We start from the raw sequence: 55,460 nt of genomic DNA on the forward strand, positions 1-55,460 counted from the left end.
GCCGCTGCCCTGCTGTACCGCGCCTTCGTCGAACACGGACGCAGCGCCGTCCTGATGCCGGGGCCGTCGAGGACCTCAGACGACGTAGGGGTGCTCGCGAACGCGCTCGGAGCCCCGCTCTGCTACTGGTTCTGGGGTGTGTCCGGAAGCTCCCGGATGCCGCCGGAGGACCGAGCGGCGCTGGCGGCGGGTCGGGCGCCGGTCAGCGTGCCCGCCAACCACTCTCCGCTCTTCTCGGCATCTGACCTGTCGCTCGAGAGCGGACTGATGAACCTGCTGATCGCGCTGTCAGCATGGGACTCTCCACGGACCATCCGCGGCGAGACGCAGACCGACGAGCCGGCCCGAACGCGCTCTTCGCCAGTCGAAACCACCGAAGGGAACGACTCTGACCGGATCCGTGCTTGAGCTGCCAGGCCCCGACTTCGGCGAACTCGAGATCTTTTCGGTGCGCGAGGCCATCGCCGCGACGGAGGCTGGCGTGACGAGCGGCAGCAGCTCCTGCTGTTCAGCTGGTTCCTGCGGCTGAGCCGAGAAGAGCGAGGTGGGGAGCACGTCCTCCCTGCCTCGGTCGGAGCCAGCGAGAGGGAAGCCGAATCAGGGTCGTGGCATCGATGTCACCGGACAGCGCGGAAGTGGACATGGAACGACCGATGGAGGAGTACGGAGAAATCATGACGGATTGGACTGGAATGCTCTGGGTACTGGTGCCGGTGACGGCGATCATCTGCGGAGTGGTGTACTCGATGGCTCGACTTCGGTGGGGAACTGATCGAGGACACGGCAACTGGGCAGTTACCGAGCGCACGGCGGCCACGCAGCAAGAGCTGGCAAGTACGCTCGCGGGCATTGAACGACGCCTCGACGGCATCGAGCGGGCGTTGCGGCAGGCTGAGTGAGCTGACCGCGTCACGGCCGGCTGTCGAGTGAGGGTGTCCGCGTGGCGCGATGCGACCGCGGGGGCGCGAGCAGCCACGGGCGGATGAGCTTCGTCACGAACGGCAGCACCCAGAACGTCATGATCGGCGTGAGCACGACCGTCGTGATGAGCACCCGGGGGAACGCGGCGAGCCCGGCGAACGACGGCACCAGCAGTCCGACGACGATCGTGAACGCGAGGTTGACCGGGAAGAACCCGAGCCAGATGCTCACGGCCTGCTTCCACCGCGGGGGAGCGCTCGACGACGGGGCGTCCTCGGGGACGTCGAACCAGCCCTCGATCCCGGTGCGCTTCTCCACGCGGGACTCAACCACGAGATCGCGGCCCAGGTCGAGCCACCGCAGCCGGTCGTCGGAGTTCTCCCACGTCGACAGGGAGTCGTGGTCGGCGAAGCGGTAGAGCATGTGCCACTCGCGGGACTGGGCCCGGGAGCGGACCCACCCGGACCCGAGGAAGCCCGGGTACCGGTTCGCCAGGTTCACCCCGGACTGCACCCAGCGGGTGACCTCGGGGATGCGCTCCGGCTCGACCAGGCGGGTGATGGACACGGTGACAGGTGGGCCGGCGGTCTCGGGTGACGACTGCAGCATCCCAGGCTCTTGTGGAGTCATGGCACCAGTGTCGCGGACCCGTGTTACACGCTCGTGACGGCGGCGTCCCCGACACGGGGCGGGGCACCGACCACCGGGTGGTGGTCGGTGCCCCGCAGGTCATCCGGACGTGTGTCGGTCGGCGCTCACTTCGTCGCCGTGACCGCCACCTTCGTCGCCGAGGTGGTGACACGACCCGAGTCGTTGGTGAAGACGGCCCGGTACTGCCGGCCGTTCACCGCCGTCGTGGCGGTGAAGGTGTAGCTCGCCTTCGTCGCACCGACCTGGGTCACCCAGGAGCGACCGCCGTCCGTGCTCCGCTGCCACTGCACCGTCGGCGTGGGGCTGCCGGAGGCCGCGGCGGACAGCGTGACCTTGGTGCCGGCCTTGACCGACACCTTCGTCACGGGCTGCTTCGTCACGACCGGCTTGGCGGCGGGCGCGGTGACCGTGACCTGGCCGGCGGCGCTCGTGTTGCCCGCCACGTCGGTCGCCCGGAAGCGGACGACCTTCGGGGTGTCGGACACGGTGACCCGACCGGAGTACGTCTTCCAGGTCGTGCCGTCCAAGGAGTACTGGATGGTCGCGACGCCGGAGAGCGCGTCCTCGGCGGTCAGGGTCAGCTGGCCCTTCGTCGCCGTCCCCGCCGTGACGGTCGGGGCGGTGCGGTCAATGCGGACGGTGGTCTCGAGCAGCTTCGAGATCGATCCGTCCGTGCCGACGGCCAGGGCGCGGAGCTGGTGTTCGCCCTCGTCCGAGATCGTCACCGGGTCGGAGGCCGGGAGCAGTTCGCCCTGGTCGACCGACAGGTACAGGCGTGCGTCGTCGTCCGTGGACGTGACGCGGACCGTCACCGGTGCGGCGGACCACCCCGCAGCGTTCGGCTTCGGCGAGACGCCGACTGCGACGGACGGTCCGTCACCGGTCTGCTCGGTGAGCACCGCGCCCTTCGTCACCGACTGGTAGTCGACGAGGTCGGAGAACTGCGCGGTGTAGGGCTGCACCGAGATCCCGGAGACGCCCTTCGCCTCGGCGAGCTGCTGGAAGCCAGCGGTCTGCGACGCGGTGGCGAGGATCCGGCTCGCGCTGCGCTGCAGGTCGCCCAGGCGCAGGTTGTAGCCGGTCGCCGGGTAGTTCCCGGTGACGGTGACCGTGTACGCCACGACCGGTGAGGTGCTGTCCGCCGGGTCCTGGTGCTGCACTCCGGTGACGGAGATCCCGGCTTTCTGCGCGGCACTCAGCGTGGTGCCGGCGAGCAGGCCGGTGACGTCGGCGTAGGCGGCCTGGACGGAGGCGTACGGAGCGTTGGCCGCGTACGTCTCGTTGTTGATGGCGTCACGCGTCGTCGTCCCGGAGAGGGGCGTCTTCGTCAGGTCGGTCGTCGCGTCCACCGTGGTGGCGATCGACTGGGTGCCGGTCGCGGCGGGCGTCAGGCCGCCGAACTGCCAGGCGGTCGACGTCCGGGTCGGGGTGACGGTCCTCGTGTACGCGGGCAGGCCGGACACGTCGATGGTGGGAGCGACCTGCTTGAGGGCGTTGAGGACCTCGTTCGGGTTGCCGCCGGGCTCGATGAGGTCGTTGCCCGCGTACATGACGCCGGTCGCCCCGGTGCGCGGTCCTGCGCCCCAGTCGGTCATCACGGTGCCGGCGAAGCCCCACTCGCCGCGGAGGACGTCCGTGTTGAGGTCGTAGCTCCCAGACGCGTACGTGCCGTTGACCTTGTTGTACGAGGTCATCACGGCCATCGGCTGGGCGCTCTTCACGGCGATCTCGAACCCGCGCAGGTAGATCTCGCGGCTTGCCCGCTCGCTGATGACGTCGTTCGAGGTGGTCCGTGCGGTCTCCTGGTTGTTGCCGTAGAAGTGCTTGATCGTGACGCCGGCGCCGGGGATGCTCTGCACGCCCTTCGTCATGGCCGCCGCGGTCAGGCCGGTGAGCAGCGGGTCCTCGGAGTAGTACTCGAAGTTGCGCCCGTTGAGGGGGTCGCGGTGGATGTTCATGCCCGGTGCGAGCCAGAGCGCGACGCCGTACTCCGACATCTCCTGACCGACGGCGACACCGACCTCCTGCACGAGGTCCGGGTCCCAGGTCTGCGCGAGCAGGGTGCCGATCGGCCACGCGGTGCCGAACTGGTAGGTCGCCGGGGTGGTCGACGTCTTCTGCGTGATGCGCAGTCCGGCTGGGCCGTCGGCGAGCGTCATGCCCGGCAGTCCGCGGTCCTCGTACTTCGCCGTCGTGTAGCCGGCGGCGCCGATCGCGGTCGCGGTGGTGCCGGCGGCGCTGGCACCCTCGACGATGTTCGCGAGCTGCGTGGCGCTGAGGCTCGCCACGAACTGCTGCATCGTGATCCGGCCGGTCTTCACGTCGAACAGGGTCGAGTTCGGCACGACGGCCACGGGCTCCGTCGTCTCACCGGTCTTCGGGGCGTAGGGCTTGCCCGTGCCCTCCCAGTCGGTGGTCGCGGCGTCCACGTACGCGGTCACCGAGGCGATGGTGTCGCCGTCGATCGCTGCGTAGGGCGAGTCGGCTGCGACGGGCACGTCCTGCTCCAGCGCCGAGGCGTGGTCAGGAGCCGTGAAGCCGGTGGTGTCGAGCGGGACGACGGGGGCGTCGGCGAGCTGCTGCGCCTCCTCCGGGTACGACCAGAAGTCCGCCGGGTCGCTGGTGCGCTCGGTGGCCGGTCGCTGGTCGTCGAGCTCGTTGGCGAGCTGTTCCGTGGTGGTGGTGGCGCCGAGCCGGAGCTTCGCGGCCACGCTGGTGTTCCGCGACGAGTCACCGACGCGGATGACGTAGTCACCGGCCTCCATCGTGTTGGCGGCCTTCGTCTCGTCGTAGGACGCCATGTCGGTGGTGGTGTACCGGATCGTCACGGTCTGCGACGCTCCGGGGGGCAGGCTGTCCGTCTTCGCGGAGCCGGCGAGCTGCTGGTACGGCTTGTCGAGACCGGTCTGCGGCGCGGAGAAGTACGTCTGGACGACGTCCTTGCCGGAGGCCTCGGTCCCGACGTTCGTGACGCGGGCCTTGACGGAGACGGTCGACATGTCCGCGGTGACGCCGAGCGGTTCCACCTGGAACTGCGTGTACGAGAGCCCGTACCCGAACGGGTACTCGACGACGCTCGCCGGGTCCGCGGGGTCGAGCGAGCGGTACATCGAGTCGAACCAGCGGTAGCCGACGTAGATGCCCTCGCTGTACTGCTCCTCGGCGCTGTTGCCGTCGTTGTTCGCGAAGGTCGCCGCTGCCGGGTAGTACGAGTACTTCGAGGCCCAGGTGTCAGTGAGCTTGCCGGACGGCGTGACCGTGCCGTTGAGCACCTGGGTGAGCGCCGTGCCGGACTCCTGGCCCGCCTGGCTCATGAGCAGGATCGAGTCGAGCGGCTTGCCGCCGTCCGGGTCGTTGGCCGACTTGTTGATGTCGTCGAAGAACGCCGTGTCGACGATCCCGCCGACGTTGAGCACGACGACGACCTTCCGGTACGTCTGCCCGATGATCTGCAGGTCGTCCTTCTCGGTGTCGGTCAGCTGGTAGTCGCCGGCGCCGGGGGAGCGGTCGCTGCCCTCGCCGGAGTTCCGCGCGACGACGTAGACGGCGGTGTCGGTCGGTGCGGTGGGCTGCACGGTCGTCCGGGTCAGCCGCTGTTCCACCGAGGAGTAGTCGATGGAGGGGCCGAAGCCGCCGGCGTTGGTGGTGCCGTACTTGGCGTCGAAGGCGTTCTTCACGGCGTCGGAGTAGGCGGGGGCGGTGGTGATCTGGTACCCGGCGTTCTGCAGCCCCTGTCGGACCGAGATCGTGTAGCGGTTGTTGACGTTGCCCGAACCGGTGCCGCCCTTCACGGTGGCGTAGGCGCCGACGCCGTAGACGGCGACAGCGCCGTCCTTCGCCATCGGCAGCGCGTCGTCGTTGTTCTCGAGCAGGACCATCCCCTGGCTGGCGGCGCGCTGGCTCAGCGCGGCGTTCGCCTTCTCGAGTGGACCCTGGTTGGGGTTGGTGGTCGCGGCGTTCGCGAACCCGGCCCCGGTGACGACGAGCGCCCCCGTGACGCAGACCGCGAGTGCGGCCCTGACGGCGATCCGCGGGGATCGCCTGTTCTCCACATGCATCGAGTTGTCCTCTCTGACAACGTCGTACGCGTCGACCGTCACCCCCACCACGTCCCTGTGGCGAGGAGGCAGAACCGGTCTCGGCGTGGTTCTGACGGGACAATCCCGGACCGTATTCGGGATTCGCCGAGCCTGTCAAGGCTCGAAGTCGACGATCGGCCTGCTTCCAGGGCCGCCGTGTCCGGACCGCGCGGGGCAGCCCAGCCCGCATGCGCTCTCCGGATGAACCGGCCGTCGTCGGACTGGGCAGCGAGGCCGCAGTGCGCGCCCGCACCGTCGCGGAGGACACTGGTGCCTTGGAGGTTCAGCTCATGGACACGACGAACCACGCGTCCGCCGACACCGAGCGCGGGCGGCACGAGACCCCGACGGAGCGCTGGGACCGCAACTGGATCGACATCCAGCAGGAACTCCGGATCGTGCAGACCGGCACGCAGATCCTGGCCGGCTTCCTGCTGACGCTGCCGTTCCAGCAGCGGTTCACGACCCTGACCGATGCGCAGGAGGCGATCTACCTGGTGCTCGTCGTGCTCGCGGTCGTGGTCACCGTCGTCGCGCTGTCCGCCGTCGCGACGCACCGGCTCGTCTTCCGACAGCGGCAGAAGCACGACCTGGTCCGGGTCGGGAACGCCGTCCTGTTGACGGCGCTGATCGCGAGTGCCCTGCTGTTCGCCGGGACGGTCCTGTTCGTGTTCGACGTGGTGGTCGGCGATGCCGGCGGGCTGATCGGCGGCGCGGCCGTCTTCGTGGGGACCGCGCTGCTCTGGACGTCGCTGCCGCTGTCGCTGCGCAGGACGCGCCGCGACGACGGCTAGCTGGCCTGCTTCTTCGCCGCGGGCTTCTTGGCGGGGGCCTTCTCGGCTGGTGCCTTCTTCGCCGCTGGTTTCTTCGCGGCAGGCTTCTTCGCGGGGGCCTTCTTCGTCTCCGATCCGGACGCCTTCGACCCGGAACCGGAACCGGAACCGGAGCCGGACCCGGAACCGGAACCGGAGCCGGACCCGGACCCGGACCCGGAGCCGGACGACCGCGAGCCGCTCGACGGACGCGACCCCGAGCCTCCCGTCCGCTTCTTGTCCACGGACGCGCGCAGCGCCGCCATCAGGTCGATGACGTCACCACCCTCGTCGTCGTCGGACGCAGCCTGCTCGCCGAACGTCGCGGCGGTGTCGACGTCGTCGCCGGACTCGAGCTTGGCGTCGATGAGCTGCTGGAGTTCGGCCTGGTACTCGTCGGTGTAGCGGTCGGGGTCGAAGTCCGTCGACATGCTCTCGACGAGGGACGACGACATCTTCAGCTCGTTCGCGCTCACCTTCACCGAGGTGTCGAGTGCCGCGAAGTCCGCGGACCGGACCTCGTCGCCCCACAGGAGCCCCTGCAGGAGCAGCACGTCGTCGTGCACGCGGAGCACGCCGAGCCGGGTCTTCTGGCGGAGCGTGAACTGCACGACGGCGAGACGGTCGGTCTCCTCGAGGGTGCGGCGGAGCAGGACGTAGGCCTTCGGGGAGCGGGAGTCGGGTTCGAGGTAGTAGGTCTTCTCGAACATCATCGGGTCGACCTGCTCGACGGGCACGAACTCGAGGACCTCGATCTCGTGCGACTGCTCCTGGGGCAGCTTCTTGAAGTCGTCGGCGGTCAGGACGACGGTCTTCTCGCCGTCGTCGTAGGCGCGCTCGATGTCGGCGTACTCGACCTCGTGCCCGAGCTCGCACACCCGCTTGTACCGGATGCGGGCCTTGTCCTCGTCGTGGACCTGGTGCATGGAGACGTCGTGGGTCTCGGTGGCGGCGTAGACCTTGATCGGCACGTTCACCAGCCCGAACGCGATGGAACCCTTCCAGAGCGACCTCATCACCACATGATGCCCGTGTGCGCCCGGGAACGTCCGGGTGCAGGGCACGAGCCGAGCACGGACCGAGCGACCACCGAGCACGATGGGGCCATGAGCCAGCTGGACAAGGACGACCCGCGCACGCAGTACGCCCGCCCGCCGTTCCCCGCGCAGACGCAGCAGGGATCGGGCCGTGCCAGCGAGATGGACCCGCCGCCGGACCACGGCGAGACGAGCTACGTCGGCACGGGCCGGATGCGCGGGTACCGGGTGCTCGTGACGGGTGCCGACTCGGGCATCGGCCGCGCCGCCGCGATCGCGATGGCGAAGGAGGGCGCCGACGTCGCACTGAACGCGCTGCCCGAGGAGGTCGACGACCTGACCGAGGTCCGCGACCTGATCGGTGACCTCGGGCGCCGGGCGGTGATGCTGCCGGGGGACCTCACCGACGAGGCCTTCTGCCAGGAGCTCGTCCGGACGGCGGTGAGCGAACTCGGCGGGCTCGACGCGCTCGTGCTCGTCGCCGGCACCCAGCAGGTGCACGAGGACGTCACCCAGCAGTCGACCGAGGACTTCGACCGCACGATGAAGGTCAACCTCTACGCGATGTTCTGGCTGGTGCGCGAGGCCGTCCCGCACATGGCCCCCGGCAGCGCGATCGTCACGACGAGCTCGGTGTCCGCGTACCAGCCACAGGACCGGATGATCGACTACGCGGCGACGAAGGCCGCGATCATCACGTACACGAACGGCCTCGCCCGCCAGCTCGCGGCGAAGGGCATCCGCGCGAACACCGTCGTGCCGGGGCCCGTGTGGACGCCGCTGCAGCCGATCAGCTACCCGGGCGACGAGATCGCCGCGTACGGGCAGGACACCCCGTTCGGCCGTCCGGCGCAGCCCGTCGAGCTCGGCAGCGCGTACGTGTACCTCGCCGGACCGGAGTCCTCGTACACCTCCGGCACCACGCTGACGGTGGCGGGAGCGACCGGGGTCGCCCTGTGAGCCCCGAGGCGCGGACGGGACCCGAGGCGCGGACGGGGTCCGCCGCGCGGACAGGGTCCGCAGCGCGAACGGGGTCCGCCGCGCGGAAGACCACCGTGCTGGTCGGGGACCGCCGGCTCGCGCTGACGAACCTCGACAAGGTGCTCTACCCGGAGACCGGCACGACGAAGGGCCGGGTCGTCGAGTACTACGAGCGCGTCGCGCCGTGGATGATCCCGCACGTGAAGGACCGGCCGGTCACCAGGAAGCGCTGGGCGAACGGCGTCGACGGCAAGGTCTTCTTCGAGAAGAACCTGCCCGACTCCGCGCCCGACTGGGTCCGGCACCACACGATCGAGCACTCCGACCACGACAACGAGTACCCGATCGTCGACGACCTGCCGACGCTGGTGTGGATGGCGCAGCAGGCCGCGCTCGAGCTCCACGTGCCGCAGTGGCGGTTCGGCCCACGCGGCGGGAGGCAGGACCCGGACCGCCTGGTGCTGGACCTCGACCCGGGCGAGGGCGTCGGGCTCGCCGAGTGCGTCGAGGTGGCCGTGGCCGCACGCGAGATCCTGCACGGCATGGGCCTCGACCCGTACCCGGTGACGTCCGGCTCGAAGGGCATCCACCTCTACGCAGCCCTGGACGGCCGCGCGTCGACGGACCAGGTGTCCGAGGTGGCCCACGAGCTGGCCAGGGCACTCGAGCAGGACCTGCCCGACCTGGTGCTGTCGTCGATGAGCCGGGCGGAGCGGCGGGGCAAGGTCTTCGTCGACTGGTCGCAGAACAACGGCAACAAGACGACGATCGCGCCGTACTCCCTGCGCGGGCGCGAGCGTCCGACCGTCGCCGCGCCCCGCACCTGGGAGGAGCTCACCGAGAAGGGGCTCGCCCAGCTGACGCTGGACGAGGTGCTCGAACGCCTGCAGGACCACGGCGACCTCCTCCACCCGGTCGCCGCCGGCGCCCTCTCGGTCGGCCGACCGGACGCCGGCCACTGGGACAGCGACCGCACGCAGGCCGCCAATGACGCAGAACGCGAAGCGCGGACGGGAGGCGCGGCGAACGACCGCCTGACGACCTACCGTTCCAAGCGGGACGCGTCGAAGACCCCGGAGCCGGTCCCGCAGGACGCGCCGACGGTCCGGAAGGACGGCACCCCGACCTTCGTCATCCAGGAGCACCACGCCACCCGCGACCACTACGACTTCCGGCTGGAGCACGACGGCGTGCTCGTGAGCTGGGCGCTGCCGAAGGGGGAACCGACCGACCCGGGGAAGAACCACCTCGCCGTGATGACCGAGGACCACCCGCTCGAGTACGGCACCTTCGAGGGCACGATCCCGCACGACGAGTACGGCGGGGGCACCGTGACCCTCTGGGACGACGGCACCTACGACCTCGAGAAGTGGCGCGAGGGCGAGGAGGTCATCGTGACGCTGCACGGCCGGACGAACGGGAACCGGCGGCTCGCGCTCCTGCACACCCGCGGGCGCGGGAAGGGCCGGGAGGGCGACGAGAAGAACTGGCTCATCCACCGGACGAAGGACCAGCCCGACCCCGGGGCGGACGGCACCCGATCGGAGGATGCGGGGCGAGCCTCCCGTCCGGCAGCCGGCGGCGGACGCACGACGCCCGGCGGGGGCCGCACGACGCCCGGCGGGGGCCGCACGACGCACGACGGGGGCGGTCCGCGCATCGCCCGAGCGGCCGAGGCCGACACCGACCCGGTCGAACGTCGGACGATGCAGGCGACGCTCGCCACGGGAGCGCCGACGCTCGACCCGGCGGACTGGGCGTTCGAGATGAAGTGGGACGGCGTCCGGGCGCTCGCGACGGTCCGCGACGGGGTGGTCTCGCTGCGCAGCCGGAACGGCAACGACCTGACGGCGCAGTACCCGGAGCTCGCGGAACTCGGGGAGCGGGCCGGGGTCGACGGTGTCTTCGACGGCGAGGTCGTCGCGCTCGACGACCGTGGCCGACCGTCCTTCCAGCTCCTGCAGAACCGGATGGGGCTCACGAAGAAGCGCGAGGTGGCGGCGGCACGTGCGCAGACGCCCGTGCGGTTCCTGCTGTTCGACGTGCTCGAGGCCGACGGGCACGAGCTGACCCGTCTCGGGTACGAGCACCGACGGCAGGCCCTCGAGACGGTCATCGACGCGGGCGGTGCGATCGAGGTGCCGCCGGCGTACGACGGTGACCTCGCGCGGGCCCTGGCGGACTCGGCGGAACGTGGACTCGAGGGCGTCGTCGCGAAGAAGCGCTCCTCGCGGTACGCGGAGGGACGACGGTCCGAGGCGTGGCTCAAGCTCAAGCACCACGCGACGCAGGAGGTCGTCGTGGCCGGGTGGAAGCCCGGCAGCGGGCGGCGCGAGGGCGGCATCGGGTCGCTGCTGCTCGGCATCCCCGGACCCGACGGCCTGCGCTACGTCGGCAAGGTGGGCACCGGGTTCCGCGACCGGGACCTCGACGAGATCGCCGACGTGCTCGGTCCCCTGGCACGGCAGGACTCACCGTTCCTCGACGTGCCGCGACCCGACGCGCGGGACGCCCGATGGGTGGACCCCGAGCGCGTGGGGGAGGTCCAGTTCGCGGAGTGGACAGCCGACGGGCGGCTCCGGCAGCCGTCGTGGCGGGGTTGGCGTCCGGACAAGGCCCCGGGGGACGTCGTCCTGGAGTGATCCCGTCCACGTTCCGCATGCGTCCGCATGAGGTCCGCTGGAGGCGAACTTCCGTCCCCCGATCAGCGGGCCCACGGGGGACGATTCCCCTGCTCGTGCCGGGATGCCGCGGACCGGCTGTTACGTTCGCGGGACGAAAGGGGGTGCGGGATGACCAGCAACTACCTGCCACCGTTCTCCGCAGCGGAGCGTGTCGACCAGACCGAGGACGATGCACCCGAGGGACCGGCACACCCGGCTCCGGCGGACACCGACCACGAGGCGACCTACGCGGACTTCCTGGGCGACCAGGTCGAGGACTGACACCGCATCGCCCACCCGGCCGACGGCCGGGCTCCGGGCGGGGCGGCCCGTGCGCCGGATCAGGGGACGCACGGACCGCCACGAAGCGCCGTGACCGGCCGTTCAGGGCGACCGGCCACGGCGCGCTCGACCCCGTCGGCGTGCAGAGCCGACGGGAGGCCCACAGAACAAGACGTCCCGAGGACGGCGTTCGTCACGCCGCGCCCCGAGATCCACCCGGAGGACTTCCCCTGACTGAGGACCAACCGCTCTCCGCCCTGTCGGACGCGTCGCTCGTCGAACGGTCTGCCGACGGCGACGCCCAGGCCTTCGGCGTGCTCATCCGCCGGTACGGCCCGCTCATGCGCGCCTACGCCGCGCGGATCCTCGGACACGGCGACGGCGAGGCCGACGACGCGGTCCAGGAGGCAGCACTCCAGGCCTGGCAGCGCATCGACCGGGTGGAGGACCCCGACCGCGTGCGCTCCTGGCTGTTCCGGATCGCGGCGAACAAGGCGCTCGACCGCCTCCGACGGCGGCACCCGCACCTCGACCTCGAGGCGGTGCCCGACCGTGCGGACGACCGACCCGTCGACGAGGTGGTCGTCGCACGCATGCAGGTCGACGCCCTCGCGCGGGTGGTCCGAGACCTGCCGGACGCGCAGCGAGCAGTGTGGGTCCTGCGGGAGATCGGCGGGTCGTCCTACGCGGACATCGCCGAGCAGACCGGGCTCACCGTCACCGCTGTCCGGGGACTGCTCGCCCGGGCCCGTCAGGCCGTGATGACGCAGATGGAGGGGTGGCGATGAACGACGACGACGTCGACGACCGCCACGGTGCCTTCACCCTCGACGAGCTCGCCGACTACCTGGACTCCGGCCGGGACCCGGTACGACCCGAGAGCGAGGCGGACGCCGACGCGAGTGCGGCGCTCCGGCGACTCGAACGGCTGCGCGAGGCCTCGGCCGATCTGCTCGACGCCGACGTCCGCGCCGCCGGCACTGCCGACGAGGACTGGATCGCGCGCGTCCTGGCGAGCATCAGGACGACGGCGCACGCCGGCCGGGACATCCCCGTGCCCGACGACGACCCGACGTCACACCTCGTCGTGACCGAGGGTGCTGTCCGCGGGCTCGTCCGGGCACTCGGCGACGGCATGCCGGGCGTCCTCGTCCGCAGGACCCGGTTCACCGGCGACGTCACCACGGCGGGCGCCGCGATCGACGTCGAGGTCATCATCGCCCTGGCGGCCGATGTGCCGCTGCGGGAGCGGGCCGACGCGCTGCGGGAGACCGTCGCCGCGGCCCTGCACGAGCACGCGCCGTTCACGGTCGCGTCGCTCACCGTCCGCGTCGCCGACGTCCTGACCCCTGGGGAGCACGCATGACCACCACGGACACCAGGGCCCTGTCACGCCTGGCGACGGAAGCGGTCCTCGCGGTCCCCGGCGTCCGGTCGGTGGTGCTGCCCGGGCCGAGCCTGGCCGTCCTGGTGCGCGACGTCCGGTCGGTGCTGGACCTGCCGCGGGACGGCGGTGCGGTCCTGGTCGAGGACCGCACCACGGGGCTGCGCGTCCGGGTGGTCGTCACGGTGGACGCCGGTGTCTCGGCGCTGACCACGCTGCGGTCGGTCCGGGACGCACTCGGGGTCTGCATCGAGCACGCCACCGCGACCCGGCCGGACGACGTCACGGTGCGGGTGGTCGAGATCGTCTGACGGACCGCTGACCCCAGCCGCGCGTCGCCGGGCCGGCGCCCGTGGGCTCAGGCGGCGGGGGCGCCGTCGTCCGCGGCAGCGCCGCCGTCGGTCGCGGGGAGGTCCTCACCGATCATGCCGTCGTCCTCGGTGTCGACGACGTCGGCCGCGGCGGCCTTCGCGTCGTCGATGGTGTCCTGCGACTTCCGCAGCAGGTCGTCGTTGCCGGTGGGTGCTGTCTCGCTCATGGGCCCGACGCTACGCGGGAGCGCCTGAGCCGGTCTCCCGCCGCGGTCGGTGCGCGGGCTCGTAGTCGACCGCGGAGGTCGGCGCCGGGGACGTCGGCATGACCGGGGCGGGCGGGGCACCGTACGCGTCGGCAGCGTCGAGCACGGCCCGGGTCGCGGCGGCCGCGGTGCGGAGCGCGTCGGCGATGGGGAGCGCCCGGTGCGCCGGGGTCCGGACCTCGACCCCCCACGGCTCGTCGAACCCGAGGTCACGGACCGTCCGGATGAACCCCGGGATGTCCCACGCGCCAGCACCGGGCAGGTACCGCCCGAGCCGGGACTCGTCGGCCAGGGTCATGCCGTTCGGGGTGTCCATCAGACCGTCGCTGAGCTCGACCGCCGCCAGCGTCGACGGCGCCAGCCCGTGGCGGATCGACGCCAGGGTCGAACCGCCCCGCAGGGCGTGCATCGCGTCGAGCAGCAGCCCGCCGTTCGGGTGCCCCGCGGTCGCGACGAACCGTGAGGCCCGCTCCACCGTCGGCAGGTTGGACCACGGCTCGGGTTCGAGCACGAGCTGCGCACCGACGCCCCGGGTCTGCTCCGCGAGCACCACCCAGTCGTCGAGCATCGCCGCGGGGGAGACCCCGGGCAGGCTCACGTCGGCGCGGGCCACGACCTGCCAGGCACGGAGGGTCGCTGCGGCCTCGAGCAGGACACCGCGGTCCGCGTCCACCGCCGTGGTGCGGCTCGGGCACGTCCACCAGGTGCTGAGGGTGCCGAGCTGCACCCAGACGATGCCGGCATCGTCGAGCATCCGCCGGAGCCGGTGGAGACCGATGGTCGCGCGGACCTCGTGCACGTCGTCGAGGGCGAGCGAGATGCCGGAGAAGCCGGCGGCACCGACGGCGCGGACACGCTCGTCGATCGGTTCGTCGCCGTCCCACGTCCAGGACGTCGCCAGCAGGTCGTGTTCCAGCACGGTGCACCTCCGTGTCCACGGTCGCACGACGGCGGTGTCGAGCGTCCCCGGCCCGCTTCCCTGTCAGCGGACCACGACGACGCGTTGCGACGACGCCGTCTGGCACCGTGCTACTCGCTGCTGCTCCGCACCGGCTCACAGCCGCGCACCGACTGCGTCATCTGGTCACGATCCGCGCACCGCAGGACGGCCGGGAGGCTCGGTGCACGTCCGGCGCGCACCGTCAGGTCAGCGACGGTGCCGGTCCCAGCGTCGTCCGCACGGTCCCGACGCCCTCGACCGTCCCGACGAGCACCGACCCGGGAGCGACCACACCGACACCGTCGGGGGTCCCCGTCATCACGAGGTCACCCGGCTCCAGGCGCACGGCCCGGGACAGCTCGGCGAGGACCTCGGCCACGGACCAGATCTGGTCCGCCAGGTCCCCGTGCTGGCGGCGCTCGCCGTCGACGGTGAGCGCGATCGTGCCGTGCGTCGGGTCGACGTCGGCGGCAGGGACGAGCGTGCCGATCGGTGCCGAGGCGTCGAACCCCTTCGCCATGTCCCACGGCCGACCCAGTCGCTTGGCCTCGGCCTGCAGGTCCCGCCGGGTCAGGTCGAGGCCGACGCCGTACCCCCAGACGTGGTCGAGCGCATCGTCGACGGGGATGTCCGCGCCGCCGACACCGACCGCCACGACGAGCTCGACCTCGTGTTCGAGCCGCTCGGTCATCGGCGGGTACGGAGTCCCCGCGTCGTCCGTGACGACCGCGTCGGCCGGCTTCGTGAAGAAGAACGGCGGCTCACGATCGGGGTCGTGGCCCATCTCGCGCGCATGCGCCGCATAGTTCCGTCCGACGCAGAACACACGGCGCACGGGGAACCGCCCGCCCGTCGTCGTCGGGACGGAGGGCGTTGCCGGGGCCGGGATCACGAGGTCGGTCACGACCCCAGCGTGGCACGGGCCTACTGACCCGGTGCGGCGCTCTCCGTCTCACCCTCGCCCGGGTCGCCGCCGGTCCCGCCCTCGGCGGGCTCGTCCTGCGGCCACCCCGCGAACTGCCACGCGCCGACCGAGGGGTGGTCCTCGCCCTTCGAGTAGGCGTACGCACGGGCGGCGTCACGTGCCTCGGACAGCTTCCCGAGCATCTCGGCGAACCGGTCGGACCCGTCGGCCACCCGCGTCAGCGCGTCGTGCGCGAGTGCGAAGCGGTCCATCTCGTTCCGGATGAGCATGTCGAACGGCGACGTCGTCGTGCCGCGCTCGAGGAACCCGTGCACGTGCAGGTCGTCGTGGCCGTGGCGGCGGTAGGTGAGCTGGTGGACGAGCGACGGGTACCCGTGGAACGCGAACACCGCGGGTGTCCCGGGGAGGAACAGCTCGTCGTAGCGCTCGTCGGAGACGGGGTGCTCGTGCTTGCGGGGGTCCCCGAGCGAGAGCAGGTCCACGACGTTCACCACGCGGACGCCCACCTCGGGCGCGTGGGTGCGGATGATGTCGGCGGCCGCGACGGTCTCCACGGTGGGGACGTCCCCGGCGCTGACCAGGACGACGTCCGCGTGCCCGACCGTCTGCTCGGTGCCGGCCCAGTCCCAGACGCCCAGGCCGGCGTCCGCGTGGGCGACGGCGTCCTCGAGCGACAGGAACACCGGCTCGGGGTGCTTGCCGGCGACGATGACCTCGATGCGGTTCGTCGTCTCGAGCGCGTGCGCCGTCACCGCGAGCAGGGTGTTCGCGTCGGCGGGGAGCTTGATCCGCACGAGGTCCTGCTGCTTCGAGGCGACGACGTCCAGGAAGCCCGGGTCCTGGTGCGAGAACCCGTTGTGGTCCTGCCGCCAGACGTGCGACGAGAGCAGGATCGTCAGGTTCGACACCGGCGCACGCCAGTCGATGTCGGTCGAGGACTCGAGCCACTTGGCGTGCTGGCCGACCATCGAGTCGATGATGTGCGCGAAGGCCTCGTACGTGTTGATGATCCCGTGGCGACCGCTCAGGACGTAGCCCTCGAGCAGGCCCTCGAGCACGTGCTCGGACAGGATCTCGGTGACCCGACCGGTCGGCGCGATGTGCTCGTCGTCGGGGGAGTTCGCCGCCCGCCAGACACGGGAGGTGACGTCGAACACCGCGTCGAGCTTGTTGGAGACGGTCTCGTCGGGGCCGAACAGCCGGAACGTCGAGGGGTTCTGGGCCATCAGCGCCGCCAGCCAGGGGCCGAGCGTGCCGGTGGAGGAGGCGTCCTCACCGGCGGGGACGCCGTACGGTGCGAGGTCAGGTCGCTGCAGCGCCGTGCGGATCCGGCCGCCGTTGGCGTGGGGCGTCGCGCTCATCCGCTTGTCGCCGACGGGGCGGATCGCCTCGAGCAGCCCCGTGCCGGTGCCGTCCTCGGTGAAGAGCTCCGACGGTCGGTAGGACTCCATCCACGCCTGCAGCTGGGCGCGGTGTCCGTCGTCCTCGCGGACCGCGGGCAGCGGCACCTGGTGGGCGCGGAAGGTGCCCTCGACCTTCTCGCCGTCGACCTCCTTCGGACCGGTCCAGCCCTTCGGGGTCTTCAAGACGATCATCGGCCAGCGCGGGCGGAGGTCGGTCGCACCGGCCATCTCGCCGGCGGCGGCGCGCGCGGCCTGGGCGCGGGCGGCGGCCTGGATGTCGTCGATGGATGCCAGCGCCCGGCGCAGGGCCCCGTCGAACAGGGCGTGCACGGCGAAGGGGTCGTCGTCGACGCGGGAGGAGTCCACGATGATCGGGTCGTAGCCGAGCCCGCGGAAGTACGCGGTGAGGTCCTCGGTGGGGATGCGTGCGAGCACCGTCGGGTTCGCGATCTTCCACCCGTTGAGGTTGAGGATCGGCAGCACGGCGCCGTCGGCCACGGGGTCGAGGAACGTGTGGGCCTGCCACGACGCGGACAGCGGCCCGGTCTCGGCCTCGCCGTCTCCGACGACGCAGGTCACGACGAGGTCGGGGTTGTCGAGCGCGGCACCGTACGCGTGCGCGAGGGAGTAGCCGAGCTCGCCGCCCTCGTTGATCGACCCGGGCGTCTCCGGGGCCGCGTGCGAGGGGAAGCCGCCGGGGAACGAGAACTGCTTGAAGAACTGCTGCAGCGTGGTGCCCGGGTAGAGCTCCTGCCAGGTGCCCTCGAGCCACGCGTTCGCGTTCATCGCGGGGCCACCGTGCCCGGGGCCGCAGATGTAGAGCATGTCCCGGTCGGTCGACGTGATCAGCGCGTTGCAGTGCGCGTACACGAGGTTCAGCGCGGGCGACGTGCCCCAGTGCCCGAGGAGCCGCGGCTTGATGTCGTCCGGGGTGATCGGGTGTTCCAACAACGGGTCGTCGAGCAGGTAGATCTGCCCGACGGTGAGGTAGTTCGCGGCGCGCCACCACGCGTCGATCGCGCGGATTCGGTCAGTCGTGGGGAGGTGCTCGGGGGCCATGACCCCACGGTACGGACCTCGCCGCAGGACGGTTCCAGAAACTCGTCCAATCCGTTCGGGGAGGGGTACCGAATCATCAGCACAGGGCAAACGCCCAGAGCACTTCCCGGCCTCGTCCGGCCAGGACTCGATCAACTCACAGAAGAGGAACGAACACCATGCGCAAGATCACCAAGACCACGGTCTCCCTCGCCGCCGCTGGCGCGATCATCCTCACCGGTGCCGGGTTCGGCGTCTCCGCCGCGCAGGCCACCCCCACGATCCACACGGTCGCCTCGTCCTCCTCCAAGATCCCCGCCCCCGTCGCGTCGGTCCCCGAGGTCCTCGGCGGCGACACCTCCGTCGCCCTCGACAAGGGCTTCACCGACGCCCTCACCTCCCTGGGGCTCACCCCCGGTGTCTCCGGCACCGCGAAGCTCGCCGACGGCGCCGTGTCGTTCCCGATCACCGCCGGGTCGGTCACGTACTGGAGCCCGGACGGCAACTACCGCCCCTACGTGCAGGGCCTGCTGAACCACGACGACTCGGGTCTGACCCTGAAGGCCGGCGACACGACCGTCACGCTGGAGAACTTCGTCGTGAACCCCGGCTCCTCCAAGCTCTACGGCGACGTCCTCGTCAACGGTGAGGTCGCAGCCCCGAACGCGTACCTGTTCTCCCTCCACGGTGGTTCGCTGAAGGCCCTGCAGCTCGAGGGTGACAACGCGATCCTGACCGGCACCACCGTCCACGTCTCCGCCGACGCCGCGAAGCTGCTCAACAGCACCTTCAAGACCGACGCCGTCAAGGCAGGCCTCCTCGTCGGGACCGCGACGATCACCGCCCAGATCAAGTAACACCCCGCACCACAGCACCACCACACGAGAACGCCGCCCCGATCACGGGGGCGGCGTTCTCTGCGTTGCGCGGGAGTTCCGGCGTCACGGGCGCATCCGATGCTGGTTCCCCTCCGCGGCGGTGACGAATCCGGTCGTCTCCGCCCGAGATCCCCGAACCAGATCCGTCATCCCGCAGCACGGGAACCCGTTCGGCACGCGGTCGTTCCCCTGGCGCGTTTGATGGGAAGCGGAAATGCGCGTCGAAGGTCGGAACGAACGACCCCCTACGCGCGGAACAACCTGCCGTGCGCGGAACGACCTACAACGCGCGGAACGACCCATGACGCACGCGATGGGAAGTGGAAACGCGCGTCGGAGGTCGGAACGAACGACCCCCTACGCGCGGAACAACCTGCCGCGCGCGAAACGGCCTGCAACGCGTGGAACGACCTACAACGCGCGGAACGACCCGCCGAGCCGGAGCGCCACGCGCCGGGAGCGCCAGCAGCGTCAGGAGCGGCGGCGCCACCAGCGACGCGGACGGGCGTCAGCCAGCGCTTGCTCCGCAGCGCGAGCGGCCGAGGCCATCCGGACCTCCCGACGCTCCCGCCAAGCCCGCACCTCGGAGTCGACGTCCCGCATCGGCGTCACGACGGGCGGCCCGCCGAGGAGCTGGCGGCGGGCCTCCTTCACCCGGGCGTTGAAGTCCACGAGGACGTCCCGGACGTCGGACTCCACTGAGAGTGCGTCCAGGTGGTCGTCGAGCTCGGCGTCCTCGGTCCGCAGGGCCAGTGCGGGCGGGGCGATCCCGCGGATGTCCTCGCGCTCGATCTTCGACTTGATCCACCAGTCGGGGTCGTGCTGGCCGTCGAGTCCGGGCAGGGGCTTGCCGTGGTACGGGTTGCCCTCGAAGACACCGCGCCGCTCCGCTTCCTCGATCTGGGCCCGTGCGTGGGCGGCCACGTCGGCGGCCTTGAGCAGCCGACGTTCCTCACGCACCTCGTCCGGGTCGAGCGACCCGCGTTCGATCTCGCTCTCGACGAGCTGCTGGTAGCGGTAGCGGGCGGCCCTCCTGAGCCGGTCCATCCGTGCGTCGACGTCGTTCATCGTCAGACCATGATGCCCCGCCCGTCCGACGGCGCACCCAGGCCGCACGCCCCGGACACCCTCGTCGCCAGCGGTCCTCCCGAGAACCTCCACGGCCGCGGTGGTCCACGGTCGGGTGCATGGACTCACTGCCCCTCTGGTTGCTCGTCGTGGTCTTCGTGGCCGGCGCGGCCGTGATCTGGGTCGCCGGCATCCAGCTCTCGAAGACGACCGACGTGCTCGACGCCCGCCTGCACCTCGGCAGCGCACTCGGCGGCCTCATCGTGCTGGCCGTCGCCACGAACCTGCCCGAGATCGCCATCACCGTCAGCGCCGGGCTCTCCGGGTCGATCGAGGTCGCAGCCGGCAACATCCTCGGCGGCATCGCCCTGCAGACCGTCGTCATCGCCGTCCTCGACGCGTTCGGCAAGCGCGGGAAGGGCGTCAAGCCGATCACCTACCGCGCGGCCTCGCTGACCCTGGTGCTCGAGGCGGTCGTGGTCGTCGCGGTCCTCGGCGTCGTGATCGCCGGCAGTCAGCTTCCGCCGGACCTCGTCGTCGCCCGGTTGACGCCGGACGTCGTCCTCATCGCGGCGATCTGGCTCGTCGGGCTGTTCCTGGTGCAGCGCGCGAGCAAGGGCCTGCCGTGGCACGAGAGCGGACACGCGCCCGACGCCAGCCCGCACGCCGCGGGGCACCGCACCCGCAAGCCGGACGCGTCGAAGCCGATGAGCACGAAGAAGGCCGCGGTCGTCTTCGCGGTGTCCGCCCTCGCCACCCTGGTCGCCGGTGTCGTGCTCGAGCAGGCCGGGGACGCGGCGTCCAGCAAGATCGGGCTCTCCGGCGTGCTGTTCGGCGCGACCGTCCTGGCCCTGGCGACGAGCCTGCCGGAGATCTCCACGGGCCTCCAGGCCGTGAAGCAGGGCGACGACAACCTGGCGGTCTCCGACATCTTCGGCGGCAACGCCTTCCTGCCGGTGCTGTTCCTCGTCGCCACCCTGCTGTCCGGCAAGGCGGTGCTGCCGCAGGCCAACGCCAGCGACGTGTACCTGACCGCCCTGGCGGCCGTGCTGACGCTCGTCTACGCGGTCGGACTGGTGTTCCGGCCTCAGCGACGGATCGCGGGGATGGGCGTCGACTCGTTCGTCGTCGTCCTGCTCTACCTACTCGGCGTCGCGGGCCTCGTCGCCATCAGCATCGGCTGACCCGGAACCGGAACCGGAACCTGAACCGGACTCCGCCCCGGACACCTCCTCGATCGTCAACGCCGCCTGGATGAGCGCCAGGTGCGACAGCCCCTGCGGGATGTTGCCCATGAAGGCCCCGTCCTCGGCGCTGAGCATCTCGCTGAACAGCCCGACGTCGTTCGCCTGCGCGACCATGTCGTCCATCAGGCTGTGTGCGTCGTCGACCCGTCCGACGCAGGCCAGCGCGGCTGCGAGCCAGAACGAGCACGCGACGAACGGCGACTCCTCGACGTCCATGCCCGAGTACCGGTAGACGAGCGGCCCCTGCTGCAGCTGCTCCTCGATCGCCCGGATCGTCGACTCCATGCGCGGGCCCCGGTCGAAGGCGCTCATCGCGTGCAGCAGGATCGAGGTGTCGAGCGCGTCGGTGCCCGGGTACATCACGTAGTGGCCGAGCTCCTCGTTCCACCCGTTCTCGGACACCCAGTCCTCGATGAGCTCGCGGTTCTCGATCCACTTCTCGCGCGGGCCGTCGATCATGCCGGCGTCGTGCAGCTCCACGGCCGCGTCGAGTGCCTGCCAGCAGCCGATCTTGCTCGTGACGTAGTGCTGCGTGTCCTCGAGCTCCCACATGCCCGAGTCCGCCTCCGGCCAGCGGTGGCACGCGTCGTCGGCGAGGTCCTGGAGCACCGCCGCGGACTTGCGGTCGAGGACGTTGCCGGCCCGGACGTACTGCCGGAGGATCTCGAAGACGTCGCCCCAGACGCCGAGCTGCAGCTGGTTGCCGGCACGGTTGCCGATCGTGACGGGGCCGATGCCGTTCCACCCGGGCACGTCGCGCTCCTCGACGTCGTCGGTCTTCGAGCCGTCGAGCGCGTAGAAGATCGGCATGGTCTCGTCGTGCTCGGCGATCGTGCGCATCATCCAGGACACCGCGGCGTGGGTCTCCTCGCGCAGGCCGAAGCGCGTCAGGGCGTGCACCGTGTACGACAGGTCGCGCACCCAGGCGAACCGGTAGTCCCAGTTCTTCCCGCCACGGCGGTCCTCGGGCAGGCTCGTCGTCGGCGCCGCGGCGATCGCCCCGGTGGGGGAGAAGATGAGCAACTTCAGCGCGAGGGCGCTCCGCTGCACGGCCTCGGCCCACGGTCCGTCGTAGCTGAACTCCTCCGACCACGACTTCCAGTTCGCGATCGTCCGGTCCATCGCGGCGAGCGCGCTCTCCGGTCGCGGCATGAAGATCGGTTCGTCGTGCGTGCCGACGATGGAGAGGATGTGCTTCGAGCCCTCCTCGGCGTCGAACCTGCCCGAGAAGCGGGGCCCGTCGTCGTGCACCGGGTCGAAGCCGTGCTCGACGATGGCGATGGTGACGCCGTCGATTCCGATGACGGTGCCGTTCGCCGTGTCGAGGCGCTTCGGCTCCGCGGTGTTGAGGAGCGTGCCGGGCACGACCGCCCACTCCATCTCGACGGTGCCGTCGACGCCCTGCACGCAGCGCGCGACCTCGGCCCACGGCAGCCGTCCGGCGACACCGGTGACCATGGCGTCCGTCACGGTGACGGTGCCAGACGACGTGGTCCACGTGGTGACCAGGACGTTCGTCCCAGCGATGTACTCGCGGGAGACGGTGGCGTCGTCGGCGACGGGGCGCAGGGCCACGTGTCCGCCGTGCTCGGCGTCGACGATGCTCGCGAAGACGGGCGGCGAGTCCATCGACGGGATCGGCAGCCAGTCGATGCGGCCGTCGCGGGCGATGAGCGCCACGGTCCGGCCGTCCCCGATCGCGCCGTACGAGCGCAGGGGCACGTACCCGTCGGTGCGCTCCTCGTTGTCGGAGGCGTCCGGTGTGTCTCGCGTGCGTTCAGGCATGTGTCCATGCTGCCCGGATGCCCTGCGGGTGAGCAGCCCGCGGCGTACCCCGCCTGCCGGAGCCGAGCCGGGCCTCCAGGCCGTTCACCGGAGCCGGGTTGTGCATCCCGGGCGTGTCGCGCTAGTGTCGCTCTCCTGCCCGCCCTGGGCAGGCCCTGCCAGCGGCAGGACACCGGAAGGACCGCGCATGCGCGCCGTGCAGTATCCCGAACAGCGGATCGAGCTCCAGCTCGATGCGCTCGCGGTGCTGCCCGAAGAGCGCAGCACGCAGCAGTCCACCGGCAACCCCGCGTAGGCACGACCGTCACACGACGCCCCCGTGCCCACCCGGCCCGGGGCGTCGCTCGCCGTCCTCCTCGCGTCCGTCACGGACGCCGCGTCCGTCACGGACCCCGCGTCCGTCAGGACGCTCGGTCCACACCGGACAGGAGGCCCGGCACGGTTCCGCCTCGGACCGTCACCCTGAAGAGACGAGACGAGGAGAAGCAATGCAGAAGATCACCGGCCGGCTGCTGTCCTGGGCGTCGCTGCTCGAGGAGAACACGGAGCAGCAGGCCCGCACCACCGCGGCGATGCCCTTCGTGTTCCCGCACGTGGCCCTGATGCCGGACGCCCACCTGGGCCTCGGCGCGACCGTGGGGTCCGTCATCCCCACGCTCGGCGCCGTGATGCCCGCAGCCGTGGGCGTCGACATCGGCTGCGGCATGATCGCCGTGCGCACGCAGTTCACCCGCGCCGAGCTGCCGGAGGACCTGCAGCCCCTCCGCGAGCAGATCGAGCGCGCGATCCCGCTGTCCGCGGGCGCCACGAACCGGAAGGTCGTCGCGACGGCCGCACCACGGATCGCGGAGCTCGAGACGATGGCCGAGGCCGCCGGGTTCGACCCGGCCGCCGCGCTGCAGGGCTGGCGGAACCAGCTCGGGACCCTCGGGTCCGGCAACCACTTCATCGAGGTGAGCGTCGACGAGGAGGACCGGGTCTGGCTGTTCCTGCACTCCGGGTCGCGCGGGGTCGGGAACAAGATCGCCCAGCGCCACATCGCCGTCGCCAAGGCCGCGATGCAGCGGTGGTGGATCGAGCTGGCGGACCCCGACCTGGCGTACCTGGTCGAGGGCACGCCCGAGTTCGACCGGTACATCGCCGAGCTCCGGTGGGCGCAGCACTTCGCCCTGCTGAACCGCGAGGAGATGATGGACCGCGTCGTCCGGCAGCTCTCCGAGGTGATGGGGCAGCCCGTCGACGAGCGCGAGCGGATCAACTGCCACCACAACTTCACGCAGCGCGAGGAGCACTGGGGGAAGTCGGTGTGGGTGTCCCGCAAGGGTGCGATCCAGGCGCGGACCGGGCAGCTCGGGCTGATCCCCGGGTCGATGGGCACGGCGTCGTACGTCGTCGAGGGGCGGGGGAACAAGCCCTCGCTGGAGTCCTCGCCGCACGGGGCCGGTCGGATGTACTCGCGGTCGGCCGCGCGCCGGACGTTCACGCACGACCAGCTCCGTGCCGCGATGGTCGGGATCGAGTACCGCGACACGGACGCGTTCCTCGACGAGATCCCGGCGGCCTACAAGCCGATCGATCAGGTGATGGAGGACGCCCGTGACCTCGTCACGATCCGGCACACGCTGCGCCAGGTCGTCAACGTGAAGGGCGACTGACGGGCTGTCGGACTGGAGGCGCGGTGCGGCCCGCACCGCGCCTCCAGTCGCCTCCAGTCCTGCCCGTGTCTCCTGTGCACACCGGGGCGCGCCGGACATCCGCAGCCGCGTCGGGCAGTGTGGTCCCCCGTGAACACCAGCGCTGAAGCCACTGCCCGCGAGACCGGACGACAGGCGCGCCGCGTGGCGGACAGCCGCTGGTTCGAACTCACCGCCCGCGCCGGGTTCGTCGGCAGCGGCGTGGTCCACCTGCTCATCGGGTACCTGGCGATCCTGCTCGGCATCGGGAACGCGGCCGCCGGCAGTGGGTCCCAGGGCTCACAGTCCGGCGAGACCGACCAGTCCGGAGCACTCGCGCAGATCGCGGCCGTCCCCGGCGGGATCGTGCTGCTCTGGGTCGTGGCCGTCGGCACCGCGGCGCTCTGCCTGCGCCTGGTCATCGAGGCCGTCGTCGGTGGCCGCACCGACAGCGCCCGTGCCTGGTTGGCGCGCGCGAAGAACGCCGCGAAGGCCGTCGTCTACGGGGCCATCGCGTACTCCGCCGGGTCGTTCGCGCTCGGGGCGGGCAAGAGCTCGAGCGGTTCCACCCGGAGCGCCGCCGCGAAGACCCTGGCCACCCCGGGCGGCGTGTTCCTGCTGCTCCTCGTCGCTGCCGTCGCGGTCGCCATCGGCATCGGCCTCGTGGTGATCGGCATCCGGCGCTCCTACCGGAAGCAGCTCGTGACGCCGCCGCGCTCGGTCGAGCCGACCCTCACCGTGCTGGCGGTCGCGGGATACGTCGCGAAGGGCATCGCGGTCACGATCGTCGGCGTGCTCGTCGCCGTCGCGGCCTTCCGGAGCGACCCCGACCAGGCGACCGGACTCGACGGGGCCTTCGACGCCCTGCGGTCGATGCCCGGCGGGTCGGTCGTGCTCGTCGTGGTCGGCATCGGGTTCCTGGCCTTCGGCGCCTACAGCTTCCTGCGCGCGAAGTACGCGAAGATCTGACGCTTCCCGGGCGGGTTCGTCGGGTGCCGCCTGCCCGCGCGCCCGCCCGCCGAGCGGTTACGACACCCCGCTCACGTCCGGCGAACGGTCCGCGACACCCCGCTCACGCCCGCCGAGCGGTCGCGACACCCCGCTCACGTCCGGCGAACGGTCACCAACCGTCGTTCCGACGGCCGCGGTGCGACGGGTTGCGCCCACTCGGCGACCACCCGACGGGGTGTCGTGACCACTCGTGGGGCATCTCGACGACCGCCCGACGGGGTGTCGTGACCACTCGTGGGGCATCTCGACGACCACCCGACGGGGTGTCGTGACCACTCGTGGGGCATCGGGAAGGCACCCGGCTCCGGACGACGGATCTCGTCGGGGACATTGACGGATCCGGCTGGCTCGGCCCGGGTTTCCCGAACCGGATCCGTCACCGCGGAGAACGGGAACGGACTCCCCGCCGCGAGGGCCCTCGGAAGCCGACCTGCCACAGGGGCTGAACGTGGTGTGTGGTGGCCCGCGGTAGACCGGGACCATGACGACGAGCGCCACCAGCGGACCGGCCCACCTGTTCTCCGACGCGGGCGCCGTCCTCGCGGAGAGCATCGTGTGGGACCCCGACCAGCACGTCCTGCGCTGGACCGACATCACCCTCGGCACGCTGAACACCGCCGACGCGTCGGGCTCCCCGCTGAGCGCCGTCCCGCTGCCCCCGCCGCTGGCGTCCTTCCAGCCCAGGGCCCAGGGCGGTTTCGTCGCGGCTCTCGGGGACACGGTCGTCGTCACGGACGCCGACGGTGGGGACCCGCGGACCATCGCCCACGTCGAGCACGCGCACGCCGGCATCCGCTTCAACGAGGGCAAGTGCGACCCCTTCGGCCGCTTCCTGGTCGGCAGTATGAACCTGACGACGGGGGAGCCCGACGGCGCGCTGTACTCGGTCGAGCCCGACGGCACGACCCGACTGCTCCGTGGGGGCTTCGGCACGACGAACGGCTTCGAGTGGTCCCCGGTGGGTGACCTGATGTACGTCACGGACACGAGCACCTCGACGATCTACCGCGGGACGTACGGCCCCGACGGGGAGCTCGGTGAGCTGGAGCCCTTCGTCGTGGGCGCTCCCCACGACGGGCTGGTGCGCGACGACGAGGGCTGCTTCTGGAGTGCGAGCTACGGCGAGGGGCACATCGAGCGGTACGACGCCTCGGGGGCACACCTGGAGACCGTCGACGTCCCCGCGCCGAACGTCACCTCCGTGGCCTTCGGTGGGGACGACATGTCGACGCTCTTCGTGGCGACCGCCCGCGAGAACCTGACCGAGGAGCAGCTCGAGGAGCACCCGCACTCCGGCGGCGTCTTCGCGGTGCCGACCCGCGTGCACGGCGTCCCGGCGTTCGCCTTCGGTGGCTGAGCCCGCGGTCGCCGCCGGCTGCGCCTGCGCAGGCTGACAGCCGCACACCTCGGAGTGCCGGACCCCTGACGGTAGTCTGGGCGACCGCCTGCCATCCGAGGAGACCCACGTGAACGAGGAGCACCCGCGCCACGCCGACGCCCTGGAGCACACGGAGAGCGCCGACGTCGTGGTCAAGGTCGACCGCGTCCCCGTCGACGGCACGAACGTCCGCGTGAGCTCCATCGGCGACGTGGGCAAGCGCCCGTTCCTGCTCGTCGCGGGTCTGGGGATCGCGTCGACGTACTACGAGCGCCTCGCGCCCAACCTCGAGGAGTTCGGCCCCGTCCGCGCCCTCGACCTGCCGGGTTTCGCGGGCGTGCCGAAGTTCCGCGGCACGGTCTCGATCGAGCGCTACGCCGATGCCGTGGAGCGCGTGATCGAGGAGCTCGGACTCGACAACCCGGTGCTCGTCGGCCACTCCATGGGCACGCAGGTCGTCACCGAGGTCGCCGCGCGCCACCCGGAGCTCACCGACCTGGTCCTGATCAGTCCCGTCGTCGACTCGAAGGCCCGCACGGTCAGCGAGTCCGCCGTGCGGTTCCTCCGCTCAGCGCTCCACGAACCCTCGGCCGTCCGCTTCCACGCCGTCACCGCGTACGCGCTCTGCGGCTGGCACTGGTTCCGCAAGGTGCTGCCGAAGATGATCGCGTTCCCGATCGAGGAGCGCGCCCCGCACGTGCAGGCCCGCGTCCTCATCGTCCGCGGGGAGCACGACGCGATGGTCCCGCGCGACTGGGTCCGACGCCTCGCCCGGGTCTTCCCGCACGCGGTCCTCCGCGAGGTCGTCGGCGGAGCGCACTCGGTCATGCACGCGCAGGCCGACGTCGTCGCGCGCCTGGCAGTCGCCCACGTGAAGGGCGAGCTGACGGACCGCGGGGTGTCATCGCTGCAGCGCGTCCGCGATGACTCGACGAAGACGGACTTGGCCCGACTCGGCCCCGGCGACGCCTGGCTCGTCGTCCGTGCCCGCTTCAAGGAGCTGTTCGGCATGGCGAAGGGCGACGACGAGGTCCTCGAGGCCGGCAAGTCCGCCCATGCACTCGCGATGGCCGACGACGCCGACGCCCCGGTCGACCCGGACGTCCGCCACGAGGTCGTCGAGGCCGTCGCGCCGGAGCTGAACCGGCGCGACGACCACTGACCGCCAGTCTCGTCAGGCCGTGATGCGGCCCGGCAGCATGTCGGGCGTGATCGCGTTCGCCTCGGCGAGCACCTTGCGGGCCTCGTCGGTCTTGTCCGACACGTTCCAGAGCAGCACGCCACGCACGGTGTCGTCGTCGTCCAGGTAGTAGACGACGCCGGTGACGGTGGGGTCCTGCCAGTCCTCGACGGTGCGCAGGTCGGCCGAGACGGTCCCGACGGCCTCGTAGCCCATGTCGAACACGTTCGAGTAGTACATCGGCGTGTGGTCGTACGTCTCGTCGGCGTCGGCGAGGTTGCGGCCCGCCTGGCGCCCCTGCTGCTGCGCGTTGTCGACGTGCTCGACCCGGCGGGTGCCGAGGATCCGGTCGGGGTACCGTGCGACGTCACCCGCGGCGAACACGGCGGGGTCGTCGGTGACGAGCGTCGAGGACACGACGATGCCGTCGTCCACCGTGAGACCGGCGTCCGCGGCGAGACCGGTCACGGGTTCGATCCCGAGGCCGACGACGACCGCGTCGGCCTCGACCTCGGAGCCGTCGTCGAGCGTCAGGGTGACGCCGTCGGCGGTCTGCGAGCCCTCGGTCACGCGGCGGCCGGTCCGGAGCTCGACGCCGTGGTCGACGAAGCGCTGCTGGAACGCCCGGGCCAGGTCGTCGGGGAACATCGCGCCGCCGACCACCTCGTCCGGGTCGACCAGGGTGACGCGGGCGCCGGTCTGCACGACGCCCGCGGCGATCTCGGTGCCGATGTAGCCGCCACCGACGACGACCACGTGCACGCCGGCGTCGGCCAGGGTGCGGAGGCGTCGGTAGTCGGCCGCGCTGCGGTAATCGAGCACGCGGTCGGACGGCTCGAGTCCGGGCAGGCCGCGGGGCTTGCCGCCGGTGGCGATGAGCAGCTGCTCGTAGCCGTGGGTGGCACCGTCGGCGGTGGTGACGGTCTTGGTCGCACGGTCGATCGAGACGACCCTGGTGCCGAGCAGGAACTCCGCGCCGGTCTCCTCCGTGTGCAGGTCGACCTTCTCGTCCCAGCTGAAGTCCGGGTCGGTCCAGAGCTTCTTGGACAGGGCGGGACGGGCGTACGGGCGGTCGACGTCCTCGCTGAGGACCCCGATCGTGCCGTCGGTGTCGAGTTCGCGGACGCCGCGGGCGGCCGCGTCGGCGACCATCCCGCCGCCGACGATCAGGTAGCGGTAGTCGGTCATGGTGTCCCTGTCAGATCGTGGCGACCGAGCCGGAGTCGACCCGGTAGTTGGAGCCGTTGACGAAGCTGGCGAGCTCGGAGCACAGGAACGCGACGACGTTCGCGACCTCTTCCGGCTCCCCGCGGCGCTTCAGCTCCATGTACGGACGCTCCTCGTCGAGGAAGCTCTCGATGGCCTCGTCGAAGCTGCTGCCGACCTGCTCGGCACGCTTCTTCATCATCGTGTCGGTCATCGGCGTGTGGATGAAGGCGGGACTGACGGTGTTGACGAGCAGCCCCTCCTTCGCGTAGCTGCGCGACAGGCCCTTCGCGAACGAGAGCACCCCGGCCTTGGCGGCGCAGTAGGGGAGCTCGTCGTCGTACGGCTGCGACGCGTCCTCGGAGACGAGGTAGACGATGCGACCCCAGCCGCCGTTCCGCAGGTCGGCGATGAACTCGCGCGTGATGCGCACCGGACCCATCAGGTCGACGTCGAGGGTCTCGGCCCAGCCGGCCTCGTCGATCTCGTGGAACATCCCCTGCGCACCGGTCACGCCGGAGGACTGCACGAGGATGTCGATCTCGCCGACGGCGTCCCGCACCTGCTCGTGCAGCGACGCCAGGCTCTCGGCACTGCGCACGTCAGCGGCGAAGGCGTGGAGCTTGCCGACCGGTGCCTCGAGCTGGTCGGCCGAGTTGTCGAGTCGTGCCTGGTCGATGTCGGTCACGACCACCGTGGCGCCCTCCGCGAGGAGGATGCGGGCGGTGTTCCAGCCGATGCCGGAGTCGCCGCCGAACACGAGTGCGGTCTTGCCCTGGATGCCGAGGTCCACGTCGGTTCCTTCCTGGTTCAACGAAGGACCGCGCGGCGCGAGTGCGCCGCGCGGTCACCTGCTGGTGGTGCTGGTGTCACGCGTGCGCGGAGGCCTCGGCGGTCTGCGAGGTCACCGCTGCGGCGAGGGGGGTGCGGGGAGCGCGGTTCTCGGCGCTGACCATCCAGGCGAGCTGCTCGAGGCGCTCGATGAAGCCGTGGAGCAGGTCGGCGGTCGTCGGGTCTTCTTCGTCGACCTCGTCGTGCACGTCACGCATGGTGCCGGTCGCCTGGTACAGACGGAGCGTGATCTGGTCGATCGCGTCGTGCGTGGTGATCTCCCCGTCGGGGAACGCGTCGAGGTGGCTGCCGGCGGCGACGGTCGCCGAGCGGCCGTCGGGGACCAGGTACAGCGCGCGCATGCGCTCGGCCGTGTCGTCGGCGAACTCGCGGGCGGCGTCGACGATCTCGTCGAGCTGCAGGTGCAGGTCGCGGAAGTTCGTGCCGAGGATGTTCCAGTGAGCCTGCTTGCCCTGGAGGTGCAGGTCGATGAGGTCCACGAGGACCGCCTGGAGGTTCTTGGCCATCTTGTCCGATGCGTGCATGGTGGTGGCTCCTTTCGCTTCGGTTGACCTCTCTGGTCTACGCGCTGCGAGCGCCACCGTTCACAGTGCGCAGTGAGGGAGTGTCCCCCGCGCACGCGTGGACGTCAGTGCGACGGAGCGGGGTCGACCTGGTCGACGGCGTCGCGCATGTGCTCGAGGAAGAACGCCACCGTGCGGGCGTCCTCGAGCGAGAGCCCCTCGGCGATCGACATCATGCGGCGGTGCATGGTGCCGAGCGTGGCGCGGACCTCGTCGTCGCTCGCGGTCGTCGGGGTGATGACCAGGGCTCGGCGGTCGGTGGGGTGCTTGTCGCGGCGGACGTGGTTGCTCTTCACGAGGCGGTCGATGAGGATCGTCGTCGACGCCGAAGAGATCTTCAGGTACGCGGCGAGGTCCTTCGGGCTGACCTGGCGGCCGGCGCGCTGGGCCTGCAGCAGGTACCGCACGGCCAGCAGGTCGGTCTCGCCCATGCCCATCGAGTCACGGGTCCGCCGACGCATCGCGGTCTCGGCGGCACGGTACCGACGCAGGGCGTTCAGCACGGCGACTCCGCGCTGCGTCGCGTCGTCGTCGGGGAACCAGTACCCGGACGCCTCCGCGGTCTCCTGCAAGGACATGCCGATCAGGGTAACCCGTCTCGTTGCTAGGACGTCTAGCGAACACACGGGTGGTGCTGACCGTTGCTCAGGACGGACACACCGGACGGGAGGCTCCCCACCAGCTGGTGGGGAGCCTCCCGTCCGGTGTCGGTGCGGCAGACTACGCGGCCGCTGCGGGCTCCTGGGCGGCCTCTGCGAGCGCGGTCAGCGCGCCCTGGACGAGCTCGGTGACCTCGGCGTCCTCGCGCGGGTGGGTCTCCGCGAACCGGACGACCGACTGCGGGATGGCGACCTTGACGTCCTCGAGCACCTTCGCGCCCGCGATGCCGGCGACCTTGCGGGCGTCGTCGTGCGCCCAGACGCCGCCGTACTGGCCGAACGCGGAACCGATGACGGCGACGGGCTTGCCGGACAGGGGCGAGGCGCCGAACGGCCGCGAGGCCCAGTCGAGCGCGTTCTTCAGCACGGCCGGGATCGTGCCGTTGTACTCCGGCGTGACGAGCAGGACGCCGTCGGTCTCGGCGAGCGCCTGCCGGAACGCGACCGCTGCGGCGGGCGGGGTGTCCCCGTCGATGTCCTCGTTGTAGAAGGGCAGGTCGACGATGCCCTCGTACACGGTGGGCGTGGTGCCCTCCGGGGCGTGGTGGATCGCGGCTTCGGCGAGCTTGCGATTGATGGAGCCGGCGCGGAGGCTGCCGACGAGGACGAGGACGTTCGTCATGGGGACCCTTTCGTGGTCGAGCGTGGTCGTTCGTCGACGTCGTTGTCGGGTCTGATTGTTTCACCGACAACCAACCGGTTCGTGCGACGCCGTGTTCCCGACCCTCGGAACAGGGTGTGTCGTCGTCGGTAGCGTGCAGGGGTGACCGGATCCAGGACCCCAGCCAGCACCCCCGCCACCCCCGACGCCGACTGGTGGCGTCAGGCCGTCGTCTACCAGGTGTACCCGCGGAGCTTCGCCGACTCGAACGGCGACGGACTCGGTGACGTCGCCGGCATCACGAGCCGGGTGCCCTACCTCGCCGAACTCGGGGTGGACGCGATCTGGCTCTCCCCGTTCTTCCCGTCGCCCCTCGCCGACGGCGGCTACGACGTGGCGGACTACCGCGACGTCGACCCCCGGCTCGGCACGCTCGAGGACGCCGACGCGCTCATCGCCGCGGCGCACGCGCACGACATCCGGGTGATCGTGGACGTGGTGCCGAACCACACCTCGGACGAGCACGAGTGGTTCCGCGCCGCGCTCGCCGCCGGACCGGGGTCCCCCGAGCGGGCCCGCTACGTGTTCCGCGAGGGTGCCGGCGCCGACGGGGAGCTCCCGCCGAGCGACTGGGTGGCGAACTTCGGCGGCAGCGCCTGGACCCGCGTGCCCGACGGCCAGTGGTACCTGCACCTGTTCGCGCCGGAGCAGCCCGACCTCGACTGGACGAACCCCGAGGTGCACGCCGACTTCGAGCACACCCTCCGCTTCTGGTCCGACCGGGGCGTCGACGGCTTCCGTGTCGACGTCGCCCACGGGCTCGCCAAGGACCTGTCGGAGCCGTACCGCCCCTCGAACGAGCAGGCGCTGCCCCTCGACGGCTCGGACCCGCTCTACGACCGCGACGAGGTGCACGAGATCTTCGCGGGATGGCGACGTGTGCTCGACGAGTACGACCCGCCGCGCGCCGCGATCGCCGAGGCCTGGGCACCCGCGCCCCGTCGCGTCCTCTACGCCCGGCCGACCGAGCTCGGGCAGGCCTTCAACTTCGACCTGCTTGAGGCCCCGTTCGACCCGACCGCCTTCCGGACGATCATCGAGCGCAACCTCGCCATGTCCGAGGAGTCCGGCGCGTCGAGCACGTGGGTGCTCTCGAACCACGACGTCGTCCGCCACGCCACCCGGTACGGGCTGCCCGACGACACGGACACCGACGCGTGGCTGATGACCGACGGCACCACGCCCCCGCTCGACCGCGACCACGGGCTGCACCGGGCCCGGGCGGCCTCGCTGCTGCTGTTCGCGCTGCCCGGCTCGACGTACACCTACCAGGGCGAGGAGCTCGGGCTGCACGAGGCCGCAGCCATCCCGCGCGAGCTGCTGCAGGACCCGAAGTGGATCCGCTCGGGGCACACCGTCAAGGGGCGCGACGGCTGCCGCGTGCCGATCCCGTGGACCGTCGACGGCCCGTCGTTCGGGTTCGGCGACGTGCCGCCGCAACTGCCCCAGCCGGAGGACTTCGGCGCGTCGAGCGTCGAGGCCCTCGCAGACGACCCGACCTCGACGCTGTCCCTGTACCGCGCGGCCTTCGCGACGCGTCGGCAGCTGCAGCGCGGCGAGCACCTCACGTGGCTGGACACCCCGGCGCACGTCGTCGGGTTCGCCCGGCACGACGGGTGGCGGTCGTACACGAACTTCGGCACGTCGCCGGTGCCGCTCCCCGAGGGACAGGTGCTGCTGGCGTCCGGGCCGCTGACGGACGGGATGCTGCCCGGCGAGACGACGGTGTGGGTGGGGTAGCGCTGGGCTGATCGCTGCGGGGTCCATCCCTCCACAGCCAGGAGGCTCGGGGCCGGGCTCCACAGATGAACCCGGCCCCGCCGTGTGGTCGCGGCCCGGTCGCGAGCATCGGTGGCATGACATCACCAGCGAAACCACCACCACCTCCTGCACGACCCGCTCCGCCGGTCCGGCCGCGTCGGTCGGCCCCGCGCGGCCTGCGTCCGGTCGTCGGGCGTGGCGCGCGGCGGGCGTCCGGGGTCGGCGTGCGTCGGGCGTCCGGACTCGGGGCCGTCGCGGCGGCGCTCGCCGTCGTCCTCGCGCCCCTCGGCCCGGTGCCCGCGCAGGCCGAGGACCACACCTTCCCCTACGTCAACGACTTCACCAGCGCGGACGGGGGCACGCTGACCGGCAGCGCCCGCATCGTCGACGGCCGGCTCCGCCTGACACCGGCGGACGTCGGCGTCGCCGGGGCCTGGGCCATGGACGACGCCTTCCCGTCGACCCTGGGGCTCGACGTCGAGTTCGACTACGCCATGTACACGCCGTACGAGCAAGGTGCCGACGGCCTGCTCCTCTACCTCGCCGACGGCTCCGTCGCTCCCGGGGTCGGCGGGACCGGGGCCGCGCTCGGGTACGCCTGTCGCACGGAGCAGAACGAAGGCTCGGGACCCTGCCAGACGCCGGGGCTCCCCGGGGGCTTCGCCGCGGTGGCCCTCGACCTCCACGGCAACTTCTCCCTGCCCATCAACGGCAGTGGTCCCGGCAGGTCGCCGAACACGGTCACCGTCCGTGGCTCCGGCAACGGCACGGACGGCTACCGGTTCGTGGACAACGCCGCCGTCCGCAGCGGGGTCGAGACCGACGGCCCCACCACCAGGACGGTTCGCGTCACCCTGCAGCCCGGCGACGACGGTCTCGAGCTCACCGTCCGCCTGACGACCGGTGGGGTCACCACGACCGTGCTCGACTCGGTCCAGCTCGGCGGCGACGGCCAGGCCCCGCTGCCCGACACCCTCCGCCTCGGGTTCACCGGCGCGACCGGCGCCTACCGGAGCGTCCACGAGATCGACGCCCTGCGGGTCGCACAGCCGGCGGACCTCCGCGTGGAGCACGAGACGGCCCCGGCGGTCGCGGGGGAGCGGGTCCGCTACGCCGTCTCGGCCGCGAACACCGGTCGCAACGACTCCGAGCCGAGCCCGTTCACGGTCGACGTCCCCGACCAGCTCAGCGACGTGACGTGGACCTGCTCGGCCTCCGACGGCTCGGCGTGCGGCGACGGCAGCGGCACCGGGGACGTGGACACGGCGCTCGACCTGGTCCGTGGGGGCATCGCCAGAGTGGTGATCGAGGGCTCCCTCGACCCCACGGCCGAGGGTGCACTGACGAGCGTCGCCACGATCGACGTGGCACCCGGCCTGGCCGACGTCGACGAGTCCGACAACACCTCCACCGCCACCACGCCCATCACCGTCCGCGCCGACGTCGAGACCGACAAGCGGGTCAGCCCGTCGACGGACGTCGAGCCCGGTGACGAGGTCGAGTACGTCGTCACCGCCCGCAACCGGGGGCCCGCCATGGCGCAGGACGTCGGCGCGGTCGACGACCTGCCCGCCGCGATGTCCTTCGCCGGGTCCGACGACGACTGCACCGCGGAGGGGCAGCACGTCACCTGCCGGTCAGGGGAGTCCCTCGCCGTCGGACAGGAGCACGCCTTCCACATCCGGGCCGTCCTCGACCCCGAGTACCGCGGCGACGGCTCCGACGTGGTCAACATCGCGACCGCGACGTCCCCGACCGACCCGGACGGCGGCGACCCCTCGGACGAGGTCGCCATCGTCGTGCCGCGGCCGGACGACCCCGACGCCGGTGCCACGCCCGGGCCGACGCCGACCCGGACACCGTCACCGCAGCCGAGCGGCAGCCCGACCGCGGGTCCGACGACCGGGCACGCGAGCGACCGCGGTGACGGTGGCGGCAGCGCCGGACACCGGACCCCGGCGGCCCCGAGTGCGCTCGCGTACACGGGTGCCGCGGGCACGGCGCTCGCCGCGGGCATCGGCGTCCTGCTCCTCGTCCTGGGCGGTGGCTGCTGGGTGCTCGCCCGGCGCCGACGTCGCGCTCCGGAGCAGCCGGTGCGCGGGACGGCGATGCCCAGGAGTGCCGTGAACGACTGAGCCGGCGGCGTGTGTCCCCTCGGCGCTGAGGTTCTCGGATCCTCAGCGCCGACGGGGTCCTCGGGACGGGGGCACACCGGGGCGGCGGTAGGATCGGACAACGATCAACATGCCCGAAAGAGGTCTCGTGTCCGACTCCGTCGCCGACGCACACCAGCGCGCGCGGTACTGGCCGATCCCCGTGCTGCGGGCCGTCCCCGCCGCGGTCATCGCGATGGTCATCACCTTCTCGTCGAACCACGCGGCTGGCTACGGCCTGCTGCTGTTCGGCGTCTTCGCCATCGTCGACGGCGTGGTCGTCGGCATCGGCAGCGCCACCCGGCTGCGTGATGACCCGCGCTCGCGCCGCACCGCGCTCGTGCAGGCCGTCGTCAGCGTGGTGGCCGGAGCCGTCGGCATCGCGTGCAACGGGTTCGGGCTGCCGGCCTTCATCGCGGTGGTCGTCGCGTTCGCCGTCTTGACCGGTGCACTCGAACTCACGCAGGGCCTGCGGTCCCGCGGCCGGTCGCCGTTCTCGCGCGACTGGTCCACGATCGGCGGGCTCACCCTGCTGCTGGCGATCGCGTTCCTCCTGACGCCGCCGGACTACTCCCAGCAGCTCGGCGGGGTCGAGCGCGTGACCGGCACGCTCGACGCCTCGATCGTCCTCGTCGGCCTGCTCGGCGCCTACCTCGCCATCACGGCGGTCTTCCACGTGATCGCCGGCCTCTCGCACAAGTGGGGGACGACTGCTCCGGCAGTGTCCCCGGACGGAGCACCACACGCATGACCAACCCCAGCCGTCGTGACCGCATGCGCCCGGTCGAGCTCCTCGGGATCTCCGCGATCATCGCGGTGTTCACCGGGCTCGTCGTGCTGCTCTCGACGCGGGAGGTCATGCTCGCCCTGATCTTCCTCGGCATCGCGTTCATCGTGGTCGTGGTGGTCCTGGCGATGCTGCAGCTCGCCTCCACGAGCGACCAGGACGACAACGACATGCTCGGTGGTCACAAGACCCCGGGTGAAGGAGACGACGACGGCTTCCACTGACGTCCGGCGCCCCGCGCTGGGTGACCCAGCGCTCCCGGACCGGTACCGCCACCGGTACCTGATCCTCGCCGTCTGCTGCATGAGCCTGTTCATCGTCTCGATGGACGCCACCGTGGTGAACGTCGCGCTGCCCTCGATCGGACGCGAGCTCCACAGCAGCATCAGCGGTCTGCAGTGGACCATCGACGCCTACACGCTCGTGCTCGCCAGCCTCCTGATGCTCTCGGGTTCCACCGCCGACCGCATCGGACGCCGTCGCACCTTCCAGATCGGCCTCGCCCTGTTCACGCTCGGGTCGTTGCTCTGCTCGCTCGCGCCGAGCGTGGGGTGGCTCGTCGTCTTCCGCATGGTCCAGGCCGTCGGCGGCTCGATGATGAACCCGGTCGCGATGTCGATCATCACCGCGACGTTCGACGACGCCAAGGAACGTGCACGGGCCGTCGGCGTCTGGGGCGCGGTCGTGGGCGTCTCGATGGGGGTCGGCCCGCTCGTCGGCGGAGCACTCACGGACACGGTCGGGTGGCGGGCGATCTTCTGGATCAACGTGCCGATCGGCATCGCCGCGATCGTCCTGACCGCCCTGTTCGTCCCGGAGTCGCGCTCTCCGAAGCCTCGTCGTCTCGACCCGGTCGGGCATCTGCTCGTCATCGTGCTGCTCGCGACCCTGGTCGGCGGACTCATCGAGGGGCCGCGCCTCGGTTGGACCTCACCCGGTGCGCTCGGGCTCTTCGTGGTGGCCGCCGGGTCCCTGGCGCTGCTGGTGACCGTCGAGCGTCGTCGCGCGGAGCCGCTCATCGACGTCCGGTTCTTCGGCAGCATCCCGTTCTCGTCCGCCGTGCTCACCGCGGTGGCGGCGTTCGGGGCGAACGGGGCGTTCCTGTTCCTCAACGCGCTCTACCTCCAGGAGGTCCGGGGCATGTCCCCGTTCGAGTCCGGCCTCTGGACGCTCCCCGCCGCCCTCGCCACCATGGTGATGTCGCCGGTGTCCGGGCGGCTCGTCGGGTCGTTCGGCACGCGCGTCCCCCTCGTGCTCGCGGGGATCGGCATCGGCGGTGCCGGAGCCGTCCTCACGACGATCGACGCCACCACACCGATGTGGGTGCTCGTCGTCGCCTTCGTGCTGTTCGGCTTCGGGTTCGGCATGGTGAACGCCCCGATCACGAACACCGCCGTCTCGGGCATGCCCCGCGCCCAGGCCGGGTCCGCCGCTGCCATGGCCTCGACGAGTCGGCAGACCGGGGTGTCCCTCGGCGTCGCCCTCGCCGGCACGGTCACCGGTGCCAGCGCGGTCGCCAGCGTCGGAGCGGGGTTCGCGGTCGCCACGCACGCCATGTGGTGGATCGTCGTCGGGATCGGTGTCGGCATCGTGGTGATCGGGTTCGTGGCGTCCTCGGCCGCTGCCCGGCGTTCCGTGGACCGGGTCGCGCCCCTGCTCGACGCCTGACCCGTCCGGGCCGCCCGGGCCGCCCGGGCCGTCCGCGCGGTTCCGCCTGGCGTCGCACAACCGGAACCGGCTCGAACCGGGCACGTCCGTGGTTCGAGCGCACGTCGGTTGTGCGACGCCGATCCGAACCACCCCGCCGCACCGCGCCGCCCCACCCCATTGCCCCCCCGCGCCGCCCGCCCTCAGCGCCGCACCCAGCGCCGCCCGCCTCAGCGCCGCGCGGCGACGATGTCCTGGGCGAGCGCCTGCGTCGCCCGGTTCGGCACCGGCGTCGTCCGCATCGCGAGTCCCACGCGCAACGGGTCGACCTCGTCGTCGAGGTCGATCGCGACCCCCTCGTGCGCCGCACCCGAGTCCGGGACGACCCCCACGCCGAGCCCCGCCGTCGCGAACCGCACCACCGCCGGCATGTCGTTCATCTCCGCGACGATCCGCCGCCGGATCCCGAGCCGTTCGAGCGCCTGGTCGAGGATCACCCGGTTGCCGAAGCCGTGCGCCGTGTCGATGAACGGCTCGTCCGCCAACTCCGCCAGCGACACCGAGGTCCGTCCGGCGAGCGGGTGGTCCGTCGCGACGAACGCCCGGAACGGCATCTCGCGGAGGGGCTCCACGGTGATGCCGGCCGGCACGACGGGCAGGCCGCAGTAGGCCAGGTCGAGCCGTCCGGACGTCAGGTCCTGCACGAGCCCGGTCGTGCCCGACGGCGACGTCATGAGCTCGACGGCCACGAGCGGGTGCCGCTCCCGGAACGTCCGGAGCACCCCGATCAGGTCGACCACGTCCATGCTCGTGAAGATCCCCAGCCGCACCCGCCCGCGGAGCTCGGCGTCGGTCGCCGTCGCCAGGTCCTGCATCCGGTCGAGGGACTGCAGGACGGCCCTGGCGTGGGGGAGCAGGTCCTCGCCCGCCGTGGTGAGCACGAGCTGCCGGCCGGTGCGGTCGAACAGCCGGACGCCGAACGTGCGCTCCAGGCTCGCGATCCCCGCCGACACCGTCGACTGTGCTGCCCAGAGCCGTTCGGCGGCGCGGGTCACGGTGCCCTCGTCCGCGACGGCCACGAACTGTTCGAGCAGACGGGTCTCCATGCGACCATCATCGATCAGGTCGATGGCGGACATCAAGGACATCCGTTCGACATGATGACCCGGCGGGACGACGATGGCACCATGTCAACCGTCACGGACAGCGCGGCGACGCCCACCGCTTCGACCCCCACCACACCCGACGACCGCGTGCCCGCTCCGCGCGGCCGGCGTTCGCACACCCGCCGCCGCCACGCGGCCGGTTTCTGGGCCGTCGCCGTCGCCTTCCTCGCGGTGATGGCCTTCGCGACCGTCCCGGCCCCGCTCTACGTGCTCTACCAGGCCCGTGACGGCTTCCCGACCTTCACGACGACCATCGTGTTCGCGGCCTACGGCGTCGGCGTCGTGGGGTCCCTCTGGCTCGCCGGCCACCTCAGCGACGTGCACGGGCGCAAGCCGCTCATCCTCGTCTCGATCGCCCTCGAGCTGGTCGCGGCCGTGCTGTTCCTCGTCTGGAACGACGTCAGCGGCCTCATCGTCGCCCGCTTCGTCACCGGTCTCGGCATCGGCACGCTGACCGCCACGGCGACCGCGCACCTCGGCGAGCTCCGGGTCCGTGCGACCGGTGACCCGCGCTCCGCGAAGAGCGCGAGCATCGCCGCCGGTGTCGTGAACCTCGGCGGCCTGTCGCTCGGCGCGCTCATCGGCGGCGCCCTGGCCGAGTTCGTCGGCGCCCCGCTGATGGTGCCCTACGCCGTGTTCGTCGTCCTGCTCGTCGTGTCGTTCATCGCCGTGCTCGCCGTCCCGGAGACCGTCGACCGTCCCGAGGAGCGCGCTCCCTACCGCCCGCAGCGCATCCAGGCCCCGGCGGGCAAGTCCGCCGCGTTCTGGGCAGCCGGCGTCGCCGCGTTCGCCGCCCTCGCGGTGCAGGGCCTGTTCACCTCGGTCGCACCGACCTTCCTCGGCACCACCTTCCACGTCACGGACCGGCTGGCCGCCGGTGCGACCACGTTCGGCGTCTTCGCCGCGAGTGCCCTCTCGCAGCTCGTCTTCGCCCGGCTCTCGCAGCGGGCGCAGATCCGCCTCGGGATGGTGCTGCTCGTCGGTGGCCTCGTGGTCCTCGCCGGTGCCGCCGTGGTCCTGCAGGTCGGTGGCTTCATCGGCGGCGGGGTCGTCGCTGGTGCCGGCGTCGGGCTGATCTTCCGCGCCGCGATCGGCAGCGCCGGCGAGCTGGCCGCCCCGGGACAGCGTGGCGGCGTCCTCGCCGCCGTCTTCCTCATCGCTTACGCAGGGCTCACCGTGCCGGTCGTGGCGGTCGGGGCAGCGCTCCTGGTGCTCCCGACGCTCCCCGTCCTCATCGGGTACGTGGTGCTCGTCTCGGTGCTCGCCGTCGTCGCCGGCATCCGACTGGCCGCACGCGCCTGAGCCGCTCCGAGCCTCCGGTCCGGTGGGTCGTCCCCGGCCTGGAGGCTCGCCCCACCTCCGGCATACTGGCCGCATGCCGACGCAGCGCAACCGATCAGTCGTGGCCGGCCTGGCCGTCGTGGTGGCCGTCGGGCTCGTCGCCGGAGGGTTCGCCCTCGGCGCGCAGCGGAGCGGCGACGACCCGGTGACCAGCGCGACGACGGCTCCCGCGGCCGTGGCGACCGCCGACGGCACCGTGGTCATCGACCGTCGAGGGCCCGACCTGCCCGGGGACGACGTGCTGGCCTCGTGCGACCGGAGCAGCCGCGCCGAGGTCGGCCGGTACGACACCGCCGCGCTCGGGCAGGTCGTCCTGCAGTGCGGGAACAGCAGCCAGGGCTACGAGCACATCCGCGTGCGGCACACCGGCGACTGGCAGGACGTCCTCGCCGGGACGGGAGACCGCGACTGGGACGACGCCATGCTGACCGCGGTGAAGACCGCCGTGACGGCACCGCGGTCGGGCTTCCCGGTCGATGCGGGTGACGGCAAGGTCTGCTATGCCGCTCCCGTCCGGTTCGACGACGGCACGACGCCCTCGCCGGACGCCTTCGTGAAGGTCATCGTCTCCGCCACGACGGACCGCGTCATCACGGCCTACCCCACGCGCGACGACGACTGCTGACGCCCCGTCCCGCGCCGCGCCGCCGCCGCCCGCCCCCTCCGCCCCGGAACGACAAGCTCGACGTCGTACGACAGGGATGTTGTCGTTCGGAATCGGCTCGCCGCTCGCCGCTCGCCGCGCGCCGCACCCCCGCACCGCGCACCCCGCGGCACCGGCGTCCCTACGCGTGCACCTCGTGCTCGTGCAGTCGGTGCGACGCGGGCTCGAGCTGGAACGTCGAGTGCGCAACCGGTACGTCGAAGTGCTCCGCCACGCAGCGCTGCAGCTCGTCGAGGATCTCCGGCGCGTGCGACGTCGTGAAGCAGTGGTCGTCCACCACGACGTGCGCGGTGAGGTTCGGCACCCCGGTGGCGACGAGCGTGGCGTGCAGGTCGTGCACGGCGATCACGTGTTCGAGCTCGAGGATGTGGAACCGCACGTCCTCGAGGTCGAGACCAGGCGGCGTGGCCTCGAGCAGGACGTTGGCGGTCTCGCGGAGCAGCCGGATCGCCCGGGGCAGGATGAGCGCCCCGATCACGAGCGCCGCGACCGAGTCGGCGCGGTCCCAGCCGGTGGCCCCGAGCACGATCGCGGCGATGATCACCGCGACGGACCCGAGCGTGTCGTTGAGGACCTCGAGCCGCGCGGCCCGCGACGTGAAGTCCACGCCGGAGGCGCGCATCAGCACCGCGTACGCGACGAGGTTGCCCACCAGGCCGATCGCCCCGAAGACCAGCAGCGGCCCGGAGTGGATCTCCGCGGGGACGAACAACCGCTGCACGCCGGAGATGATCACGTACACGCCGACGGCGAGCAGGATCGCCGCCTGCGCCGTGGCCCCGAGCACCTCGGCCCGCTGGAAGCCCCACGTGCGCTGCGACGTGGGGGAGCGCCGCGCGAGCCGGACGGCGACGAGCCCGATGCCGATCCCACCGGTGTCCACGACCATGTGCCCGGCGTCGACGAGCAGCGCCAGGGACCCGGTCACGACGGCCCCGACGACCTCGGCCAGCAGGATCGTCGCGGAGATGCAGAACGCCACGAGCAGGGCGCGCTCGTTCGCACCGGCGTGCGCGTGCCCGTGGTCGTGTCCCATGCCCCAATCGTAGGGAGCACGACTGACGACCTGCCAGGATCGTGCCCGTGACCGAATCGCCCTGGCAGCGCGCCGTCGCACCCGAGGTCCTCGCCCGCCTGCACCCGCGCCTCCGCACGTACTTCGGCCCGATCCCGGCCGGCCACGTCGGTCGCGGCGAGGGCGTGTTCACCGTGGTCGGCACCCCGCGGCGCTGGCTGTGGCCCGTCCTCGCGGTCCTCGCCCGCGACGGCGTCCTGTTCCCGGTCTGGGAGCACGACGTCCCCTTCACCGTCGCGAACCGCCCGGTCCGCGTCGGTCGCGGGGACCCCGGCACCGGCCAGGAGGCCCAGGTCGCCGTCCGCGCGCACCGCACCTTCCGGTTCCGCTCCGGGGACCGCACGATGGTGGACGCCATCGCCGCCGGACCGCACGGGCTGGTCGACCACCTCGGTCGCCGCGGGCGCGTCAGCGCCGACCTGCGGGCGGAGGTGGACGCGCACGGGCCGGACGCCGGCGTCCTGCGCCTGGTCTCCACGCGTGTGTCGTTCCGTGCGCTGGGTCGGGAGTGGAGCCTCCCGGCCCTCCTCGCCCCGCGGGTCACGCTCACGGAACGATTCGATGACGAAGCCGACCGCCAGCGCGTGTCCCTGGTGCTCGCGGCACCGATCCTCGGCACGCTGTACCGGTACGAGGGGGCGTTCCGGTACGCGATCGCGCCGGGACAGGACGGGGAGAACGATGACTGACGACAGCACCCAGACGACGAAGGGCCGTGCGGTGATCGCGGGGGCGAGCGGCTTCGTCGGGACGTACCTGCAGGACGCCTTCCGGCAGGAGGGCTACGAGGTCGTCACGATCGGCCGCACCGGCGACGCGGTCTGGGGCAACACGCTCCGGGTCCGCGAACTCGTGGACGGGGCCGCGATCGTCGTGAACATGGCGGGCAAGAGCGTCAACTGCCGCTACGGCCGCCGCAACCGGGCGGAGATCATCCGCTCGCGCGTCGACACCACGCTCGAGCTCGCCGAGGCCATCCGCACGTCCGAGCACCCGACGCCGCTGTGGCTCAACGCCTCGACCGCCACCATCTACCGGCACGCCGACGACCGCCCGCAGGACGAGGCGACGGGTGAGCTCGGCGAGGGCTTCTCGGTCGGGGTCGCCCGCGCGTGGGAGGACGCCCTGTTCGCCGCCGACCTGCCCGGTACCCGTCGTGTCGCGCTCCGGATGGCGATCGTCCTCGGGGACGGCAGCGCTCTGGTCCCGCTCCTCCGGCTCGCACAGGCGGGGCTCGGCGGACCGCAGCACGACGGCCCCTGGTTCCCGACCCCGGCGCGGCTGGCCGCGGGGACGTACCACCACGACCGCCACACCCACGGGCGACAGCGCTTCAGCTGGGTGCACATCGCCGACGTCCTCGGCGCCATCCGGTTCATCCGTGACCACGACGACCTCGACGGCGCGGTGAACGTCACGAGCCCGAACCCGTCCGACAACCGCACGGTGATGGCCACGATCCGGGAGGCCGTCGGGCGACGCTTCGGACTGCCGACCTGGCGGTGGATGCTCGAGCTCGGGTCGTTCGCGATCCGCACCGAGACCGAACTCGTGCTGAAGAGCCGGTGGGTGGTGCCGACGCGCCTCGTGCAGGCCGGCTACGAGTTCCGGTACCCGCTGCTCCACGGGGCGCTCGCGGACATCATCGCGGACCGTCGGGCGCACCGGGGCTGACAGCGGCGGGTCCGGCGGCGGCGGGCTCGGCAACGGGCGCATCGATGGAGCAGGAATCGTCGCCCGGGTCGAGCGCAGGCGACGACTGCTGCTCCCTCGACGGAGCAGACGAGCCAGACGGAGCCGACGTGCGCAGGCGCGGCGTGCGCGACGCCCACAGCACCCCGACGACGACGACCACGCCCGCGACGACCTCGACTGCGTCGGGCACCTCGCCGAACGCCAGCCACGACGCCAGCACCCCGACCACGGGGACGAGCATCGAGAACGGTGCGACGGTGCTCGACGGGTACCGCGACATCAGCCGCGTCCACAGGCCGTAGCCGACGAGCGACGCCACGAGCACGATGTAGAGCAGCCCGAGGTCGGCGGGCAGCGCCTCGAGCGTGAAGGCCGTCCCGAGCGCCTGCCCCATCCGCGCCGGCCCCTCGACGACGAACGACAGCACGGCCATCGGGATCGGCGGCACCACTGACCACCACAGCGTCAGGTGCAGCCCGTTCGGCGCCCCGGCCTTCCGTGTCGCCACGTTCCCGATCGCCCACCCGAGTGCCCCGCAGAGCGCCAGCACGACGGGCAGCAGCGCGGCCGTCTGCGAGCGGTGCACGGCGATCGCGGCGAGGGCCAGGACCGCGATCGTGACGCCGACGACCTGCCGCTGGGTCAGCCGCTCGCGCAGGAACACCCCGGCGAGCACGACGGTGAACGGCGCCGAGGCCTGCAACACGAGCGAGGCCAGCCCGGACGGCATCCCCGACGCCATGCTGAGGTAGAGGAACGCGAACTGCAGCACCCCGAGCGTCGCACCGACGAGCACGAGCATCCGGAACGGGATCGGCGGGCGCGGCACGAACAGCAGCGTCGGGACCGCCAGCAGCGTGAACCGCACCGCGGCGAGCAGGAACGGCGGCCAGTGCTCGAGCGCGATCGCCGTCGCCGGGAAGTTCAGGCCCCAGACCACGGCGACGGTCAGGGCGAGGAGGCGGTCGCGGAGCAGCACCCTCCGATGCTCCCGCAGCCCGGGTGGTAGCACCAGCGAACACTTCGACACGGACGTTGTAGGGTCCCTGCATGGTCGGCTTCGACGTCACGCTGCTCCCCGTCCTCCGGGAGCTCGACGAGCGCGGGTCCGTCACCGCCGTCGCCGCGGCCACCCACCGCACCCCGAGCGCGGTGTCGCAGCAGCTGCAGACCCTCCAGCGCCAGGTCGGCGTCCCGCTCGTCGAACGCGTCGGCCGCGGGGTCCGGCTCACCGAGCACGGTCAGGTGCTCGCGGGGCTGGCCGGGGTGGTGGCCACCGCGGTCGCCACCGTCGACGCTGCCTGGCAGGAGCACCTCGGGGGAGCGTCGGGCGTCGTCGACCTGGCGATCTTCCCGTCGGCCGCCGAGCTGCTGCTGCCGGGTCTGCTCGACCGGATGCGGGAGCACCCCGCGATCGACCTGGTGCTCTCCGACGTCGACGTCAGCGAGGACGGCTTCGCCCCGCTCACCGCCGACCACGACGTGGTGGTGGGGCACCGCCCGGACGGGTCGTCCCCGCCGCACCGGCAGGCCCTCGAGACCGTCCCGCTGCTCCGGGAACCGCTCGACGTCGCCCTGCCCGAGGGGCACCGGCTCGCCGACCGTGCCCGCGTGGGCATCGACGACGTCGTCGACGAGACGTGGATCGGCGTGCCGCGCGACTACCCGATCGACCGCGTGTTGACCGCCATGGCCGCTGCTCGGGACACCCCGCCGTCCGTCGCGTTCCGCACGATCCACCTGCCCGTCATCGAGAACCTGGTGGCGGCGGGCCACGGGATCGCACTCGTCCCCCGGTACACGTCGCGCACGCGGGCACCGGGGCGCTTCCAGCTGGCGGAGCTCGCGGACGTCCGCGCGGGACGCCGCATCGAGGCGCTCGTCCGACCGGACCGTGCCGTCCGCCCCGTGGTCCGCACCGTCCTGGAGGCCCTGGTCGCCACCGCCCTGGACGTCACCACCTGAGCCGGTGACGTCCCCGACGGGGCCGGGACGAGCCTCCTGTCCGGAGGGTCACCGGTCCCGCCGCCGTCCTCAGACGTCGAGGTGGTCGACCAGCTCGTCTGCCAGGCCCGTGTAGGTCCCCGGCGTGAGGTTCGTCAGCCGGGCCTTCGCGCCGTCCGAGATGTCCAGGCCGTTGACGAACGCGACGAGGTCCTGCTGGCTGACGCGCTTGCCCCGTGTGAGCTCCTTGAGCATCGCGTACGGGTCCTCGATGTCGGACTGCCCGGCGGTGACCTCGGCGCGGATGACCGTCTGGATCGCCTCGCCGAGCACCTCCCAGTTGCCGTCGAGGTCGGCGGCCAGGCGCTCGTGGTTCGCCGCGATCTCGCCGAGCCCGCGCCGCAGGTTGTCGAGCGCGAGCAGCGAGTGCCCGAACGCGACGCCGACGTTGCGCTGCGTCGTGGAGTCGGTCAGGTCGCGCTGCAGACGGCTCGTGACGAGCGTCTCCGACAGCGTGGAGAACAGCGCGGACGAGATCTCGAGGTTCGCCTCGGCGTTCTCGAACCGGATCGGGTTGATCTTGTGCGGCATCGTCGACGACCCGGTGGCCCCGGCGACCGGGATCTGCGTGAAGTACCCCATCGAGATGTAGGTCCACACGTCGGTCGCCAGGTTGTGCAGGATGCGGTTGGCGTGCCGGACGCGGTCGTAGAGCTCCGCCTGCCAGTCGTGCGACTCGATCTGCGTCGTGAGCGGGTTCCACGTCAGGCCGAGGCCCTCGACGAACTCGCGCGACAGCGTGGGCCAGTCGGCCTCGGGATCGGCGGCGAGGTGCGCCGAGAAGGTGCCCGTCGCGCCGGAGAACTTGCCGAGGTACTCGCCGCCCTCGACCTGCGCCAGCACGCGCTCGAGGCGGTAGACGACCACCGCGAGCTCCTTGCCGAGCGTGGTCGGGGTGGCGGGCTGCCCGTGGGTGTGGGAGAGCATCGGGACGCTCCGCAGCTCGAGCGCCAGGTCCCGCAGGCGTGCGATGACGGCGCGGAAGCCCGGCAACCAGACCTGGGCGACGGCGTCCTTGATGGTGAGCGCGTAGGAGAGGTTGTTGACGTCCTCGCTCGTGCACGCGAAGTGCGTCAGCTCGGCGATGGCGTCCAGGCCGAGCTCCGACAGCCGGCGACGGACGAAGTACTCGACCGCCTTGACGTCGTGCCGGGTCGTGGCCTCGATCTCGGCGAGTTCGGCGATCTCCGCCTGCCCGAAGTCGGTGACGACGGCGCGGAGGGCGGCCTTGTCGTCGACGCTGAGCGGGGACGTGGTGAACATCGCGTGGTCGGTGAGGAAGATCAGCCACTCGACCTCGACGGAGACGCGCGCACGGTTGAGGCCCGCCTCGGACAGGTGCTCACCCACCGTGTGCACGACCGGGTAGTACCGCCCGTCGAGGGGGCTGATCGGCTGCGGGGGAAGGGGGGTCATGGTGCTCCCTGGCGGACTGCCGGTTCGATCTGGTGGAAGAGTGCGCGGCACGCCCGTTCGACCGTGGACAGGACCCGGTCGAACTCGTGTCGGTCCGCGTAGTACGGGTCCGGCACGTCGGCCTGTTCCGGCCAGGAGTCGTCGTACCGCAGCAGGAGCGTCACCTTGGCGGCGTCGTCCATGGTCGGCGCCCACGACCGCAGGATGCGCTCGTGGGAACGGTCGAGTGCGACCACCAGGTCGAGGTCCGGGAACCGGTCCGGGTCGAACTGACGGGCGCGATGCCTGCTGCCATCGTATCCGCGCGCCGCGAGTGCTGCGATCGTCCGCTCGTCCGCCGGTTCGCCGACGTGCCAGTCACCGGTGCCGGCGGACTGCACCTGGAAGCGGTCGCTCATGCCGGCGTCCTCGACGATCCGGGCGAAGACGATCTCCGCCATCGGGGACCGGCAGATGTTGCCGCTGCAGACGAACGAGACGCGGAAGGGCGACGGGGCGCCGGCGTCCGTGGTCATGTGCTCATCATGGCGCACGGCGTCGTGCCCGGGGCCTGTCAAGCGCGGGGGCGGCTCAGCACCGGGCGGGCGACCAGACCGATCAGCCAGGCGAAGACGGCGAGCACGAAGGCCCCGACGATGCCCCAGCCGAACGAGTCGACCTCGAGCCCGAAGCCGATGCTCGTCGAGATCCCGGCGACGATGAGCAGCAGGATCGCGTTCACCACGAAGGAGATGAGCCCGAGGGTCAGGATGTAGATCGGGAAGGCCACGATCCGGATCAGCGTGCCGATGACGGCGTTGACGAGCCCGAAGACGAACGCGACGAGCAGGAAGGTCAGCACGGTCTCGACGGTGCCGCCCTCGCCGAAGGGCGTGACGGAGACACCGCTGACGATGAGCGTGGTGAGCCAGAGCGCGACGGCGTTGATGACGAGGCGGACGAGGAATCGCATGCTTCCATGATGCCTGGTAGCCGCTCGGTAGGCTGATGTCGTGACCGATCAGCCCGTGCACATCCGCCCCGAGATCGCGGTGCTCCCCGCCTACAAGCAGGGACGCCAGGCCGCTGCCGACGCCTTCAAGCTGTCCAGCAACGAGAACCCCTTCCCGCCGCTCCCCGGCGTCGTCGAGGCCGTGCAGGCGCAGACCGCGTTCAACCGCTACCCGGACGCCTCGGCGATCGCGCTCCGCGCCGTCCTCGCGAACCGCTTCGGCGTGACGGTGGACGAGGTCCACGTGGCCCCGGGCAGCGTCGCGATCCTGCACGAGCTCGCGAAGGCCACGTCCGGCCCGGGCGACGAGGTCGTCTACGCCTGGCGGTCGTTCGAGGCCTACCCCGGCGTCGTCACCGTCGCGGGCGCCACGAGCGTGCAGGTGCCGAACCGGGCCGACGGCGGGCACGACCTCGACGCCATGGCCGCCGCCGTCACCGAGCGCACCCGCATGGTGATCGTGTGCACCCCGAACAACCCGACCGGCCCGATCGTCACCGCGGCCGAGTTCGACGCGTTCATGGCGCAGGTGCCGGCGACCGTCCTGGTGGTGCTCGACGAGGCCTACGCCGAGTTCGTCACCGACCCCGACGCCGTCCGCGGTGTCCCGCTGCTGGAGCGCTACCAGAACCTCGTCGTCCTCCGGACGTTCTCGAAGGCGTACGGCCTGGCCGGTCTGCGCGTCGGGTACGCGCTCGGACCGGCATACGTCCTCGACGCCGTGCGCGCGTGCGCGATCCCCTTGTCCGTCACCGCGCAGGGGCAGGCGGCCGCACTGGCCAGCCTCGAGCGCGAGTCCGAGCTGCTGGAACGCGTCACGCACCTGACGGAACGGCGCGACCGCATCGTCTCCGAGCTCCGCGCGCAGGGCTGGGACGTGCCGGACGCCCAGGGCAACTTCGTGTGGCTGCCGACGGGGGACCACACCGCCCACGCCACGGAGCAGTTCGAGCACGCGGGCATCATCGTCCGGGCCTTCGGGAACGAGGGGCTCCGCATCTCGATCGGCGAGCACGAGGCTGTCGGGAAGCTCCTCGAAACGGCCCGTTCACTTGTCGGGGGACTCACAACGGCCGGCCCAGCCCGGCCGCTACGCTGACCCGCATGTCCTTCCACGCCGCGGCCCCCGCGACGACCATCGTCCGGCTCCTCGACACCGAGGGCCGGTTCGTGGAGACCGACGAGAACGCTGAATTCGCGGCGATCGCCACGGCCCTCCCCGACGAGACGCTGCTCGCCATGCACCGCCAGATGGTGCTCACCCGACGCTTCGACCACGCTGCCGGCAACCTGCAGCGCACCGGGCAGCTCGGCCTGTGGGCACCGAGTCACGGGCAGGAAGCCGCCCAGGTCGGTTCGGCCTTCGCGCTCCGCCCCCAGGACCACCTCTTCCCCTCCTACCGCGAGCACGCCGTCGTCCTGCAGCGCGGGGTGGAGCCGATGGAGATCATCTCGCTCTTCCGCGGCCAGGCCCACGGCAACTGGGACCCGGACGCCCGCGGCAACACGCACGTCTACACGCTCGTCATCGGCGCGCAGACCCTGCACGCCACGGGCTACGCCATCGGGCAGGCGCTCGACGGCGTCGTCGGCACGGGTGACCCCGACGTCGACGAGTGCTCGATCGTGTACTTCGGCGACGGCGCCACGAGCCAGGGCGACGTGAACGAGGCCTACGTCTTCGCCGCGTCCCACAAGGCCCCGGTCGTCTTCTTCCTGCAGAACAACCACTGGGCGATCTCCGTGCCGGTGTCGGTGCAGTCCCCGACCCCGCTCGTCGACCGCCCGCGCGGCTTCGGCATCCCGAGCGTCAAGGTCGACGGCAACGACGTCCTCGCCTCGTACGCGGTGAGCGCGGTCGCCACCGAGCACGCCCGCAGCGGCCAGGGCCCGGCGTTCATCGAGGCCGAGACCTACCGCATCGGCGCCCACACGAGCTCCGACGACCCCACGCGCTACCGCGGCGACGACGAGCTCGCCGACTGGGTCGCCCGTGACCCGATCACCCGCTCCGAGGCCTACCTCCGCAGCCGTGGCGCCACCGACGCCCAGTTCGCGGAGTTCGAGGCCGAGGGCGAGCAGATCGCCGCCGACATCCGCGCGAAGACGTCGGCACTGCAGGCACCCCCGATGGACGCCATGTTCGACAACGTCTACCGCGAGCAGCACCCGCGCATCGACGAGCAGCGCGCCTGGCTGCACGACTACGAGTCCGCCCAGGACGCAGGAGCCTCCGCATGACCACCACCGAGCATCTCGTCGACTACACGCTCCGGTCGCACCCCGGCGCCGGCGAGGTCCCCGCGGACCCCACCCCCACCATCCCGATGGCCAAGGCGCTCAACGCCGGGCTCGCCGCGGCGATGGCCGCCGACGACAAGGTCCTGCTCATGGGCGAGGACATCGGCCGGCTGGGCGGCGTCTTCCGCATCACCGAGGGCCTGCAGGAGCGCTTCGGCGCCGAGCGCGTCCGGGACACCCCGCTCGCCGAGTCGGGCATCGTCGGCACCGCGATCGGCATGGCCCTGCGCGGCTACCGCCCGGTCATCGAGATCCAGTTCGACGGCTTCGTCTGGCCGGCGTTCAACCAGATCACCTCGCAGCTCGCGAAGATGGCGAACCGGCTGCCGGCGCACATGTCGCTCCCGGTCGTCATCCGCATCCCCTACGGCGGCCACATCGGCGCGATCGAGCACCACCAGGAGAGCCCCGAGGCGTACTTCGCGCACACCCCGGGTCTCCGCGTGGTCAGCCCGAGCACGCCGAACGACGCCTACTGGATGATCCAGGAAGCCATTGCGTCGAACGACCCGGTCGTCTTCATGGAGCCGAAGTCGCGCTACTGGCCGAAGGGCCAGGTCGACATGGTCGACGGCCACGTGCCGATGCACACCACCCGCGTCGCCCGCACCGGCACCGAGGTCACCCTCGTCGGGCACGGCGCCATGGTCGCGACCCTGATGCAGGCCGCCGACATCGCCGAGGCCGAGGGCACCAGCTGCGAGGTCGTCGACCTCCGCTCGATCTCGCCGATCGACTGGGAGCCGCTGCTCGCATCGGTCCGCAAGACCGGCCGGCTGGTCGTCGCGCAGGAAGCCAGCGAGTTCGTCAGCGTCGGCAGCGAGATCGCCGCGACCGTCGCGGAGCGCGCCTTCTACACGCTGCAGGCGCCGCCGCTGCGGGTGTCCGGGTTCGACATCCCGTTCCCGCAGTCGAAGCTCGAGCACCACCACCTCCCGGACGCCGACCGCGTCCTCGAGGCCGTGGACCGCGCGCTCGCCTACTGACCCGGTCCGTCCGGACCATCTCTCCACCGCACGACCGACCGCCGAAGGAGCCGACGTGGCCGTCGCCGAATTCCCCCTCCCCGACGTGGGCGAAGGCCTCAACGAGGCCGAGATCGTCCAGTGGCGCGTCGCGATCGGTGACGCCGTGGCCGTCGACCAGGTCCTCGTGGAGATCGAGACCGCGAAGTCGCTGGTCGAGCTGCCGTCCCCGTTCGCGGGCACGGTGACCGGTCTGCTCGTCGCCGAGGGCGACACCGTCGAGGTCGGCCGCCCGATCATCCGGGTCGAGTCCGGTGCGTCCGTCGGCGCCCCCACGGAGCAGCCTGGGCCCACGCCGCCGGTTCCTGACCGACGCGCCAGCGGCGGGCAGGCCGTGCCGGTGGGGGGAGGCCCCGCCCCCGTCGCCGCCCCGGTCTCGCCCGTGGTCGCGCCCAGTGCCCCGGTCGCCTCCGCCCCGCCCGTCGCGGTCCCCGCCCGCGTGGCCGTTCCCGCGTCGGCAGCGGCGACGCCCGCCCGCCCCACAGCACCGACGCCCGCGCCCGCTGCCACCCCCGCGCCCACCGAGTCCCGCATGCCGGCCTCGCTGCCCGCAGCCGAGGGCGCGTCCGTCGTCGGCACCGACGAGTCCTCCGGCGCCGTCCTGGTCGGGTACGGCTCCGCGACCAGCGCGCCCTCCCGTCGCAAGCCGGGTGCCCGCCGGGCCGCAGCCGCTGCCGCCCAGGCGAACCGAGCCTCCAGTCGGGAGACCGACCTGGTCGTGACCGACGAGGGCGAGGCGACCACCGCCGACGCCGTCGCCGCGCAGGGACAGCGTCCCGCGCGGCCGTCGATGCCCGCCGTGATGGCGAAGCCGCCGATCCGGAAGCTGGCGAAGGACCTCGACGTGGACCTCGCCATCGTGGTGCCGACCGGCCTGTCCGGCGAGGTCACCCGCGACGACGTGATCCGGCACGCCCAGCAGGCCAGCGTCTTCCGCAACATCGAGACGCCCGAGTGGGGTGACGTCCGCCAGGAGACGATCCCGGTGAAGGGCGTGCGGAAGGCGATCGCGACGGCGATGACCACGTCGGCGTTCACCGCACCGCACGTGTCCCTGTTCGTCGACGTCGACGCGACCCGCACGATGGAGTTCGTCAAGCGGCTCAAGGCGTCGCCGACGTTCGCCGGCGTCAAGGTCTCGCCGCTGCTCATCATGGCGAAGGCCGTGATCTGGGCCGTCCGCCGCAACCGCTCGGTCAACTCGTCGTGGACCGACCGCGAGATCATCGTGCACCACTTCGTCAACCTCGGCATCGCGGCGGCGACCCCGCGCGGGTTGATCGTGCCGAACATCAAGGACGCCCAGGACATGTCGCTGCTCGAGCTGGCCAAGGCCCTCGAGGAGATGACCATCACCGCCCGCGACGGCAAGACCAGCCCGGCGCAGATGGCCGACGGCACGATCACCGTGACGAACATCGGCGTGTTCGGGATGGACACCGGCACGCCGATCCTCAACCCGGGGCAGGTCGCGATCGTCGCCATGGGCACGATCAAGCCGAAGCCGTGGGTCGTCGACGGCGACGTCCGCTCGCGCATGGTGACCACGATCGGCGCCTCGTTCGACCACCGCGTGGTGGACGGCGACGTCGCGTCGCGGTTCGTGCACGACGTGGCCTCGGTCATCGAGGAGCCGGCGCTCCTGCTCGACTAGCGGTCCGCTGGTCGCGTCGGGTCGTTCGGCGCGCAGCGGGTCCCTTCGCGCGTCGACGCCGCGCGTCCTCCCGTGCGGCGCGGGTCCTCCCGTGCGCAGCGAGTCGTTTCGCGCGAGGGGGGTCGTTCCTTCCGACCCGCAACGCGCGAAAGCGCTCCCCATCGCGCGCGGTGGGGGAAACAACGCCTGGTGTCCGCGCGCGCGTCGGCGGCGTCCTACGGGGTCGGGGGCACGTCGCCGGTGAGGACCACCCGCTGTGCGGCGGTGTCCCACGTGTAGGTCGCTCGCGTCGTGCCGCTCGGGGCCGCGTTCGGGTCCGTCGCGGCCGCGTACCGGTAGGTGACGTCGATCGCGGCGTCCGAGGAGCGCGCGACCTGCGGCTCGAACGGGTACTGGACCTTCGTGGCGGTCCCGAGGTACGTGCCCTGGTGGAAGAGCAGCACGGCGTACGGCGAGCTGGCCGTGCCCTCGGCGAGGGGGACGACGGCCCAGGACAGCGCGGGGCACGCGTCGTAGCCGTTGACGTGCGCGGCCGAGGCGTCCCACCGCGCATCGGGCAACCCGGACGGGGCCGCGAGGCGTGCGACGGCCGCTCCGACCACCGTGGCGCCGTCGGTGGGACCGCAGGTCGGGGTGGGGGCCGTGTCCGTCGGCGCCGTGCTCGTGGGGTCCGCGGACGGCGCCGACGTCGGGGCCGTCGTGCCGGTCGGGGCTGCGTTCGACGACAGCCGGTCGGGTGGCGGTGATGCGGGGGACTCGGTCGGACCGGCGGTGCAGCCGGTCACCGCCAGGGCCAGTGTCGCGGCGAGGAGGAGCCCGGTCGTCGTCGTGGAGCGCATGCCGACCACCATGCCCGGCGCGAGCTGGCCGGTGTCGAGGGTGGTGCCAGGTCGGATGTCGTCTGCGATCGTCCGCGTGGTGTTCACGCGGATGTCGGCGGTCGGGGCGATGATCATCACATGTTCCACCAGCTCCTGATGCCCCCACAGGAGATCCGAACGGGTCGCCTGGTGCTCACACCGGTCACGCCGTCCGACGTCGACGCCGTGCACGCGGTGTTCTCGGACGCCCGCACGTGGACCCATCTGCCCTCCGGGCGGCACACCTCACGGGCGATGACGCAGGACCTCGTCCAGCGCAAGATCGGTGGGCGAGCACGGCACGGCCTCGGGTCGTGGACAGCACGCTCGATCGACACCGGCGACGTCGTCGGTGTCGGTGGCGTGGACATGACCGCCGGTGGCGTCTGGAACCTCGGCTACCGGCTCGCGCCCGAGTCCTGGGGCAAGGGCTACGCGACCGAGATCGCCCAGGCTGCCGTCACGGCCGCCGGCGACACGGCCCCGGGCGTCCCCGTCACGGGCCGGGTCCTGACGAACAACCCCGCGTCCGCTCGGGTGCTCGCGCGCGCCGGGCTCTCGCTCGTGTGGCAGGGCACCACCGCTGCGCCGACCCCCGCGGGCGTCGAGCGCCAGGTCTGGTCCGACCGGGCGCTGTCGTCCGAGCAGGTCGACTGGCTCGTCGCGAACGCCTGATCCCGCCGGTCAGTCGATCCGGCCGCTGTCCTGGGCCTGGCCGGCGATCACCGCGGCGACCGCGGCGCACAGCACGAGTGTGAGTGCGGCGACCCAGCAGGCGTCCCCCCGCGCGACCGTCAGCAGGAGCGTCGTCACGAGGACCACTGCCCCCACGGTGCCGAGTCGGATCGCGGTCATGCGTCCCATCGAAGCGGAGTGCCCGCCGTCGGGCATCGGCCGGACGGATGAACTCACGGGGTGCGGCATCGACGCACGGAGGGTGACTCGGTAGTCTGAGAACAACTGGTCATGTCCGCCCATGACCAGTCACCGAACCACCGCGATGGAGCACGAGGAGCCGATGACGACCCGCATCACCGAGGGTGCCGAGCCGAAGCACCAGCAGCTC

The 55,460-nt window shown here is 71.9% G+C and carries 54 protein-coding genes (2 of these 54 cut by a window edge); 32 read left to right on the plus strand and 22 right to left on the minus strand.

Annotated features, from left to right (window positions below; genetic code table 11):
• The 3 genes from ITJ68_RS03125 to ITJ68_RS03135 form a co-directional block, all read left to right on the plus strand.
• Positions 1-408, plus strand: the 3' end of a protein-coding gene (locus ITJ68_RS03125; protein ID WP_194659862.1) for a M20/M25/M40 family metallo-hydrolase. The gene continues 834 nt to the left of window position 1, outside the view; only the last 408 of its 1,242 coding nucleotides appear in the window; its start codon lies beyond the left edge, outside the window; it ends in the stop codon at positions 406-408.
• Positions 401-529, plus strand: a complete 129-nt coding sequence (locus ITJ68_RS19700; RefSeq protein ID WP_416354630.1) for a thiazolylpeptide-type bacteriocin — start codon at positions 401-403, stop codon at positions 527-529. The genes ITJ68_RS03125 and ITJ68_RS19700 overlap by 8 nt, the downstream gene beginning before the upstream one ends.
• A 112-nt stretch (positions 530-641) precedes the next feature.
• Complete coding sequence (locus ITJ68_RS03135; protein ID WP_194659863.1) at positions 642-899, plus strand: hypothetical protein; 258 nt, start codon at positions 642-644, stop codon at positions 897-899.
• Between the two features lie 10 nt (positions 900-909).
• Here ITJ68_RS03135 and ITJ68_RS03140 read toward each other — a convergent pair whose 3' ends face one another.
• Together ITJ68_RS03140 and ITJ68_RS03145 are read right to left on the minus strand one after the other, a co-directional pair.
• Positions 910-1,551, minus strand: a complete 642-nt coding sequence (locus tag ITJ68_RS03140; RefSeq protein ID WP_194659864.1) for an antibiotic biosynthesis monooxygenase — start codon at positions 1,549-1,551, stop codon at positions 910-912.
• Between the two features lie 125 nt (positions 1,552-1,676).
• Complete coding sequence (locus ITJ68_RS03145) at positions 1,677-5,630, minus strand: glycoside hydrolase family 3 C-terminal domain-containing protein (RefSeq protein ID WP_194659865.1); 3,954 nt, start codon at positions 5,628-5,630, stop codon at positions 1,677-1,679.
• 311 nt (positions 5,631-5,941) lie between these two features.
• On the opposite strand from ITJ68_RS03145, the gene ITJ68_RS03150 reads away from it, so the two are divergent.
• Positions 5,942-6,445 (plus strand): DUF6328 family protein, encoded by a 504-nt coding sequence (locus ITJ68_RS03150; protein WP_194659866.1) that lies wholly within the window; start codon positions 5,942-5,944, stop codon positions 6,443-6,445.
• Here the strand turns inward: ITJ68_RS03150 and ITJ68_RS03155 are convergent.
• The gene (locus ITJ68_RS03155; RefSeq protein WP_194659867.1) at positions 6,442-7,479 is read right to left on the minus strand and encodes a Ku protein; all 1,038 of its coding nucleotides are present in this window, start codon (positions 7,477-7,479) and stop codon (positions 6,442-6,444) included. The two genes, ITJ68_RS03150 and ITJ68_RS03155, sit on opposite strands and share 4 nt — an antisense overlap.
• Before the next feature lie 90 nt (positions 7,480-7,569).
• Between ITJ68_RS03155 and ITJ68_RS03160 the strand changes: the two genes are divergently transcribed.
• The 6 genes from ITJ68_RS03160 to ITJ68_RS03185 all read left to right on the plus strand — a co-directional run bounded on the left by ITJ68_RS03160 (position 7,570) and on the right by ITJ68_RS03185 (position 13,121).
• Positions 7,570-8,460, plus strand: a complete 891-nt coding sequence (locus tag ITJ68_RS03160; protein ID WP_194659868.1) for an SDR family oxidoreductase — start codon at positions 7,570-7,572, stop codon at positions 8,458-8,460.
• Positions 8,457-11,123 (plus strand): ATP-dependent DNA ligase, encoded by a 2,667-nt coding sequence (locus ITJ68_RS03165; RefSeq protein ID WP_416354631.1) that lies wholly within the window; start codon positions 8,457-8,459, stop codon positions 11,121-11,123. Before ITJ68_RS03160 ends, ITJ68_RS03165 begins: the two co-directional genes overlap by 4 nt.
• Before the next feature lie 150 nt (positions 11,124-11,273).
• On the plus strand, positions 11,274-11,426 hold the full coding sequence (locus ITJ68_RS03170; RefSeq protein WP_194659870.1) for a hypothetical protein: 153 nt from the start codon (positions 11,274-11,276) through the stop codon (positions 11,424-11,426).
• A 314-nt stretch (positions 11,427-11,740) separates the two neighbouring features.
• Positions 11,741-12,214, plus strand: coding sequence for a sigma-70 family RNA polymerase sigma factor (locus ITJ68_RS03175; RefSeq protein ID WP_323743202.1), 474 nt, complete (start codon positions 11,741-11,743; stop codon positions 12,212-12,214).
• Entirely contained in the window at positions 12,211-12,792 is a 582-nt protein-coding gene (locus ITJ68_RS03180; RefSeq protein WP_194659871.1) for a hypothetical protein, read from the plus strand. Before ITJ68_RS03175 ends, ITJ68_RS03180 begins: the two co-directional genes overlap by 4 nt.
• A complete protein-coding gene (locus tag ITJ68_RS03185; protein ID WP_194659872.1) occupies positions 12,789-13,121 on the plus strand; it encodes a hypothetical protein in 333 nt (110 codons plus the stop codon). Before ITJ68_RS03180 ends, ITJ68_RS03185 begins: the two co-directional genes overlap by 4 nt.
• Positions 13,122-13,168: 47 nt before the next feature.
• On the opposite strand, the gene ITJ68_RS03190 is transcribed toward ITJ68_RS03185, so the two are convergent.
• The 4 genes from ITJ68_RS03190 to ITJ68_RS03205 all read right to left on the minus strand — a co-directional run bounded on the left by ITJ68_RS03190 (position 13,169) and on the right by ITJ68_RS03205 (position 17,714).
• A complete protein-coding gene (locus ITJ68_RS03190) occupies positions 13,169-13,348 on the minus strand; it encodes a hypothetical protein (RefSeq protein ID WP_194659873.1) in 180 nt (59 codons plus the stop codon).
• 10 nt (positions 13,349-13,358) lie between these two features.
• Positions 13,359-14,306 carry a sugar phosphate isomerase/epimerase family protein gene (locus tag ITJ68_RS03195; protein ID WP_194659874.1) on the minus strand — a complete coding sequence of 316 codons (948 nt, stop codon included), beginning with the start codon at positions 14,304-14,306 and terminating at the stop codon, positions 13,359-13,361.
• Positions 14,307-14,529: 223 nt separating this feature from the next.
• A complete protein-coding gene (locus ITJ68_RS03200) occupies positions 14,530-15,231 on the minus strand; it encodes a fumarylacetoacetate hydrolase family protein (protein ID WP_194659875.1) in 702 nt (233 codons plus the stop codon).
• Positions 15,232-15,251: 20 nt separating this feature from the next.
• Complete coding sequence (locus ITJ68_RS03205) at positions 15,252-17,714, minus strand: phosphoketolase (protein WP_194659876.1); 2,463 nt, start codon at positions 17,712-17,714, stop codon at positions 15,252-15,254.
• A gap of 158 nt (positions 17,715-17,872) precedes the next feature.
• Here ITJ68_RS03205 and ITJ68_RS03210 point away from each other — a divergent pair, with 158 nt between their 5' ends.
• Positions 17,873-18,550 carry a hypothetical protein gene (locus tag ITJ68_RS03210; protein WP_194659877.1) on the plus strand — a complete coding sequence of 226 codons (678 nt, stop codon included), beginning with the start codon at positions 17,873-17,875 and terminating at the stop codon, positions 18,548-18,550.
• 492 nt (positions 18,551-19,042) lie between these two features.
• Here the strand turns inward: ITJ68_RS03210 and ITJ68_RS03215 are convergent, their stop codons facing one another.
• Positions 19,043-19,639, minus strand: coding sequence for a DUF1992 domain-containing protein (locus ITJ68_RS03215; RefSeq protein ID WP_194659878.1), 597 nt, complete (start codon positions 19,637-19,639; stop codon positions 19,043-19,045).
• Positions 19,640-19,758: 119 nt separating this feature from the next.
• On the opposite strand from ITJ68_RS03215, the gene ITJ68_RS03220 reads away from it, so the two are divergent.
• Entirely contained in the window at positions 19,759-20,823 is a 1,065-nt protein-coding gene (locus ITJ68_RS03220) for a sodium:calcium antiporter (protein WP_194659879.1), read from the plus strand.
• Here ITJ68_RS03220 and ITJ68_RS03225 read toward each other — a convergent pair.
• Positions 20,782-22,671 (minus strand): glycoside hydrolase family 15 protein, encoded by a 1,890-nt coding sequence (locus ITJ68_RS03225; RefSeq protein WP_194659880.1) that lies wholly within the window; start codon positions 22,669-22,671, stop codon positions 20,782-20,784. The two genes, ITJ68_RS03220 and ITJ68_RS03225, sit on opposite strands and share 42 nt — an antisense overlap.
• A 488-nt stretch (positions 22,672-23,159) precedes the next feature.
• On the opposite strand from ITJ68_RS03225, the gene ITJ68_RS03230 reads away from it, so the two are divergent.
• From ITJ68_RS03230 to ITJ68_RS03245, 4 genes are all read left to right on the plus strand, one after another.
• Complete coding sequence (locus ITJ68_RS03230; protein ID WP_194659881.1) at positions 23,160-24,326, plus strand: RtcB family protein; 1,167 nt, start codon at positions 23,160-23,162, stop codon at positions 24,324-24,326.
• A 129-nt stretch (positions 24,327-24,455) separates the two neighbouring features.
• Complete coding sequence (locus ITJ68_RS03235; RefSeq protein WP_194659882.1) at positions 24,456-25,313, plus strand: DUF1206 domain-containing protein; 858 nt, start codon at positions 24,456-24,458, stop codon at positions 25,311-25,313.
• 523 nt (positions 25,314-25,836) lie between these two features.
• Entirely contained in the window at positions 25,837-26,712 is an 876-nt protein-coding gene (locus ITJ68_RS03240; protein ID WP_194659883.1) for an SMP-30/gluconolactonase/LRE family protein, read from the plus strand.
• Between the two features lie 109 nt (positions 26,713-26,821).
• Complete coding sequence (locus ITJ68_RS03245; protein WP_194659884.1) at positions 26,822-27,895, plus strand: alpha/beta fold hydrolase; 1,074 nt, start codon at positions 26,822-26,824, stop codon at positions 27,893-27,895.
• A gap of 12 nt (positions 27,896-27,907) precedes the next feature.
• Here the strand turns inward: ITJ68_RS03245 and ITJ68_RS03250 are convergent, their stop codons facing one another.
• The 5 genes from ITJ68_RS03250 to ITJ68_RS03270 all read right to left on the minus strand — a co-directional run bounded on the left by ITJ68_RS03250 (position 27,908) and on the right by ITJ68_RS03270 (position 31,815).
• A complete protein-coding gene (locus tag ITJ68_RS03250; RefSeq protein WP_194659885.1) occupies positions 27,908-29,101 on the minus strand; it encodes an NAD(P)/FAD-dependent oxidoreductase in 1,194 nt (397 codons plus the stop codon).
• Positions 29,102-29,111: 10 nt separating this feature from the next.
• The gene (locus ITJ68_RS03255; RefSeq protein ID WP_194659886.1) at positions 29,112-29,912 is read right to left on the minus strand and encodes an SDR family NAD(P)-dependent oxidoreductase; all 801 of its coding nucleotides are present in this window, start codon (positions 29,910-29,912) and stop codon (positions 29,112-29,114) included.
• Positions 29,913-29,988: 76 nt separating this feature from the next.
• Complete coding sequence (locus ITJ68_RS03260; RefSeq protein ID WP_194659887.1) at positions 29,989-30,495, minus strand: Dps family protein; 507 nt, start codon at positions 30,493-30,495, stop codon at positions 29,989-29,991.
• Positions 30,496-30,599: 104 nt separating this feature from the next.
• Positions 30,600-31,112 (minus strand): MarR family winged helix-turn-helix transcriptional regulator, encoded by a 513-nt coding sequence (locus tag ITJ68_RS03265; protein ID WP_194659888.1) that lies wholly within the window; start codon positions 31,110-31,112, stop codon positions 30,600-30,602.
• A 142-nt stretch (positions 31,113-31,254) separates the two neighbouring features.
• On the minus strand, positions 31,255-31,815 hold the full coding sequence (locus tag ITJ68_RS03270; protein ID WP_194659889.1) for an NADPH-dependent FMN reductase: 561 nt from the start codon (positions 31,813-31,815) through the stop codon (positions 31,255-31,257).
• 141 nt (positions 31,816-31,956) lie between these two features.
• On the opposite strand from ITJ68_RS03270, the gene ITJ68_RS03275 reads away from it, so the two are divergent.
• From ITJ68_RS03275 to ITJ68_RS03295, 5 genes are all read left to right on the plus strand, one after another.
• Positions 31,957-33,594, plus strand: coding sequence for a glycoside hydrolase family 13 protein (locus tag ITJ68_RS03275; RefSeq protein ID WP_194659890.1), 1,638 nt, complete (start codon positions 31,957-31,959; stop codon positions 33,592-33,594).
• A 245-nt stretch (positions 33,595-33,839) separates the two neighbouring features.
• On the plus strand, positions 33,840-35,750 hold the full coding sequence (locus ITJ68_RS03280) for an LPXTG cell wall anchor domain-containing protein (RefSeq protein ID WP_194659891.1): 1,911 nt from the start codon (positions 33,840-33,842) through the stop codon (positions 35,748-35,750).
• Between the two features lie 127 nt (positions 35,751-35,877).
• The gene (locus ITJ68_RS03285; protein ID WP_268096147.1) at positions 35,878-36,519 is read left to right on the plus strand and encodes a DUF308 domain-containing protein; all 642 of its coding nucleotides are present in this window, start codon (positions 35,878-35,880) and stop codon (positions 36,517-36,519) included.
• Entirely contained in the window at positions 36,516-36,779 is a 264-nt protein-coding gene (locus ITJ68_RS03290; protein WP_194659893.1) for a hypothetical protein, read from the plus strand. The genes ITJ68_RS03285 and ITJ68_RS03290 overlap by 4 nt, the downstream gene beginning before the upstream one ends.
• Entirely contained in the window at positions 36,751-38,223 is a 1,473-nt protein-coding gene (locus ITJ68_RS03295) for a DHA2 family efflux MFS transporter permease subunit (RefSeq protein ID WP_416354632.1), read from the plus strand. Before ITJ68_RS03290 ends, ITJ68_RS03295 begins: the two co-directional genes overlap by 29 nt.
• Before the next feature lie 209 nt (positions 38,224-38,432).
• Here the strand turns inward: ITJ68_RS03295 and ITJ68_RS03300 are convergent, their stop codons facing one another.
• Positions 38,433-39,341, minus strand: a complete 909-nt coding sequence (locus ITJ68_RS03300) for a LysR family transcriptional regulator (RefSeq protein WP_194659895.1) — start codon at positions 39,339-39,341, stop codon at positions 38,433-38,435.
• Between the two features lie 48 nt (positions 39,342-39,389).
• On the opposite strand from ITJ68_RS03300, the gene ITJ68_RS03305 reads away from it, so the two are divergent.
• Together ITJ68_RS03305 and ITJ68_RS03310 are read left to right on the plus strand one after the other, a co-directional pair.
• Entirely contained in the window at positions 39,390-40,670 is a 1,281-nt protein-coding gene (locus tag ITJ68_RS03305; protein ID WP_194659896.1) for an MFS transporter, read from the plus strand.
• A 73-nt stretch (positions 40,671-40,743) separates the two neighbouring features.
• Positions 40,744-41,334, plus strand: coding sequence for a hypothetical protein (locus ITJ68_RS03310; RefSeq protein WP_194659897.1), 591 nt, complete (start codon positions 40,744-40,746; stop codon positions 41,332-41,334).
• 160 nt (positions 41,335-41,494) lie between these two features.
• On the opposite strand, the gene ITJ68_RS03315 is transcribed toward ITJ68_RS03310, so the two are convergent.
• A complete protein-coding gene (locus tag ITJ68_RS03315; RefSeq protein ID WP_194659898.1) occupies positions 41,495-42,409 on the minus strand; it encodes a cation diffusion facilitator family transporter in 915 nt (304 codons plus the stop codon).
• A 47-nt stretch (positions 42,410-42,456) separates the two neighbouring features.
• Between ITJ68_RS03315 and ITJ68_RS03320 the strand changes: the two genes are divergently transcribed.
• Both ITJ68_RS03320 and ITJ68_RS03325 read left to right on the plus strand, forming a co-directional pair.
• The gene (locus ITJ68_RS03320) at positions 42,457-43,137 is read left to right on the plus strand and encodes a DUF4166 domain-containing protein (RefSeq protein WP_323743203.1); all 681 of its coding nucleotides are present in this window, start codon (positions 42,457-42,459) and stop codon (positions 43,135-43,137) included.
• Entirely contained in the window at positions 43,130-44,122 is a 993-nt protein-coding gene (locus tag ITJ68_RS03325) for an epimerase (RefSeq protein ID WP_194659899.1), read from the plus strand. The genes ITJ68_RS03320 and ITJ68_RS03325 overlap by 8 nt, the downstream gene beginning before the upstream one ends.
• Here ITJ68_RS03325 and ITJ68_RS03330 read toward each other — a convergent pair.
• Entirely contained in the window at positions 44,091-45,122 is a 1,032-nt protein-coding gene (locus tag ITJ68_RS03330; protein ID WP_194659900.1) for an EamA family transporter, read from the minus strand. The two genes, ITJ68_RS03325 and ITJ68_RS03330, sit on opposite strands and share 32 nt — an antisense overlap.
• A 71-nt stretch (positions 45,123-45,193) precedes the next feature.
• Between ITJ68_RS03330 and ITJ68_RS03335 the strand changes: the two genes are divergently transcribed.
• Complete coding sequence (locus tag ITJ68_RS03335) at positions 45,194-46,108, plus strand: LysR family transcriptional regulator (protein WP_194659901.1); 915 nt, start codon at positions 45,194-45,196, stop codon at positions 46,106-46,108.
• A gap of 69 nt (positions 46,109-46,177) precedes the next feature.
• On the opposite strand, the gene purB is transcribed toward ITJ68_RS03335, so the two are convergent.
• Genes purB through ITJ68_RS03350 form a run of 3 tightly spaced genes read right to left on the minus strand, consistent with a single transcriptional unit; the run spans position 46,178 to position 48,515 of the window.
• Positions 46,178-47,563 carry an adenylosuccinate lyase gene (purB, locus tag ITJ68_RS03340; protein ID WP_194659902.1) on the minus strand — a complete coding sequence of 462 codons (1,386 nt, stop codon included), beginning with the start codon at positions 47,561-47,563 and terminating at the stop codon, positions 46,178-46,180.
• Entirely contained in the window at positions 47,560-48,078 is a 519-nt protein-coding gene (locus ITJ68_RS03345; RefSeq protein WP_194659903.1) for a low molecular weight protein-tyrosine-phosphatase, read from the minus strand. Before ITJ68_RS03345 ends, purB begins: the two co-directional genes overlap by 4 nt.
• Before the next feature lie 38 nt (positions 48,079-48,116).
• The gene (locus ITJ68_RS03350; protein WP_194659904.1) at positions 48,117-48,515 is read right to left on the minus strand and encodes a phage holin family protein; all 399 of its coding nucleotides are present in this window, start codon (positions 48,513-48,515) and stop codon (positions 48,117-48,119) included.
• Positions 48,516-48,555: 40 nt separating this feature from the next.
• Between ITJ68_RS03350 and ITJ68_RS03355 the strand changes: the two genes are divergently transcribed.
• From ITJ68_RS03355 to ITJ68_RS19470, 4 genes are all read left to right on the plus strand, one after another.
• On the plus strand, positions 48,556-49,653 hold the full coding sequence (locus ITJ68_RS03355) for a histidinol-phosphate transaminase (RefSeq protein WP_194659905.1): 1,098 nt from the start codon (positions 48,556-48,558) through the stop codon (positions 49,651-49,653).
• Positions 49,654-49,658: 5 nt separating this feature from the next.
• Positions 49,659-50,795 (plus strand): thiamine pyrophosphate-dependent dehydrogenase E1 component subunit alpha, encoded by a 1,137-nt coding sequence (locus ITJ68_RS03360; protein WP_194659906.1) that lies wholly within the window; start codon positions 49,659-49,661, stop codon positions 50,793-50,795.
• 86 nt (positions 50,796-50,881) lie between these two features.
• Positions 50,882-51,841 carry an alpha-ketoacid dehydrogenase subunit beta gene (locus tag ITJ68_RS03365; protein ID WP_194660179.1) on the plus strand — a complete coding sequence of 320 codons (960 nt, stop codon included), beginning with the start codon at positions 50,882-50,884 and terminating at the stop codon, positions 51,839-51,841.
• 55 nt (positions 51,842-51,896) lie between these two features.
• Entirely contained in the window at positions 51,897-53,534 is a 1,638-nt protein-coding gene (locus ITJ68_RS19470; protein WP_194659907.1) for a dihydrolipoamide acetyltransferase family protein, read from the plus strand.
• Between the two features lie 215 nt (positions 53,535-53,749).
• Here the strand turns inward: ITJ68_RS19470 and ITJ68_RS03375 are convergent, their stop codons facing one another.
• Positions 53,750-54,490, minus strand: a complete 741-nt coding sequence (locus ITJ68_RS03375; protein WP_194659908.1) for an LppP/LprE family lipoprotein — start codon at positions 54,488-54,490, stop codon at positions 53,750-53,752.
• A 3-nt stretch (positions 54,491-54,493) separates the two neighbouring features.
• Between ITJ68_RS03375 and ITJ68_RS03380 the strand changes: the two genes are divergently transcribed.
• Entirely contained in the window at positions 54,494-55,069 is a 576-nt protein-coding gene (locus ITJ68_RS03380) for a GNAT family N-acetyltransferase (RefSeq protein WP_194659909.1), read from the plus strand.
• A gap of 9 nt (positions 55,070-55,078) precedes the next feature.
• Here the strand turns inward: ITJ68_RS03380 and ITJ68_RS03385 are convergent, their stop codons facing one another.
• Complete coding sequence (locus ITJ68_RS03385) at positions 55,079-55,249, minus strand: hypothetical protein (RefSeq protein ID WP_194659910.1); 171 nt, start codon at positions 55,247-55,249, stop codon at positions 55,079-55,081.
• A gap of 121 nt (positions 55,250-55,370) precedes the next feature.
• On the opposite strand from ITJ68_RS03385, the gene ITJ68_RS03390 reads away from it, so the two are divergent.
• Positions 55,371-55,460, plus strand: partial view of a GntR family transcriptional regulator gene (locus ITJ68_RS03390; RefSeq protein ID WP_228504449.1) — the beginning only. Its footprint extends 684 nt past the window's final position; only the first 90 of its 774 coding nucleotides appear in the window; the start codon lies at positions 55,371-55,373; its stop codon lies beyond the right edge, outside the window.

Source organism: Curtobacterium sp. VKM Ac-1395 (assembly GCF_015350975.1).
Taxonomy (GTDB): domain Bacteria; phylum Actinomycetota; class Actinomycetes; order Actinomycetales; family Microbacteriaceae; genus Curtobacterium.

What these genes read in the sequence shown, in the direction of transcription:
- ITJ68_RS03135 (WP_194659863.1), top strand. Translation starts at nt 642, where the DNA reads ATGGAACGACCGATGGAGGAGTACGGAGAAATCATGACGGATTGGACT.
- ITJ68_RS03140 (WP_194659864.1), bottom strand. Translation starts at nt 1,551, where the DNA reads ATGACTCCACAAGAGCCTGGGATGCTGCAGTCGTCACCCGAGACCGCC.
- ITJ68_RS03145 (WP_194659865.1), bottom strand. Translation starts at nt 5,630, where the DNA reads ATGCATGTGGAGAACAGGCGATCCCCGCGGATCGCCGTCAGGGCCGCA.
- ITJ68_RS03150 (WP_194659866.1), top strand. Translation starts at nt 5,942, where the DNA reads ATGGACACGACGAACCACGCGTCCGCCGACACCGAGCGCGGGCGGCAC.
- ITJ68_RS03155 (WP_194659867.1), bottom strand. Translation starts at nt 7,479, where the DNA reads ATGAGGTCGCTCTGGAAGGGTTCCATCGCGTTCGGGCTGGTGAACGTG.
- ITJ68_RS03160 (WP_194659868.1), top strand. Translation starts at nt 7,570, where the DNA reads ATGAGCCAGCTGGACAAGGACGACCCGCGCACGCAGTACGCCCGCCCG.
- ITJ68_RS03170 (WP_194659870.1), top strand. Translation starts at nt 11,274, where the DNA reads ATGACCAGCAACTACCTGCCACCGTTCTCCGCAGCGGAGCGTGTCGAC.
- ITJ68_RS03180 (WP_194659871.1), top strand. Translation starts at nt 12,211, where the DNA reads ATGAACGACGACGACGTCGACGACCGCCACGGTGCCTTCACCCTCGAC.
- ITJ68_RS03185 (WP_194659872.1), top strand. Translation starts at nt 12,789, where the DNA reads ATGACCACCACGGACACCAGGGCCCTGTCACGCCTGGCGACGGAAGCG.
- ITJ68_RS03190 (WP_194659873.1), bottom strand. Translation starts at nt 13,348, where the DNA reads ATGAGCGAGACAGCACCCACCGGCAACGACGACCTGCTGCGGAAGTCG.
- ITJ68_RS03205 (WP_194659876.1), bottom strand. Translation starts at nt 17,714, where the DNA reads ATGGCCCCCGAGCACCTCCCCACGACTGACCGAATCCGCGCGATCGAC.
- ITJ68_RS03210 (WP_194659877.1), top strand. Translation starts at nt 17,873, where the DNA reads ATGCGCAAGATCACCAAGACCACGGTCTCCCTCGCCGCCGCTGGCGCG.
- ITJ68_RS03215 (WP_194659878.1), bottom strand. Translation starts at nt 19,639, where the DNA reads ATGAACGACGTCGACGCACGGATGGACCGGCTCAGGAGGGCCGCCCGC.
- ITJ68_RS03220 (WP_194659879.1), top strand. Translation starts at nt 19,759, where the DNA reads ATGGACTCACTGCCCCTCTGGTTGCTCGTCGTGGTCTTCGTGGCCGGC.
- ITJ68_RS03225 (WP_194659880.1), bottom strand. Translation starts at nt 22,671, where the DNA reads ATGCCTGAACGCACGCGAGACACACCGGACGCCTCCGACAACGAGGAG.
- ITJ68_RS03230 (WP_194659881.1), top strand. Translation starts at nt 23,160, where the DNA reads ATGCAGAAGATCACCGGCCGGCTGCTGTCCTGGGCGTCGCTGCTCGAG.
- ITJ68_RS03240 (WP_194659883.1), top strand. Translation starts at nt 25,837, where the DNA reads ATGACGACGAGCGCCACCAGCGGACCGGCCCACCTGTTCTCCGACGCG.
- ITJ68_RS03250 (WP_194659885.1), bottom strand. Translation starts at nt 29,101, where the DNA reads ATGACCGACTACCGCTACCTGATCGTCGGCGGCGGGATGGTCGCCGAC.
- ITJ68_RS03260 (WP_194659887.1), bottom strand. Translation starts at nt 30,495, where the DNA reads ATGCACGCATCGGACAAGATGGCCAAGAACCTCCAGGCGGTCCTCGTG.
- ITJ68_RS03265 (WP_194659888.1), bottom strand. Translation starts at nt 31,112, where the DNA reads ATGTCCTTGCAGGAGACCGCGGAGGCGTCCGGGTACTGGTTCCCCGAC.
- ITJ68_RS03270 (WP_194659889.1), bottom strand. Translation starts at nt 31,815, where the DNA reads ATGACGAACGTCCTCGTCCTCGTCGGCAGCCTCCGCGCCGGCTCCATC.
- ITJ68_RS03290 (WP_194659893.1), top strand. Translation starts at nt 36,516, where the DNA reads ATGACCAACCCCAGCCGTCGTGACCGCATGCGCCCGGTCGAGCTCCTC.
- ITJ68_RS03300 (WP_194659895.1), bottom strand. Translation starts at nt 39,341, where the DNA reads ATGTCCGCCATCGACCTGATCGATGATGGTCGCATGGAGACCCGTCTG.
- ITJ68_RS03305 (WP_194659896.1), top strand. Translation starts at nt 39,390, where the DNA reads ATGTCAACCGTCACGGACAGCGCGGCGACGCCCACCGCTTCGACCCCC.
- ITJ68_RS03310 (WP_194659897.1), top strand. Translation starts at nt 40,744, where the DNA reads ATGCCGACGCAGCGCAACCGATCAGTCGTGGCCGGCCTGGCCGTCGTG.
- ITJ68_RS03315 (WP_194659898.1), bottom strand. Translation starts at nt 42,409, where the DNA reads ATGGGACACGACCACGGGCACGCGCACGCCGGTGCGAACGAGCGCGCC.
- ITJ68_RS03325 (WP_194659899.1), top strand. Translation starts at nt 43,130, where the DNA reads ATGACTGACGACAGCACCCAGACGACGAAGGGCCGTGCGGTGATCGCG.
- ITJ68_RS03335 (WP_194659901.1), top strand. Translation starts at nt 45,194, where the DNA reads ATGGTCGGCTTCGACGTCACGCTGCTCCCCGTCCTCCGGGAGCTCGAC.
- purB (WP_194659902.1), bottom strand. Translation starts at nt 47,563, where the DNA reads ATGACCCCCCTTCCCCCGCAGCCGATCAGCCCCCTCGACGGGCGGTAC.
- ITJ68_RS03345 (WP_194659903.1), bottom strand. Translation starts at nt 48,078, where the DNA reads ATGACCACGGACGCCGGCGCCCCGTCGCCCTTCCGCGTCTCGTTCGTC.
- ITJ68_RS03350 (WP_194659904.1), bottom strand. Translation starts at nt 48,515, where the DNA reads ATGCGATTCCTCGTCCGCCTCGTCATCAACGCCGTCGCGCTCTGGCTC.
- ITJ68_RS03360 (WP_194659906.1), top strand. Translation starts at nt 49,659, where the DNA reads ATGTCCTTCCACGCCGCGGCCCCCGCGACGACCATCGTCCGGCTCCTC.
- ITJ68_RS03365 (WP_194660179.1), top strand. Translation starts at nt 50,882, where the DNA reads ATGGCCAAGGCGCTCAACGCCGGGCTCGCCGCGGCGATGGCCGCCGAC.
- ITJ68_RS03375 (WP_194659908.1), bottom strand. Translation starts at nt 54,490, where the DNA reads ATGATCATCGCCCCGACCGCCGACATCCGCGTGAACACCACGCGGACG.
- ITJ68_RS03380 (WP_194659909.1), top strand. Translation starts at nt 54,494, where the DNA reads ATGTTCCACCAGCTCCTGATGCCCCCACAGGAGATCCGAACGGGTCGC.
- ITJ68_RS03385 (WP_194659910.1), bottom strand. Translation starts at nt 55,249, where the DNA reads ATGACCGCGATCCGACTCGGCACCGTGGGGGCAGTGGTCCTCGTGACG.